A 56851-nucleotide genomic window follows, 5' to 3' on the forward strand; every position below is an offset into this window, starting at 1 on the left:
TTGGCTCCCAGGCTGTTGGCCAGTGACTCGGCCATCGCGATATCAATGCCTTCGTAGCTGCCATCCTCTTTCAGGAAGGTGTAGGGCTTGTAATCGCCGGTGGTACAGACCGTCAGCGTTTTTTGCTGCAATACCTTGTCCAGATTGGATTGTGCGCTGGCGCTCCCGGTGGCGACCAGCAAGGCGAGAGGCAATAGTTTTTTCATCAAATTTCCTTTTCATGTCGACAAATACATTTGTGGTTTTATGCGCGGTTTTGCCGTTAATTGTTGTTGGTTTGCGTAATTTAGCCGTTTTTTATGCCATTTTTGAGCAGGGAAGCTGGCTTTGCTGCTATGTCTCTCACAACCCGCCAGCACCGATGGTTGCAAGGCTAAAAAAGCTGCTAGTCTGTAGCGTCAACATTTATTAACACATTTTACAGGTGGCTATGTACAACATTGACGATTTTGATATGAAAATCCTGACGCTGTTACAGGCCAATGGTCGTCTGACCAATCAGGAACTGAGCGAACTGGTCGGGCTTTCGGCCTCGCAATGCTCGCGCCGCCGTATCAGCCTGGAGCAGGCCCAATTGATCAAAGGGTATCATGCCCGGTTGGCACCGGAGGCGGTGGGATTGGGGCTGGTAGGGCTGATAGAGGTAAGCCTGCTGACGCATACCCAAGAGCAGATCGACAGTTTCCATCAGATGCTGGCAGAAGTGGACGCAATTGTTGACGTTTATAAAACCACCGGCGATGCCGACTACCTGCTGAAAGTAGCGGTAGCAGACCTGCCCGCGTTAAGTGAGTTTATCAGCCAGACGCTTTCCCGCCATAAAAGTGTCGGACATATCAAAACGGCGGTGGTGCTGGAACGGATCAAAGAAAACGGTTTGCTTCCGGTAGCGAGATAAAGCTAAAACCCAACGCCAATTTGTGGCTATAGTAGGCTGTGTCCCCCAATTGACCGTGGTGCCGTCGCAGACCCAAAAGCCCTAATCAAGGCGGAGGGTGCAGGGCCTAGACAGTGTCCGAATAACCAAAATCAGGAGAACCAACCCGTGTTCCAGAATGTTGAAGCCTATGCAGGTGACCCGATCCTGTCGCTGATGGAAAAATTCAAAAAAGATCCCCGTGCGCACAAGGTGAACCTGAGTATTGGCCTTTACTACAACGAGCAAGGCATCATCCCACAGATGAAGGCCGTTGCCGCTGCTGAAGCCCAACTTAACAGCGTTGAACAGGGGGCCTCGGTCTACCTGCCGATGGAAGGCCTACAGCCTTACCGTAGCGCAATCCAACAGCTGTTGTTTGGTGCCGAACACCCCATGCTGCAACAGGGGCGTATCGCCACCATTCAAACCGTGGGCGGCTCTGGTGCGTTGAAAGTGGGGGCCGACTTCCTGAAAAGCTATTTCCCGGATTCTCAGGTTTGGGTCAGCGATCCGACTTGGGAAAACCACGTAGCCATCTTTGGTGGTGCTGGTTTCAAAGTGAATACTTACCCCTATTTCGACGGTGAAAAGCTGGGGGTGAAATTTGATGCCATGTTGAGCACGCTGCAACAGTTGCCGGCCAAGAGCATTGCGCTGCTGCATCCTTGCTGCCATAACCCGACCGGCTCCGATCTTACCAATGCCCAGTGGGATCAGGTGGTTAAAGTGATCGCCGAACGTGAACTGATCCCGTTCCTCGACATCGCCTATCAGGGCTTTGGCGGCGGAATGGATCAGGATGCCTACGCCATTCGCGCCATCGCAGCTGCCGGTTTGCCGTGCCTGGTGAGCAACTCATTCTCGAAAATCTTCTCGCTGTACGGTGAGCGCGTGGGTGGGCTTTCTGTGGTGTGTGAAAGCAGCGAAGCTGCTGAACGCGTGCTGGGGCAGTTGAAAGCGACCGTGCGGCGTAACTACTCCAGCCCACCGAACTTCGGTGCGCAGGTGGTGGCAAAAGTGCTGAACGATGCGCAGCTGAAAGCGCAATGGCTGGCCGAAGTGGAGTCCATGCGCAGCCGTATTCTGGAGATGCGTAAAGCGCTGGTCGAAACGCTCAAGGGCGCATTGCCACAGCGTAACTTCGATTACCTGCTCGAGCAGCGCGGCATGTTCAGCTACACCGGCTTTAGTGCGGCTCAGGTTGATCGGCTGCGTGAAGAGTTCGGTGTCTATCTGATCCACAGCGGCCGTATGTGTGTGGCGGGTCTTAACCACAATAACGTTCGTCAAGTGGCAGAGGCCTTTGCTGCGGTGCAGTAACGGCCTGAATGCAGTGATTTTAGGGGCGATAGCGATATCGCCCCTTGTTGTTTCTGCGTACTGGCGATTGCCGCCAACGGGATAAAGAATATACTGATTGAGGGCGCTAAGACTTTTCGTATGCGCCATAAAGCCCTGCTTTCAGCGACCAGGCGCGGTTCTCTACCTGACTGGCAGGGTATCTGGCTGGCAACAGCATACTCACAGTGGTTCGCGCCGCATTGTGTCTTGGCGGGAAATAACCCAATGAATAACTCAGCACTGCTGGAATACTGCATGGCGAAACCTGGCGCACACCAAAGCGATCAAAACCAATGGCAGGCCAGCCAGATCAAGGTGGGAGATGTCATGTTCGCTATGGTGTGTGAAGTACAGGGGCGCCCGGCGCTAGCAATCAAAAGCAGCCCGGAACTGGCGGAAAGCCTGCGTGAGCAGCATCCAGAAATCGTCCCCTGCGAACATCTGAATAAAGCCCATTGGAACGCAGTATTTCTGGATGGCAACCTGCCCAACTCGCAGTTTTATCACTTGATAGACAGCTCATATCGGTTGGTGCTGGAAGGGTTGCCCGAGCAGGTGCGCCAAGAGCTGCGCATTTGAATTTATAGGTGGTCAGGCCTGTTGGCTCAAGAGTGGCGACAGGCCAAGAGGACTACGTCCCCCGATATCTATGGGGAAATTTTATTTTGTAGGTCAATATTGTTTACTGCGTTATTTAGTTCTAAGAAACAGGATTGGCAAGGTTTTTTTGTGTTTAATTCCGCTGATTGGATTATTTTATATTAATTGGTGATGATTTAAAGACTGATAAAAATAGGTTGATAATTTATTTGCAATAGCACGGCGCAGTTAATTAAGAGAGTTCTCATTGGAATCTAAATTATGACTGTGTTATTAATGCGTCTATATTAATCTGCTTAAAGGCAAATAAGGATAAGGGATCCCTACGGGGAACCTACTAAAAGGAAATTTAACTATGAAACTGCATCATTCAATATTTTTGGTACTGCCGCTGCTCGTTTATTCCTCGTTATCATTAGCTTCGCCAAATTGTGCAATAAAAGAACAAAAACTGCGAGAGCAGCTCGATTACGCGACGCGTTATGGCAATGTCCATCGTGTTGAGGGGCTTAATCGGGCCTTGGCCAATGTGCAGACCTACTGCCACGGTAGTTATCAAGGTCGTTATAATAGATACGATTATGCGCCAGCCGCTCAGCCGTTTGAATTTGATCGCCAGTATCAAATTGCCAAGAAGCAACGAAAAGTAGAAAAAAGGAAACAAGAGCTGTATGAAGCCCAGCTCAAAGGCAAGCCGAGCAAAATTGCTAAACGACAGAGAAAATTAGCCGAAGCCGAATTTGAATTGAAACAGGTGCAGGCATGGGGGGGATAACCTGGCCGATATGAGCAGATGTTAGCCTCAGATAAATAATGCCGAGTTTTGGCGGTGAGAGTGATTTGGCCACTGAGTCGGCACGTTAAGCGTTTTACCTATCCGTCCGTGTGACAGTTAAAACCCCAAATCCGCTCCCGCCTTTCTAAGGTGGAAACTTATTGCTGTCCCCAGGTTGCGCCGTAATAATAGCCAACATGCCGAGCTTAGGTGTTCGGCATGTTGGCCACGGTTTTATCTCTGCAACATCGGTTTCAGGAATCGCGCGGTATGCGACTCTTTACAGTTGGCCACGGTTTCCGGCGTGCCGGACACCAGGATCTCACCGCCGCCGCTGCCGCCTTCCGGCCCCAGATCGACGATCCAGTCCGCCGTTTTGATGACGTCCAGGTTGTGTTCAATCACCACGATGGTGTTGCCCTGATCGCGCAATTGATGCAGCACCGCCAGCAACTGCTGGATATCGGCGAAGTGCAGGCCGGTGGTGGGTTCATCAAGAATATACAGCGTCTGGCCAGTGCCCCGTTTCGACAGCTCACGCGCCAGTTTCACACGCTGCGCTTCACCACCGGAAAGGGTGGTGGCCGACTGCCCGAGACGGATATAGGAAAGCCCAACCTCCATCAACGTTTGCAGCTTACGCGCCAAGGCGGGTACGGCATCGAAGAATTCACGGGCTTCCTCAATGGTCATTTCCAGCACTTCGTGGATGTTTTTGCCCTTGTACTTCACTTCCAACGTTTCGCGGTTATAGCGTTTGCCTTTGCACTGATCGCAAGGCACGTAGATATCCGGCAGGAAGTGCATCTCTACCTTGATCACGCCGTCGCCCTGGCAGGCTTCGCAGCGGCCGCCCTTGACGTTAAAGCTGAAACGGCCCGGCGTATAGCCACGGGTACGGGATTCAGGTACCCCGGCAAACAGTTCACGCACCGGGGTGAAGATCCCGGTATAGGTGGCCGGATTAGAGCGTGGCGTACGGCCAATTGGGCTCTGATCGATATCGATCACCTTGTCGAAATGTTCCAGACCGGTCACTTCGCGGTAAGGAGCCGCTTCGGCAATGGTTGCACCGTTGAGCTGGCGTTGGGCGATCGGGAACAGCGTATCGTTGATCAGCGTTGACTTGCCGGAACCGGAAACGCCGGTAATGCAGGTAAACAGCCCGACAGGCAGCGTGAGCGTCACGTCTTTCAGGTTGTTGCCGCGTGCGCCGCTGAGTTTCAGCACCTTGGTCGGATCGGCGGGCACGCGTTCGGCCGGAATGGCGATTGAGCGCTTGCCGCTAAGGAACTGGCCGGTCAGTGAATCCGGTTGGGCCATGATGTCATCGACGGTGCCTTCCGCTACCACCTGGCCGCCGTGAACACCGGCACCAGGGCCGATATCGATCACGTGGTCGGCCGCGCGGATCGCGTCTTCGTCGTGCTCTACCACGATCACCGTGTTGCCCAGATTACGCAGGTGGATCAGGGTTTCCAGCAGGCGTTCGTTATCGCGCTGGTGCAGGCCAATGGAAGGCTCATCCAGCACGTACATCACGCCTACCAGGCCAGCACCGATCTGGCTTGCCAGGCGAATACGCTGGGCTTCACCACCGGACAGCGTTTCCGCAGAGCGTGACAGTGAAAGGTAGTTCAGCCCGACGTTAACCAGGAACTTCAGACGATCGCCGATCTCTTTCAACACCTTCTCGGCGATCTGGGCACGTTGACCGCTCAGTTTCATATTCTGGAAGAAGGTCATGGCATGGCCGATGCTGAGCTCAGAGATCTCCGGCAGCGTAGTATCTTCCACGAACACGTTACGGGCTTCTTCACGCAGGCGGGTGCCACGGCACGAGGCGCAAGGACGGTTGCTGATAAATTTGGCCAGCTCTTCGCGCACCGCGCTGGATTCGGTCTCTTTGTAGCGGCGCTCCATATTATGCAGCACGCCTTCAAACGGATGGCGGCGCACGGTGGTGTCACCGCGATCGTTGATGTATTTGAATTCGATCGACTCTTTGCCCGAACCGCTCAGTACCGCTTTCTGCACGTTGGCATCCAGGCTGCTGAACGGGGCTTCCACATCAAAGCTATAGTGCTCCGCCAGCGAGCGCAGCATCTGGAAATAATAGAAGTTACGGCGGTCCCAACCGCGGATAGCGCCACCGGCCAGAGAAAGCTCGGGGTTCTGTACCACACGTTCAGGATCGAAGAACTGCTGCACGCCCAGTCCGTCACAGGTTGGGCAGGCGCCGGCTGGGTTGTTGAACGAGAACAGCCGGGGTTCCAGCTCGCGCATGCTGTAGCCGCAGATAGGGCAGGCAAAGTTGGCGGAGAACAGCAGTTCATCGGCCTTTTCGTCATCCATATCGGCGACGACGGCGGTACCGCCGGACAGTTCCAATGCGGTTTCAAACGACTCGGCCAAACGCTGTGCCAGATCGTCACGCACTTTAAAACGGTCCACCACCACTTCAATGGTGTGTTTCTTTTGCAGCTCCAGCTTTGGCGGATCGGAGAGATCGCACACTTCACCGTCGATGCGCGCGCGGATATAGCCCTGGGTTGCCAGGTTTTCCAGCGTTTTGGTGTGTTCGCCCTTACGATCTTTCACCACCGGTGCCAACAGCATCAGGCGTTTGCCTTCCGGCTGGTTGAGCACGTTATCCACCATCTGGCTGACGGTTTGTGCCGCCAACGGAACGTGGTGATCCGGGCAACGCGGTTCGCCGACGCGGGCAAACAGCAGGCGCAGGTAATCGTGGATCTCGGTGATAGTCCCGACCGTGGAGCGCGGGTTATGCGAGGTCGATTTTTGCTCGATGGAGATCGCCGGGGACAGACCTTCAATATGGTCGACGTCCGGTTTTTCCATCAGCGAAAGAAACTGGCGAGCGTAGGCAGAGAGCGATTCAACGTAGCGCCGCTGCCCCTCGGCATACAGTGTATCAAAAGCCAGTGAGGACTTGCCGGAACCTGATAGACCGGTAACGACGATCAGCTTGTCGCGCGGGATAATCAGGTTGATGTTTTTGAGATTGTGGGTTCGAGCACCACGAACTTCGATATTGTCCATTTACACTTCCCGTCTTGATGATACACCGCGCCTGTCTGCGTTCTTTTGTGGGCGATTATGTGATCTATTGCGCAAAAAAACGGCTCGGCCAGTACGAAACGCATAATTATGGCACAAAAAAACCTGAATGAATATCCAGTATACGAATGCAACAAGGTCGTTCGCAGAGACATTTTTGGAAGGCACTTCGCAGGTATAATCTAAGCAGGTGGCATGCTACAATTTGTGGTTTAGACTATCCAAAATGTGGTCTGAATCCACTTAAATGACTCATCGGGAGATCGAACATGGCCAGCAGAGGCGTAAACAAAGTAATTTTGGTCGGGAATCTGGGTCAAGACCCTGAGGTCCGTTACATGCCTAATGGCGGCGCAGTTGCCAACATTACCCTGGCGACCTCCGAAAGCTGGCGTGACAAGGCTACTGGCGAGCAGAAAGAAAAAACGGAATGGCACCGCGTGGTGTTGTTCGGCAAGCTGGCAGAAGTGGCGGGTGAATACCTGCGTAAAGGTTCCCAGGTTTACATCGAGGGTGCATTGCAGACCCGTAAATGGACCGATCAGGCGGGCGTAGAAAAATACACCACCGAAATCGTGGTCAACGTGGGTGGCACCATGCAGATGTTGGGTGGCCGCCAAGGTGGCGGTGCTCCAGCAGGCGGCGGCGCTCCAGCGGGTGGCCAGCAGGGCGGTTGGGGTCAACCTCAGCAGCCACAGGGCGGCAACCAGTTCAGCGGTGGTCAACAGCAGCAGGCTCGCCCAGCGCAAAACAGCGCACCAGCAGCTAGCAACGAACCGCCAATGGACTTTGACGACGATATTCCGTTCTAGGTGCGCCGTTTTGCTTTGTAAATCAAGTGGTTATCTCATTTTTTCGAGGTGGCCATAGGCTGTTGGAGTGCCTATTGCAAGCCTGACTTATCCTTACCCAGTAATGGGTTTGAACCTCGAAAGAGGAAGGGGAGTGCAGCATGTCAGGAAAAGGCTGGTTGCGGGGAAATAGCCTACTTTGCGCCAGCCATTGCAAGTCCCATATGGTTAAGCCTGATTGGTTGAATCATAGTTCATAGTGGGTTTCGGGATACCTTTGACTCACGGTTATTCAGGAGTCATATCAGTATTTATAGGGGTTATTGTTAGAAGGCCGCTATATCCAACAATATTGGCACCTACTCGGTGAGAGTGGCAATTGAACGTAAGTGGAACCTAAGTGGGACGTACCTTGACTACAAAGAAATACGGGATTACCTAAGTTGGTTAAGTCATCAACCAATAAGGTAACGGAGACTTCGTAGTACCCAACGTAGCTCTGTAATGGAGTAGCAATTGGATAACCAATCTGAAAAGTATATATAAATCGATAAGTAACTATCGGTGAAATTATACTTGTAAGGGGGAAGGGAGTCAGTTGGATCAATACTAATAGAAGCGAGGTTCGATAGTCAGTGCTATCACAACGAACACTCAATGCTCTAAATGGTATAAGCAAAGCCAGCATACAAGGTCATAAGGTCAAGAAACTACATAAAATTATGTGTAGCAATAAGGATCTTTGGGCGCAGGCATATGCGAATATTTATTCCAATCGGGGAGCTATGACGAAAGGGATAGATAATAATACGATGGATGAAATGAGCGTCGATAGGATTATTAGTCTTATTGAAACCATTAACTCAAACACGTATAGCCCCAAACCTTGTAGGCGCATATACATACCTAAAGATGCCCAAAAGCCGAATGGAAAGAGACGTCCACTGGGTATTCCTACTGGAGATGATAAATTAGTACAGGAGGTAATGAGGATGCTGTTGGAGGAGATCTATGAGCCAATCTTTAGCGATTGGAGTTATGGGTTCAGACCAAAGCGGTCCTGTCATTCTGCATTAAAAGAAATCAGAAACAGTTGGAAGGGGACTAAATGGGTATGTAATGTTGATATCCAAGGTTACTTTGACAACATTGACCATGATCTTCTTCAGAAGTTTTTAAGTAAGCGGATCACTGATAGCAAATTTCTGGCACTTCTCAAGAAGTTCCTGAAAGCTGGGTATCTGGACAATTGGCGTTACTTTGGCACTCACAGTGGCACGCCGCAAGGTGGTATTATTTCCCCTGTCCTTGCCAATGTATTTCTCCATGAGCTTGATGAATTTATGAAAGATAGAATCAGCAAGTTCGGCAAAGGAGGAAGAAGGAAGCCTAATCCCATATATAAAAGAGCACTACAAAACCGAGCAAACCGTATTAAATGGATCAGGCAAGGTTTCGGCGCCTCTGGAATGACTGCTGATGAGCAGAAAATCCAAAGATGGAGACACGAAGCGGATGAACTGGAAAAACAATTGCGTAGTTTACCCAGTGTTATCACGGACGATACTGAGTTCAAAAGAATGCGATATGTTCGATATGCTGATGATTTTCTGATAGGTGTTATAGGAAGTAAAAATGAAGCAGAAACGATAATGAAAGAGGTTGTCGATTTTGTTGAAACTGAACTTCACCTCGAAATATCTAAAGAAAAATCCAGCATTATTGACCCAAAGAAAGGATTCACTTTCCTCGGCTATGAGGTTAAAGCACGTCGTGAAAGCAAACAGGTCAAATGTATTGTGGGGCTTAAAACAGATGGAAGCAAAATTCATGCGGTAAAACGCACGATAACGGAACATATCCATCTGGGAGTACCGAGAGAGAGAATCCAGAAGTTTTGCTCTCTGCATGGCTATGGGTATTACGATGGCGGATATGGTAACAGCACTAGTCGGCCAGCAATGATGCATATGTCTGACTATGAAATCATTGGTCAATACAATGCTGAAATGCGTGGCTACGCAAATTACTACAATCTTGCACCGGCTCTCTATCTCAATAAGTTGCATTGGATATGGGAAAACAGTCTTTATAAGACGCTGGCAGGTAAACATCAAACATCTCGCACCAAAATCGCAAAACGATTAAGACATGCAGATGGCAGGTCTGTTTATCGGGAAAATCGTAATGGTAGGATATATGAGTTAGAGGTGTTCAGACTCAAAAACAGAAGTGCGCCGAAACATAGTTCACTGGATATATTGCCGAATACGCATATATATTCTGGAAGAACTGAACTGCTGGAAAGGATGGCTGCACGCCAATGTGAATATTGCGGTACCCGAACCGGTCCTTTTGAAGTCCACCATGTGAGGAAACTTAAGGATATCAAAGCGGGTACGGATAATTGGAAGAAACTAATGATTGCCCGTAACAGGAAAACATTAGTGCTCTGTCAAGTATGCCACGTCAATCTTCACCGAGGAACATTGCCAGACCGAAGAACCTTTGTTTGATCTAATGGAGAGCCGTATGCATAGAAATGTGCATGTACGGTTCGGTGGGGGGACAACGGCTAACCCGTTAGGGTGTACGTGTTCTACCCAACTTGTCCTCAGGTTCAAAACGAAAAGCCCCTTTTTGGGGCTTTTTTGCTTTAGAGGGCATTACGCCGAGAAGCCACCGTCAATCGTCAGGCTGGCACCGGTGATATATCCCGCCTCTGGCCCCGCCAGATAAGCCACAAAGCTGGCAATCTCTTCATCCTTACCATAACGGCCAACGGCCATCATCGGTTTCAACTGTTCGGCAAAATCGCCATCAGCCGGGTTCATATCGGTATCTACCGGGCCGGGTTGGACATTATTGACGGTAATGCCGCGTGAACCCAGATCGCGAGCCATACCCTTGGTTAAACCGACCAGCGCCGACTTGCTCATGGCGTAGATCGCCCCACCGGTAAACGGCATGCGCTCGGCGTTGGTGCTGCCAATATTGATAATGCGACCGTTGTCGTTCATATGGCGAGCTGCCTCCTGGCTTGCAACAAATACGCTGCGGACGTTAACGGCCAGCGTGCGATCCAGATCTGCTAACGACAATTCCGCCAGACTACCCATTGCCAGCACGCCCGCGTTGTTCACCAGAATATCCAGCTTGCCGAAGCTGTTTACCGTCTGGCGTATCGCCAGTTGCAGAGCCTCAGCGTCGGCACTGTCTGCACGGATGGCAATGGCTTGACCGCCAGCGGTCGTAATAGCTTCAACCACCTCATCGGCTTTATCGGGGGAGGAAACGTAGGTGAAAGCGACGGTTGCGCCTTCACGTGCCAAGCGCTTAACGATGGCTGCACCGATACCGCGTGAACCACCCTGGACAAAAGCCACTCGGCCTGACAGAAGTTGGGTTACCGACATGATATCTCTCCAAAAGTTGTGATGGTGATAAATAGCAACTGCAGTATCTGGGAAAACACAGGCAGGGGATTGCCAAAATGGGCCATGTGCCGGTTGGCTGGCGGGGATGGGTTACATTATAGAGTAGTCTGGTTGTTCCGGTTTTTACTACCGGTTAAAACGTGAAAAGCCCCTTGCGGGGCTCATAATCTGACGATTAGTTAAAGATTTCTGCGGTGCCGTACAGCTTGTTCTGGCCACCGGCGGACACGATGCGGTAAGAGTTGGCACCGGATGCGGCGGCTTTGCTTGCCAGTTCGGCTTCCAGAGCGCTCAGGTTGCTGGCACCGCTTACGGAAACCACACCGATTTTTTGTGCGTCGGCAGCGGGTTGGCTGGTGACCTGGTCAGCGGCAATGCTGGCGAAAGAAGCGGAAGTTAACAGTACAGCAGTAGCAAAAATTTTGATGCTTTTCATGATTCAATCCTCAGGGGTTTTGTTAGGTGAGAGGCTGTTGTCTCTCGATGTGTTGAATGATAGGCCACTTGGTGGGAATGGAAAATCGGATAGTTTTGAGTATCTTTGTCAAATAAAATGAATAAATAGTGTGATTGGCGATAGTTGAAATCACAACTACCTTTTAACCAGGGCGTTTAAGGAGTGTATGTGATGATGGCAGACCGGTTTATTGGCAGTTGGGCGCTGGTTTCTTCCGTATTCAAAGGGGAGGATGGGGCAATACATCACCCTTTGGGCGAGCAGGTGTTGGGGCGGCTCAACTATGAGGCCAACGGCACCATGGCAGCGCAGCTCTATAGCGCAACGCGGCCAAGGTTTGCCTCGGAGGATTTGGCGCAGGGCAGCGATCGAGAGATCCGCCCCGCCTTTGTGAATATGCTTTGTTACTTTGGCCGCTATCGGATTGATGAAGATAAACAGTGCATCATTCATCGGGTCGAGGGCTGTTCGTTCCCCAACTGGCTGGGTAGCCAGCAGATCCGCTTCTACAGTTTCACTGACGATAAACTCACATTACGCACCGTACCGTTGCAGCTGGGTAACAGCGTGCAAATTGGCGAGTTGGTGTGGCAACGGCTCCAGGCCGCTGAGGGAGAAAAATCATGATTATCGTGCATCATCTGAATAACTCACGTTCGCAGCGCATCTTATGGTTTCTGGAGGAGCTCGGTGTTCCCTATCAGGTTCTGCGTTATCAACGCGATAAAACCACCATGTTGGCACCGCCCGAGTTGAAAAAGATCCATCCGCTGGGCAAATCGCCGGTAGTGGTAGACGGCGATCTGACGCTGGCGGAATCGGGCGCCATTATAGAATATCTGCAGGAGGCCTATGATGCACAAGGGTTATTCACTCCCACGGATTTCCACGCCCGCCAGGAGTATCGCTATTGGCTGCACTATGCAGAAGGGTCGTTGATGCCGCTACTGGTAATGAAACTGGTGTTTAGCCGTTTAGGACATCCGCCAATCCCATGGGTGATACGCCCGGTTGCCGGGGCGATCGGTAAAGGGGTACAGAAAGAGTATCTGGATAAGCAGATTGCGACGCATCGCGATTATCTGGAGCAACACCTGAATAAAAACATCTGGTTTGTGGGCAATGAATTCAGCGCAGCAGATATCCAGATGAGTTTCCCGGTGGAGGCACTAGCTGGGCGAGGCGGGCTGGAGGGGTGCCCGAAACTACAAGACTATCTGCAACGCATTCACGCACGTCCTGCGTATCAGCGGGCTCTGGAACAGGGTGGGCCGTTTAGCGTGCTGGGTTGAAGGCTTGAACTATACTCGATAGGGTCACTTTCATAGGAGATAGCCCATGGCTACGCAAATTTTTGTTAACCTGCCCGTCAGCAATTTGCCCGCTTCTATCGAGTTTTTCCGCCAATTGGGGTTTACCTTCAACCCGCAATTTACCGATGACACTGCCGCCTGCATGGTCGTGAGTGAGAGTATTTACGTGATGTTGCTGTCTCACGAGAAATTCCAACTGTTTACCCCCAATCCTATCAGCGATGCCAACAAAGCGACGGAAGTGCTGATTTGCCTGTCTCAACCCAGCCGTGCTGCGGTAGATGCGTTGGTACGCAAAGCCATTGCCGCCGGTGGCAATACTTATAATCAGCCACAGGATTACGGCACTATGTATGGCCATGGCTTCCAGGATTTGGATGGCCATATCTGGGAGTTGATGTACATGGATGAGCAGGCGATGCAATCGCAATAATCTTTTCCGCCCCAAGCTGTCGGGGCGAACTTCCCCCTTTAAGTCGTAATGTGATAAACCTCACATCTTCAACAATGATGGCTGCCAATACGTTTTCGCATAAATTGTCGCGATCTTTAGTTGATCAGACGGTATAGAAGGCTAGATAATCGTTTGCCTTGAAAATCCCTCCCGGTAGCGTTTGGGATTTTTTGGGGCAAGACCACCATAAATCACCCGCTGCATGCGATGAGAGTTAAACGTTTGCCTTTTACACGGCGTCTGTTGCCGCGTTCCTGAAGGGTAAGGACGCGAACGTGACGGAAACGGTTTCGTAATGACCATGCATCAGTGGGATAACAAGCCATTTCATCCAGGCTGGCAGCAATGAAAAACAGGGGACAGCAACATGTCGAATTCTCAAGCAAATAACGCCGTGACACCCAAAGGCGGGCTTGATGCGTATTTTAAACTTACAGCACGGGGTACCAACGTGCGTCAGGAAGTGGTGGCAGGGTTAACCACCTTCCTGGCGATGGTTTACTCGGTGATCGTGGTTCCCAGCATGCTGGGTAAAGCCGGTTTCCCACCGACTGCGGTATTCGTTGCCACCTGCCTGGTTGCCGGTTTGGGATCGCTGCTGATGGGCTTGTGGGCCAACCTGCCGATGGCGATTGGTTGTGCCATTTCACTGACGGCGTTCACCGCCTTTAGCCTGGTGCTGGGTCAGCACATCAGCATTCCCGTGGCGCTGGGCGCGGTATTCCTGATGGGGATCCTGTTTACCATCATCTCGATTACCGGTATCCGTTCCTGGATCCTGCGTAACCTGCCAATGGGAGTGGCGCACGGCACCGGTATTGGTATCGGCCTGTTCCTGCTGCTGATCGCGGCTAACGGTGTCGGCCTGGTGGTGAAGAATCCGCTGGATGGCTTGCCGGTCGCGCTGGGGGCATTTACCTCGTTTCCAGTGGTGATGACGTTAATCGGGCTGGCGGTGATCTTCGGCCTGGAAAAACTGCGTGTGCCAGGCGGCATCTTGCTGGTTATTATTGCCATTTCGGTTATCGGCCTGATTTTTGACCCGGCGGTGAAATATCAAGGGTTATTCGCCATGCCTAGCCTGGCGGGGCCAGATGGCAAATCGCTGATCTTCAGCCTGGATATCATGGGGGCGTTACAACCGGTGGTGTTGCCAAGCGTGTTGGCATTGGTAATGACTGCGGTGTTCGACGCCACGGGCACCATCCGTGCGGTTGCCGGGCAGGCCAATCTGCTGGATAAAGATGGCCAGATTATTAACGGTGGCAAAGCGCTGACTTCCGATTCCCTGAGCAGCATCTTCTCCGGGCTGGTTGGGGCTGCACCTGCCGCGGTTTATATCGAATCTGCCGCGGGTACGGCGGCGGGCGGTAAAACCGGCCTGACGGCCACCGTGGTCGGGCTGTTGTTCCTGCTGATCCTGTTCCTGTCGCCGCTGTCCTATCTGGTGCCAGTGTATGCCACCGCTCCTGCGCTGATGTACGTTGGCCTGCTGATGTTGAGCAACGTCACCAAGCTGGATTTCGACGACTTTGTCGACGCCATGGCCGGTTTGCTGTGCGCGGTGTTTATCGTGCTGACCTGTAACATCGTGACCGGCATCATGCTGGGCTTCAGTTCACTGGTGATTGGCCGCGTGTTCTCTGGTGAATGGCGTAGGCTGAACATCGGTACCGTGTTAATCGCGGTGGCGCTGGTGGCGTTCTATGCTGGCGGCTGGGCAATTTAAGCCTTCCTTCAATGGGGCTGACCTCCGGCCCCGTTGTTTATCCTCTTCAGACTATTCTCCTTATCTTCTGCGACGTGTTTTGAAAGGCACAACAAGCTTTATCCGTACCTAAAAAAGTGATCTACTATCCAGATACTTTTACCCGCGCTTTGGTGATACGAGCTCAAGAGTCTAAGGAAAGCATGGAAATCTTTTTTACAATCCTCATTTTGATCCTGGTGGTCTCCCTGTCTGGGGTGGTAACACGTATGTTGCCGTTCCAGATCCCGTTACCTTTAATGCAGATCGCCATTGGGGCCTTGCTGGCCTGGCCGCATTTCGGGCTGCACGTTGATTTTGACCCCGAACTGTTTTTAGTGCTGTTTATTCCACCGTTGCTGTTTGCCGATGGTTGGAAAACACCGACACGCGAATTCCTGCACCACGGGCGTGAAATCCTGGGGTTGGCCTTGGTGCTGGTGTTGATCACCGTTGTCGGCGTGGGTTATCTCATTTACCTGATGGTGCCAGGGATCCCATTGGTCGCCGCGTTTGCGCTGGCTGCAGTGTTGTCACCTACCGATGCCGTGGCTCTGGGGGGGATCGTCGGCAAAGGGCGCATCCCAAGAAGTATCATGGGGGTGTTGGAAGGCGAGGCGTTGATGAATGACGCTTCCGGCCTGGTATCGCTGAAGTTTGCCATCGCGGTGGCGATGGGGACCATGGTGTTTACCGTCGGTGGTGCCACTATGGAATTCCTGAAGGTGGCGATCGGTGGTCTGCTGGCCGGTGTGGCGGTGACCTGGACCTACAGTAAATCGCTGCGCGTGATGAGCCGTTGGAGCGGAGACGATCCGGCCACGCAGATTGTGCTGTTGTTGTTGTTACCTTTTGCTTCCTATCTGATCGCCGAACATATCGGCGTGTCCGGCATTCTGGCTGCCGTCGCCGCGGGGATGACCATCAGCCAGTCTGGCGTGATCCGTAACGCACCACTGGCCATGCGTTTGCGTGCGAACAGCGTCTGGGCGATGCTGGAGTTCGTGTTCAACGGCATGGTGTTCATCATGCTGGGGCTGCAACTGCCGGGGATCCTGGAAACCTCGATCGTGCAGGCTGAGCTGGATCCGACCATCGAGACCTGGTATCTGTTCACCGACGTGGCGATTATCTATGCCGCGCTGCTGGTGCTGCGTTTCAGCTGGTTGTGGGTGATGAAAAAGGCCAGCAATCGCTTTATGAAAAAGCGCCCTCTACAGTTTGGCGATTACAGCATACGTGAGCTGTGGGTTGCTTCTTTCGCTGGCGTACGTGGGGCGATTACGCTGGCTGGTGTGCTCTCTATCCCGCTGTTACTTAGCGATGGCACCGCCTTCCCGGCGCGCTATCAACTGGTGTTTATCGCCGCCGGAGTGATCTTGCTGTCACTGATCGTTGGCGTACTGGCGTTACCGTTATTGCTGCGCGGGGTGCATGTCGCAGACAAGAGCGCCAGCAAGACCGAAGAACGTATGGCGATTGCCATGGCTGCCGAGGTAGCGATTGAGAGCATCAACAAGATGGAAGAACGGCTGGCGGCAGACACCGAGGAAAACCTCGATCCGCAGTTGCTGAAAGAGGTCAGTTCCAGGGTGACCGGGATGTTGCGGCGGCGTATTGCCAGTAAAGACGATATCGAAAATGCGCTGGCGTTGGAAAACCTCGAACGGCGTTTCCGTTTGACCGCCTTGCGGGCGGAGCGTGGTGAGCTTTATCACCTGCGCGCCACGCAAAAAATCAGCAATGAGACGCTGCAAAAACTGCTGCACGATCTCGATTTGCTGGAAGCCTTGCTGGTTGAGCGAGAAGGCTAACCACATCTTTATGGGGCCGCTATGCGGCCCCTATCTTACTCAGCCAAGGCTTCGGCATCTCGATCCCCTTGCGCTTTACTCTCCTTGCTTTGGATCAGCTTTAACGCCAGATACAGGTCGGGAACCAGGATCAGTTTATTCTCCTTGCTGCCGGAGCGATCCAGGCGAAACCAGCGTGTCAGTTCGGTACGGCGGCCTGCGAGCACCAGTCCAATCCCTCGCAGTTGCAGATCCCGCTTCAATTCTTCGACAGCCGCGAGCACGCTGATATCCGCATGGGTGAAGCTGGCCACTGCGTCAATCACCACCCAACGTGGCTGGCTCGGCGCTCCATCTACCAGAGTGGCGATCCGCCGCTTGAAATAGGCGACGTTAAAATAGGTCAACGGCGAATTAAAGCGGTACATAATGACGCCATCGACAGGCTGGATCCCGTTGCTCTTGTCCAGCGAATGGATCATACCGTCTGCATTGACCCCCAGCAGTTGCTCGGTAGGCCGGAAAACCGTCTGTAGAAACTGCAACAGACCCAGCAGCACCGCCAGCCCAATGCCGGGAATGATCCCTACCAGCAGTACGCTCAGGAAAGTAAACAGCGCCAGGTAGAACGCGGGGCGATTGCGTTTACGCAGCCGGAAAATGCTGCGCATATCCAGTAGCGACCAAGAGGCATAAATCAGCACCACGCCAAGTACCGGGATGGGGATAAACTGCAGCGGCTCGCTAAAAAATGCCACTACCAAAGCGATCGCCAGCGCGGCAATCACCGAAACCAGCTGGCTTTTGCCACCGTTGGCATCATTAACGGCGGTACGGGAGTTGGCACCGCTGATGGCGAATCCCTGCGAAAGTCCGGAGACGATATTTACCAGCCCCAGCGCTCGAAACTCGCTGTCGGCGTCAACTTCGTAGCCATTTTTTGCCGCAAAGCTCCGGGTGGTCAGCATCATGCTGACAAAGCTGACTACGGCCAGGTTGAGCGCCGGGATCACCAGATCGCGCAGCAGCCCGGGTTTAAAATCAGGCCATGACACCATGGGCAAACCGCCACCGGTATAGCCTCCAACCGTTTCAATGCCAAAATGCGGCAAATTCGCCGCCCAGGTCAACGCCGTCGTCAGCACCACGGCGAACAGCGGTGCGGGCCAGTTAGGCCGGGCATAGTGGATGCCAAGCAGGATCAGCAGCGTCAGCAGTGACATAAGCACCGTGGGCCAATGGCTGTTGAGCAAGTTAACCGGTAGCGCGTAAATGCGTTCAATCAGCTCGCTGGAGGGCGAGGAAAAACCGAATATCTTGCTGATCTGGTTGACGATAATCGTAAGCGCCACACCGTTGAGCAACCCATTGAGGATCGGGCGTGACAGTAGGTCTGCAATGGCTCCCAGCTTGAAGCGGCTGGCAATCAGGCACCAGGTTCCCATCATCAGGGTCATCACGATGGTCAATTGCCAGTGCAGTTCGGTATGGCCAGCCGCTAGCGGAGTGACTACTGCGGCGATGACCGCGCAGGTGGCTGCATCAGGCCCGACGATAAGCTGACGCGATGAGCCAAAAATGGCGTAGGCGATCATCGGTAGAATACAGGAGTAAAGCCCGACGATGGCGCTCACGCCAGCCAACTCGGCGTAGGCAATCGCCACCGGTAATGCCACTGCCGCCACCGAGAGGCCAGCTCGGATATCAGGTTTCAACCAGCTACGCTCGTAAGCGAGCAGGTTCATCAGGCCAGGCGCGATACTCTGGAGGGATTTCCGCTGCATATCTTTTCCATCCGGCTGAATAAAGGGGCATGCTGTCTCTTTCGTTGGCCGGAAGAGTAAATCAGCGGTTTTTTAGTGATTTTTGGTGAGCATTAGCCGAAGTATAGCAGGGGATTGTGACCTGAATTTTGCGGCACGGGGCCTGATATTAGACTTTATTTTCGCTGGTGCAGGAATGGAGAGACTGAAGGTGCAACAGATTTATGTTGCACCTGACTTTGGCCCCGTACAGCTCCCTCGCCCTTTGGGAGAGGGCCGGGGTGAGGGGAAACAGACGACGATTAAGACTGAGGCCAGTACTCCCGGCAGCAGGCAATCCAGGCCTGGGCGCTGTGGGAAAGGTAGCTGCCCTGGCGCCAGATCAGCCCCACTTGCCATTCCATTCGTGGCTCCAGTGGCAGCCAGATCAGGTTTTCTTTATCCAGCCATTGGCAGACTGGCTCTGGTAAGGTGGCAATTCCCACGCCGGCCTGCACCATCGCTGCCAGAAAATCCCACTGGCCGCTGCGTACGGCAATCTTGGGTTCAAAGCCCGCCTGCTGAAAAGCTGCCATCAGCATTTTATACAGCGTGAAGTCTTCGTTATAAATCAGGATTGGCCACTCGGCCAGCTCATTGATCGCGATGCTGGTGCGGTTGAGCCAGTGTGCCGTCTTTGGCACAACTACGCACATCGGGTGGCTTAGCAGGGGCAAAAAGGTCAACGGCTGGTCAGATACTGCGGGCAGTATCGTCATCGCCAGATCCAATTCTCCGGTTAACACCGCCTGTTCGACCGAAAGACCGCCCAGTTCGGAGATCTTCAATTCGATACCCGGATAGGTCTGGCGGAACTGGCGGATCAAACCGGCGATCTGCCTGCCGACCATCGGTGGAATACCCAGCCGCAGCACCCCCTTTTTCACCGAGCTGATGTCCTCCAGTTCGGCCTCCAGCTGGCGGAATTCATCCAGGATCGCCAGGCCGCGCTGATAAACCGCCTGCCCGCTGTCGGTGAGGTGCAGCTTGCGCCCTTCGCGCACCAGCAGTGTGCACTCCAACTCGTCTTCCAGATGGCGCAACATCTTGCTGATGGTGGGTTGGGTAACAAACAGCTTCTCGGCCGCGCGGGTGAAACTCTGCTGGCGAACCACTTCCACAAAATAACGCAGGGTGCGGACATCCACTTTGGGCTCTCCTGAAGGCGGTGCTGCCGGGAAACTATTCCCTTACGGCATGATGTTGATGATTTTAATTCATTTCAGGCAGGGTTTCCCGGCTGCGTATACTGTAAGCCGTGATTTTTTCTGAGGTTACTTTCATGTCTCTGGCGTTACGCCGTGCTGCGCCTGCTTTTCTGCTCCGCCTACAGGTGCCCATCCAGGTAGTGCTGTATGCTTTGTTATTCCTGCTTGCCGATCGGCTGGTGCAACAGTTTCATCTGCCTTTGCCCGCCAACATCGTGGGTATGTTGATGATGCTGGCGCTGATCCTGTTGCGCATTTTGCCGTTGAACTGGGTAAAAGCGGGGTCGCGTTGGCTACTGGCCGAAATGCTGCTGTTTTTTGTGCCAGCAGTGGTGGCGGTAGTGAACTATGCCCAACTGTTGATGGTGGAGGGCTGGAAGATTTTTCTGGTGATCGCTATCAGCACCATGCTGACGCTGGGAGCGACCGGGCTGGTGGTGGATCGCGTTTATCGTTTCGAGATCTGGCTGCAACGGCGGAAAATGCGTAATGAATGACGTGATCCTCAGCATCACCTGCCTGGTGGTGACATTGGTACTCTACTTTGCCAATAAAAGGCTCTACCGCCGCCGCCGTAGCCTGCTGTTGATGCCGTTGGTGCTGACGCCGATGGTATTGGTGCTGTTGCTGGTGGTGACGCATATCTCCTATCAGAGCTATATCGGTGAAACGCACTGGCTGCTGTGGCTGCTTGGCCCGGCAACTATTGCCTTTGCCGTGCCGGTATATGAAAACCTGCATATTATTCGTCGCCATTGGCTTTCTCTAACTGCCGGGGTGCTTACCGCTGTGGTGGTAGCCGTTTACAGCTCGGTGTGGCTGGCCCGTTGGTTGACGTTGCCTGATGAGGTGCAGCGTAGCCTGGCAGTGCGTTCCATTACGACGCCGTTTGCGCTGGAAGCGGCGAAGCAGATGGGCGGCCAACCTGACTTGGTGGCGCTGTTTGTGGTGATCACTGGCGTGTTTGGGATGGCGGTAGGTGATATTCTGTTCCTGCGCCTCTCGGTGCGCAGCGGTCTGGCAAAAGGAGCGGGGCTTGGTGCCTCTTCCCACGGAGCTGGTACCGCCAGAGCCTATGAGATAGGTCAGCAAGAAGGCGTAGTGTCCAGCCTGGTGATGATGTTAGCGGGGATTATCACGGTGATCGGGGCGCCATTGATTGGCCGCTTGATGTGGTAATGGGGGCAGGATTAGCCCCCGACAAGGTTTAGCGAGCGGCCTGGACCAGGGCCACAATCAGTGGGGAAAGCTCCCCACGTAACGCTGCACGTTCTGACTGGAACAGGGTAGCGGCATAAAAACGGTGCCCTGGCAGCTCCACCGAGCGAACATCGCCTTCAATATCATGCCCACTGATAATCAGTGGGTGTTGCTCCAAATCTGCCACAAATTCAGGGTTAACCCCAAAGTTACAGTGGTAGCCTTCGTGAGTCTCCAGCTTGCCATAGGCGCGGGCAATCAGCGAATTTGGCTGAAACAGGATGGTGCCGGTTTTCTCAACCAGTGAACAGCTCAGCGGTGCGATCACCAAGCGGCCCCCGCTATCGGTCTCCGCGTGGCCAGCATCGTGCCAACCCATCGCATTGCGAGCATATTCCACCACCGCATATTGAAACCCACCGCAAGACCCCAGAAAGGGGATGTTGTGCTCGCGAGCATGGCGGATCGTCATAAAGACGCCGTCATCGTTGCGATACGGGCTGCCAGGGACCACCCAGATAGCATCGTAGCCCTGTAGGGCAGAGACATCGGTCAACGTTTCTGTGGGGAGCCATTGGGATTGGATATCAAGATTCAGGTGTGAAGCGGTAAGTTGGAGAGCGACGGGGATGGCTTGGTGGGCAACAATTTCGCTGCAGTAATCACCAATCAGAGCGAGACGAACCTGTGTTTTCATCGTTTCTTTTTCCTGAGCGGGTAAAAAAGGATGTTACAGCAGAGTTAAAAACGGGTCTGTGGATTTTTCAGGGGGGAGCACAAAATGTTCGAGGGATTGAGAGCGTGCTACACATTGTTTGCCGTATCTGATTTCGGCTCCGTACGGCACCCTCTCCCTGTGGGAGAGGGTTGGGGTGAGGGGGATTGCCGCTCTCGGCTGAGCAACAGCACCTGCCAGAAAGCGGGTTTAATACAGTGAGGGCGAACCCGCCGGGCGCGTTTTGAAGCGGCGGTGCAGCCACAGATATTGCTCTGGAGCACGCATGATCTCTTTCTCTACCACTTTATTCATGTAGGCGGCAGCGGCCACTTCATTGTCAATTGGGTAGTCTTCTAACGCCGGCTGGATCAGCAGATCGTAGCCACAGCCTTTCGGGCGGCGGATCAGCACGACCGGCACCAGCGCCGGTTTGGCCATGCGGGCCAGCATAAAGGTACCGCTGGTGGTCGCTGCCTGATCGACGGCAAACAGCGGGGCAAACACGCTGCCACGCGGGCCGTAATCCTGATCGGGAGCAAACCATACGGCTTCGCCACGCTTCAGGGCTTGCACCATGCCGCGCAGATCTTTGCGATCCAGCATGGCTTTGTTGGAGCGCATACGGCCTTTGGTTTGTGCCCATTCCATCGCTTTATTGTTATGTGGACGATACATAGCCATCATTGGCTGACACAACCCCATCGCCCGGCCACCCAGCTCCAGCGACATGAAATGCACCCCAATTACCAGCACGCCACGGCCATTTTGTTGGGCCTGTTTCAGGTGGTTGATGCCGGTTACGTTGAACCAGCGCTTTACGCGTTTATCTGACCAGAACCAGGCTATGCCGGTTTCCAGCAGGCCCATACCGAGGGATTCGAAGTTACCGATAATTTTACGTTCGCGCTGCGCTTCATCCATCTCCGGGAAGCACAGTTCAAGATTGCGGCGGGTGATCGACACGCGGCGTTTCAAGAAGCGCATAGAGGTGCGGCCCATCCACCCGCCGAGCTTGTGCAGCACGGGATAGGGCAGTTGAACCAGCAGGAACAGTATCGCCAGGCCAAACCAGGTCAGCCAGTAGCGTGGGTGCAGTAACGCAAGTTTAAAAGTTTGTGGACGCTTCATATCAACTCTGTATGCGAAATGGGGTAGAAACCTGTAGCGCATAAAGAAGCGACTCAATAGCGATACCATACTCTGACACCCAGTCATGACGATCGTTTAGCCGTTGACTAAACCTTTACATTCGAAGGGCGGTTCGCACTGCTATCAGACTTCGGAAGGACGGCTGCTTGCCAGCGAAGGGGCTCTCGTATTTGCGATTATACCACACAAAACGTGGGTGTGAGAGTGGGTGGGGGATTCGTCTACAAAGGGTTATCCGAGGGCTATTTGGGTATTTCCTGTTAGTTATGTTGATTCTTTGTTTATATGAGGTATGTCCTTCTATACTGGAAGGAAATGGTTCCTTTCTTTGCATACAAGGATGGTTGATTTGAAAAAGCTTTTCATCTCGGCGGCGTTAACCGGTTTTTTCGCCAGTCACCCTAGCTACGCCGCAGACAGTTACCTGGTTTATAACACGAATAATGTTGCCGTCTTCCAGGTACGCTTCTTTGATGTGGGTGATGGCCCTTTTATGCCGAACTATCCGCAGCCAATTGAGTCGACCTGGGATCTGAATCACCAACAGAAAGAAAAAATACTGGATGCCATGCGGTACTGGGCTGAAGTTATTACCCCCAGACCCGATCAATTGCCAGCCATCATCAACGTAGGCACTTTTAATGAGGTGAATGCTGCAGGCTCCAGCGAATCGGTAACCGATGGTGTAATCAGCATTACACAACTGCAGGGGGCTTTGAACGGTATTGATACCGGCGAGCTAACCTTCGGTTCTCATGGCCAATTTATCATGGGAAAAATGGATTTTGATAATATTCCCTATGTTCCAGCGCAATTACCCCGCTCCGGAAAAACGGATCTGGTCAGTGTTGCCGTTCATGAATTGGCTCATGGGTTGGGTATCTCTAATATGGCCACCGATTGGGCTGGGGAGGGGACATTTACCCCAGCTTTTGACGCCGATCAGCCTTTTGGTTCCTGGACTGAGCATCTGCGTGATGACAATGGAAATCCGGCACGTCCCGGCCAGGTCATACTGTGCAAAGGGTGCAATAACGCATGGGATCCGCAAGGTTTTGATGTGCGCCTTGATAAGGGGTATTTCGCGGGTAAGCACGTGGATGAAGTGCTGGCGGGCGCCATGCCCGGCGTTCCGGTGAAAATGTTGGCTGATGATGGCTCGGTTGACGATAACTATATGAGCCATATCGAGCTGAAAAACAGCATGATGAGCCACCAGAATTACCGCAACTACACCACGTTTATGGAAGCCGAGTTGGCGTTATTGCAGGACATGGATTATCAGATCGACCGGCGTAATTTCTTCGGTTTTTCGCTCTACGGTGATGGGCAGACGCTGGTTAATCGACAGGGCTACTTTTTACGTAACAAGCAGGGCGATGGCTACATCACGGGGCAGTATAATACCGCGACATTGGGCGTTGGTTTGCATGTTTACGGCAGCAATAACCACATCTTCCAGCAAGCGGATCTGTTAACACTGGGCGCCGGTGGAGCAGGTATTCGTATCGATGGGCAAAACAACACGCTGAACGTTGAGCCTGGCACTCGCGTCTACGCTGACGGGGTCAATGGCCGCGGCGTGATGTTTGCTTATGGCAAGAACCACAATCTCATTCAGCGTGGCGATGTTCAAGCGCTAGGCGCTAATGGCGTTGCTCTCAGTTTTGATTTTGGCAATAACCTGCTGGGCAACGATGTGGATTACCGGGGATCCTGGATACATTATGTTGGTGGACAGGTTGCAACATTATTGCCGGAGCTACAGGGAGCGCTGGTCAATAATGCGGATATTAGCGGCCGGGTTGCCGCTAAAGGTGCGGCGATTTATATCTCGCCAAACGCGCTGGTCAACAATATCAATCTATTAAATGGTGCTCAGCTGGAAGGGAATATCTACTCGGATTATAACCAGTTGGATGAGCATGGCCAGCAGCGCCTGACCCAGTTTACCTTTGGGCGCCTGGCCAATTTGCAAGGGCAGGCAACCGATCAGGCAGACCCCAAATTCCGGTTCAACTATCGGGGAAATATTGAAGGTATCGACAATCTGGCGCTGAGCACTCGCGGGGGGATCACTTCGCTTAATGGTCACCACCAGATTTACAGCATGTCTATCGCACCAGGTTCCACGCTGGCTGGCAACAGCGATTATACCTTGAACCCGGCGGGCCGCTTTGTGAATGACGGTATCCTCGCGCCGGGGAATTCGCTAGGGCAAATCGAGGTCACCGGCCTCTATCAACAGGGCGAGAAGGGGCAGTTGCTGTTAGAGGTCGATGGCCGTGGTGGACACGATACCCTGGTGGTTAATGGCCATGCTGCATTCAACGGTCAGCTAACGTTTGCGCCTCAGCCAGACTGGTATGCCACAGACTGGCGGCTGGATTCGGGCGAGATGCTGAAAGCCACCTCGCATAGCGGAGAATTCAGCACGGTGGACGGGTTACTCAGTTCGCCTACGCTGGCCTTGCAGGCAACGCCGCAGGGTGAGGATCGTTGGCAACTCGCGATGTTGCGTGCAGACAACGCCTACAGCCAGTATGCCCAGGACAGCAATGCGCGGCAGGTTGGCCAGGCGCTGGACCACATTGTGTCTGGCGCGGGTGCAGACATCCAGCCGTTGTACCGCACATTGGACTTCTCTGCTGTCGACGGACGGAGCATCAGCAGCGCTTTGCAGCAACTTTCGCCCGCAGCCTACAGTGCGATGTTCGCCAGTTCTCTTAATCGCGAACAACAGATTACGCGGATCGTCAGCGGATCTCATTCCACCACGCCAGAGCAGCAGGTTGCAGGCGAATGGCATAGTTTTGCCATACCCTTTGGTGGCGGTTTTTGGCAGCAGCGCCAAGGCGATCGGGTTGGCTATGATGCCAGCAGCTACGGCATAGTCTTTGGTGCTGAAAAGCACAGTGAGCAGAATAGCGACTGGGTTTATGGCTTCCATGGTGCGGTCAGTGGGCAATCGGTAACGGTCAAATCACCGGAAAACGCCACCGGTAAAACCACGGCTTTCGATCTGGGCATCCAGGCTCGTTATGCCGCCGATCGGCAAGCGGGGATGTATTTATTCGGCAATGGTCGGTTTGGCATTGAAGATAGCCGTTTGGATCGCAGCATCAGCGTCGAGACTTATCAGGCGAGCCAACATGCCAGTTGGACCGGCCTGGCGGGTTCTGTAGCTGCTGGTGGCGGCTACCGCTGGGCGCTGAATGACCAATGGAGCGCTGGCCCGGTGGCCGCACTGAATTACACGACCCTGCATCGCCCAAGCGTGACGGAAACGGGCAACGACAGTAGCCGCCTGGCGCTAGGTTCTAGCACTTTTGATTCTCTGCGCTCCAGCATTGGGGTCAACAGCAGTTGGGATCTTCCGCTCTCTTCGGGCGCTGCTATTGCTGCCGATCTGCAACTTACCTGGGATCATGAGTTGCTGGATAGCGACGTATCGCAAGAAGCCTCTTTCGCCAACTACCGCACGGCGAGCTTCAGCAACAAGAATCAGGTGACTGGGCGTGACTCCATGGGGGTGAAAGCCGGAGTTCGTTACCAAATCAATAGGGATGTGGAGCTGGGCTTGGGGGTAGAGAGCGATCTGTTCCGTTCTGGTTATGACTCGGTAGCGGGTAACCTATCGGCCACCTGGCGTTTCTGACAGGCCGGTATGATAAAAGAAAAAGGCGCTTGACCCATGAGGTAAAAGCGCCTTTTTTCAACAGCTTGACTGACTAGTATCAGTTCATGCCGTATTCTATGAACCACTGTTTTTTATGGTTTGTTAATAAGTGTTGTTGTTTAATTATGTATTTGTAATTAAATGATAATTTGATTTTCATTGTTCGTGCTTGTTTATTGTGGTTTAGCCTATTACATTAGTTCGTGTATCACGTGGTATATCACGTAAGGATGATGAACTGAGATTTCAGGCGGTTTTATGGCTGGCGGCACGAACAAGCTAAGTGACAAAAAACTAAGAGCACTACTCAATACTCCCCGGGAAAAAGAAGCCGTGATAGCTGATGGTAGTGGGCTAACTATCAGGATTTCGAAGTCTGGCGTAATTAGCTGGGTGTATACCTACCGGTTGGGTGGCCGAAGCGCAAAGTTGGAACGTCTTAAACTCGGGAATTACCCGGATATGAGTCTTAAGCTAGCAAGAGAAAAGCGCGATCAGTGCCGTTCTTGGCTGGCAGACAGCAAAGATCCAAAGCATCAGTTAAACCTCACGACAGCGGAAACCCTTAAGCCTGTCACTGTTGAAGATGCTCTGAGGTACTGGATCAAAGAGTACGCAGTCGATCACCGCGCCAACGTCGAACGGCATAAGGCCCAGCTCGGCAAGCATGTTTACCCATATATTGGTGCTTTGCCATTGTCACAGTGTGAAACACGCCATTGGCTGGAATGTTTTGATCGGATGAAGAAAGAAACTCCGGTGGCGGCGGGATACGTTTTCCAGATGTGTAAGCAAGCCCTCAAGTTCTGCCGTGTGCGCCGCTATGCTATCAGCAACGCCCTGGACGATCTGACGATACCCGATGTGGGTAGCAAGCAGGATAAGGGTGATAGGAGTCACACTGACGATGAAATCGGGCAAATATGGAAAGCCAGTCAACAATTAAAATTCAAACCTTATTACGCCGCTATGCTTCGTTTGCTGGTGGTGTTCGGCTGCCGTTCCCAAGAAGTCAGGTTGTCCACCTGGCCAGAATGGGATCTGAAAAGGTGGGTGTGGACGGTACCCAAGGAACACAGTAAGGGAGGAGCTAAAATAGTTCGTCCAGTGCCAGAAGCCATGAGGCCGCTTATCGAGGATTTACACCGCCAGCATAAAGACAGCGGCTTACTGTTGGGTGAGATAAAGGAATCAAGCGCAGTAAGCGCTTGGGGCCGCCTGGTCTGGAAGCGTTTGGGTCACGTTGAACCCTGGTCGCTTCACGATATCCGGCGCACGTTCGCCACCAAACTTAATGATCTGGGGGTTGCTCCGCACATTGTTGAACAGTTGCTCGGCCATATTATGCCGGGAGTGATGGCGGTATATAACCTAAGTCAATATATGCCAGAAAAGTTGGAAGCGTTGAATATGTGGTATGAGCGCTTAGGGCTACTGGCTGGTGATCATGAAAACGTTGTTTTGTTGAAGGTGAAACATGAAAAATAATAATGTATCTATTCCATTTTTATATTGTAAGTTGGATCGTGCGGCAAAATTGTTAAATTGCGAGCCTATTGACTTGATTCACCTTGGAGTTGTTGGTGGTATAGAGCTTTGTGTAATGCTTAAAGGGTTTTATTCTGAGGTTTTTCTCACTAAAGAACAACTATTGCCAGGTGATGAACAGGCGTTAATAAAACGATTTTGTCAATATTCTTCTTTCCATTTTAAAAAAAAAGATAAAAATAAATCATGGATGGAAGAAATAGAATGGGTGAGTGATGAGATATTCTGTGCAAAAGGGCATGCTTATGGGCTTTGGGTTCTTACTGATGGCATTGAACATCTTGAACATTTTGGTGAAATGACGCACCAAGGCTCACTTTTCTTGCCAGGATCGAATCATCACATTGTCATTAGCCATACTGTGGGGCTTGATGAAAAAAATCCTTACCCACCGGTAAATATTACTCTTAATGATGTTTACATAACAAAGTCAGACATAGATAAAATCATGAGTGGCAAAGTTGGTGAGCTAAGCATCAACACCAGGGTTCGTGATGATATATATGAAGTAAAAAATGTGTCGAGAATTACAGAAAATAAAAAGAATAAACTAATTAAAGCCCTCATCGAGGTAGCATACGGAAAGGGTTCATCAGAACGGCCTCGTTCGCTTCTTAATGAGGAAAGATCGACCGGTGAACTGTTGATAGACCTTCATAAAATGGGTATAGAACCACCGGTAACAGGTTCAACCCTTGCTGCTTATCTGAAGGATGTAGAGCTTGATTATGTGGAAGTCTACACACCGCCTGTGGAAAATTCCAAAAAGTAATATTCCTGCACCATAAGCTCCTTGCGAACTAAAGCAAACCGTAAGGAGCCGTAATGAACAATCAAATATATACCACTGACCGTACTATTCGCGAACCCGAGTGTCATAAGATCACTGGGTTATGCCGTACTACTCGCTATTTAATGGAAAAAGAAGGCAAATTTCCTGCTCGCCGGAAACTTGGCGGCCGAGCTGTCGGTTGGATTCTGTCAGAGATTCTGACCTGGCAGCAAAGTCAGCCAAAAGTCACCAGTGATAAAGTGGTGTGAGGCAGTTATGGCATATAAAATAAAAGCGGCCTTGCAAGGCCGCCAGAATCGTTTCACGGGATCGAAGCAAAGAGCGAATATCGCACCGATCGAGCTGGTCAACTTAACCGGAGGCGGAATTTTACCAACGGACTTGGATGATTTTAATTGTAGGTCGGGTATACATTTCAATTCTGTTTCTGGCACACAATTTGCGCTCCATCAGCCTTTTGGCTCTATACCTTGCCTGCGGAGTTCTTCCCGGGCTAATTCTTTGAACCAGTTGCCAAGGCTAACACCAGATTTGGCTGCGGCTTCGTCCAGTTGTTCCCGCAGTTCTGGGGAAATTCGGATTTGGAACGTCGGTGATTTACCAGAGACGGATTGTTTAGTATCACGTTTAATAGTTGACATGTACGTACCCACAAGATTAGGATTAAAACATTCAGGTACGTACCCTAGCATATGGGAGCCTGAAAATAAAACGCCCTCGAAAGGTATTCGCAGTACCAAACGAGGGCTCACCAAACCGTTAAGTGAGGTAACGATTATGGCTGACATCCAGTCTACCCAAACTCGCCCTAAATATCACTTCCGCTTCCTGGCCCTCGATCGTGCGAATCGGAAAGCTGCGCCTTGCTGCATATCCGTTGACGCCAGTTCTGAGCGTGAAGCTCGCAGCATTTTGGCACCGTACTTCATCTTGTCTTTGGCGGCGCAGTTGCCAGTGTGTGGTGAAAATCCCCAAACAGATTTATCTATTTCGAAAATCGAAATGGTTGAAGGTATGGCGCAAATCACCTCCCCTTTAACCGCTGGGAAAAAACCTACGGTTCGGGAGGTGCGCCATGCATAGCTTATCTCAAACCCTCACCTCATCGATCCTGTTGGTACGCCAGTGCAAAGCGTTGAATAGGGTTCTTATCTCCGATATGGAAATGGATACCGAGGATTTTGAATCGCTGGGCATGATTCTGGCCGAAAAATTGGCGATTCTCGATACTCTGCTTTGCCAGGCAGAAATAGCTCAAGTGCGGGGGCAATGATGGATCAGATGAAATACATCGAACTGGAGAAACGCGTTCAGGCGCTCGAACTGGCTTTGGCTGCTATCCAGCATAAAGACATTGTGCCGGAAGGCATGGCTCCATTAACCACGCTGGCAGCTGAAATGGGTTTTTCCACCAGCAAAGCGGAAGAATTGGCACGCAACTGCGGCGTAATGATCGTTCGCCAAGGCACTGGCCACATCGTGCATGAAGCGAAGTTCCGTGAAGCGGCGCTGCTGGTAATCAGGGGAGCCAAACGGAAATACGGCAGCAAATACTGGTTTCACCCGACGATCGGTAAATTCATCATGACTAAGGGAGCCCTAGCATGAGAAATGCACCGAATGTTAAGCAGTTGCCAAGAGATAAGCTTACGGAGGCGATTATTTTCGCTGGTGCAGATGCTTATGCCCACGCTCAGCATTGGATAGAGAGCGAGGGAAAAAGGCACGGTGATAATATTCCGCCTGTTTATCTAGGTAGTAAGCAGTTGGCTGATCTGGGTAACCTGCGCATTATCGACAAAGGACGACAGTCTGCCCGCGTTTATCTGGCCGGTAATATAGAACCCATTCAGATTAATGCTATTGGCGAAAAATTGGCTCTGGCGGGCGTGCTGGAGGCGAAACTCTACAAGGGTATTCCCGATCGAGATCCGGAGAATTGGCGGGAGTATTTAGCCAGGGTGCGCGAACAGGCCGAACACGGAGAAAGTCTGGTAGAGGAAATTAAACGGGCAAAGGGGAAGCATGGGCCATCAGACGAACTGGCCCCACGCGTAGAATCCCGCCCTGGTGGCTTGTATTGGGTGACCCCAAAAATCGATAAACAGTCTGGAGAGGTGATCCGCCCCGGTCAGTGGTTATGCGGCGTGGTGGATGTACTGGGCGCGGGTGAAGGTGACGGTAGCGATTTTGTGATCTTGCGCTGGCAACCGATAGGAAACCGTCCGGAACGAACAGAAGCTATCCAGGCTGGTGATATTGGTAATCGTGAGGGCTGGACTCGATTGAGTAACCGGGGATTACGCGTCACAGCAAATCCCCGTCTACGAGCCATTCTTGCCGATCATCTGACTGACAGTGATACCGGCGAACTGTGGAATGTAGCTACGCTTTCAGGTTGGCAGCACGGCGCTTATATCATGCCAGATGGCGAAATCATCGGCGACGCGGAAAAGCGCGTCGTATTCCACGGGAGAAGCGCAACGGCATCGGGCTATACCGTTGCGGGAACACCTGAGAGTTGGCGCGACAATGTGGCTAAGCTGGTGGCAGGCAATCCCTCGATGATGTTGGGTGTTGCTGCTGCGTTGGTTGCACCATTGGTGGGACTGGTAGGCGCTGACGGTTTTGGCGTGCATTTCTTCCAGCAGTCCAGCGCTGGCAAGACCACTACAGCGAATATCGCCAGCAGCCTTTACGGTAACCCGGACATGTTGCGCCTGACATGGTATGGCACGGCGCTGGGTATTGCCAACGAAGCGCAGGCACATCATGACGGGCTGCTTGCACTGGATGAGGTTGGTCAGGGGGCAGATCCAAAATCGGTTGCTACTTCGGCATACACGCTGTTTAACGGTTCGGGGAAATTACAGGGCGCTAAAGAGGGTGGTAACCGGGAGTTAAAGCGCTGGCGAACGGTGGCGATCAGCACCGGGGAAATGGATATCGAAACCTATCTGCTTAGTCATGGCATTAAACCCAAGGCTGGGCAACTGGTGCGCCTGCTCAATGTACCGATGGAGAAAGCGACGGTATTTCATGGCCTACCATCAGGTAAAGCTCATGCCGATGCCCTGCGTGACGCATGGACGGCGCATCACGGTGCGGCTGGTCGTGAGTGGGTACGATGGCTTGCCGGCCACCAGCAAGAAGCACAGGAGACAACTGGTGCAGCACGCGAACGTTGGCGCGGGCTTATTCCCGAAAGTTACGGTGAGCAGGTTCACCGCGTTGGAGAGAAATTCGCACTGATGGAGGCAGCGCTGATTCTCGCTGCCAATATTACCGGCTGGGATACTCAGGCATGCAGGGATGCTATTCAGCACAGTTTTAACTCCTGGGTAAAAGAATTTGGAACCGGCAACAAAGAGCACCAGCAGATTATTGAACAGACAGAGGCATTTCTCAATGCGTATGGCCAGAGCCGATTTGCTCCTCTTGATTATGACCCGCGTGATTTACCGATTCCCGAGGTTTTGGGGTATCGCGACAGCGGCGAGCATTTCAACGATCCCGTATTGTTTTATGTCCTGCCGACGCCGTTTAAAAATCAGGTCGCAAAGGGGTTTAACAAGGATACGGCTGCGAGAATTCTTCACGAGGCCGGGATGTTGAAAAAGCCAGCGAGCGGCAAGGGCTGGCAAATCAGAACGCCGCGGTTAAAGCATCAGAACAACGCTCGTCAGTGGACCTACGTTCTGCTCTTTGCCCCGGAACCGGTAGAGGTGGATAGCGAATAGCTTACACGTATGTGTAAAAACAGTTATCCCAGTTATCCCAGCTATATATGAGTGAACTTAATATATTGTTACTTATAAAGATTAGTAAGGGAAGCTGGGATAACCTTGGGATAAAACAGGCTGTTTTGGGATAAGTCGTGGTGAATTTGGGACAACTTTCTTTTTGCTGATGGATGGGATAACTAAATAATGGGGAGAGTTGTCCCAAAGTTAGGTAAAGCTATCCCAAAATTAAAGTATAAAATAAACAAAATCATATTGTTACACTGATTGGGATAGATGGGACAGGTGGGATAACTAATTTTGTAGGCTTATAGGCATTTTTAGTGAGCACGACCGCAAGAATCACAGCATGTGATCAACTGATGGCCGATGTATTAGCAATGACCTGCAATGGCTATTTTTGTTTTAGTGATCTGATAATTGAACTCATGTCTATCTTGTTGGTTTCATTATGCTTATCTATTTCTTTAAGATTTTTTGCGATAGATCTTAGCTCTTTCTTTTCTTGCCTCCGGGATGCTCTATTTTCCACCCAATTTCCTATATAACCCAGAAGCCAAAGGGAGCCCACGGCCAAAAGCGATACAGCCAGCAGAGGGAATACAATCCAAGAAGCATAGCCAAGTGTTTCCCCCACAGCGGGATAGAGCTTTAAGACGATAAGTCCAAGAAAAATGATGATTACTGCCTGACCACGCATAAAACCTCCTTCATTCCCCTCCAAAGATATGACAAGCGCCACACCCTACGCAACGGCAGTATACCCACCCTCGATCTTTTAATCATCGAGTACAGCCACCAATGCAAATAATCTCACAATTCCTTAGGTTGTAACCGTGCAAAACATAGCAGAATGGTAAAAAGCAGTAATCCTGCCATGCCTAAACCCTCGCTGGTGGCCTAACCAGCTTTCCCACAGCATTGGATACAAGAGCGATGGTTATTGGGCGGTGTTTGGCTGCTCAAGTTGTCATGACATTATCGATGGGCGGTTACCTTATGACTGTTGGCCTGGAGAACTGGAGGAAACCAATTTGCAGGGGTTACCTGGTACCTATCGGCAAAGGCTGGAAAATGGTGGATGCGTTAGTAAAACGGATATTGATGACATCCGAAGAGGCTGTTGCCTGATTCATATCCCCACTGAGGGAAAGCATGAGTCGAAGCCAGTAAGAAATGTGGGTTAAGGGGGGAGGCTGGATCTTTTCCAGTTCTGCCTTGAGGTTGTTACGCAAGGCTTTAGGCCGGAATGCAGTTCAAAATGGTAACCTTACTGTTGAGCAGGAGGCTTGGGTGAGGGGCTTTCTCATCAAAGATTTCACTGTGTGCGTGGTTTTTGAGTTTTTGGCTTTGCCAAAGTAGTACTAGTGATAGTAAATTATACGAATCAAGGAAAGCATACTATAAAGGCTGAGAATGAAAAAAATTGAAAATCCGGCAGAGAGACTTCATGACCTTTTAGTTAAAGGAAAATCCATGTCTGGGAACGTAAAGTGTAAAGATAATTGGATTGCACTTTTAGCATTATCTGAGCCAACGGAGGCTAATGTCCTTCGTGGTATTGCAGCCGTAAGTGAGTTACCTCAAAAGATACTTTACATTAGAGATGAGTTAATTAAGAGCAAAAGAGGCCGGTCACAACATTGGTTGAGACAGGTTAACTCTGCTTTTTCTGAGCAAACACTTACTTCTGACTGGAGTACATTCACTCGGCATATTGATGATGTGACAATCTCAGAGCTTGATTTCCTGGCAATGGTTTTTGAAGGTGCGAATCAAGAGGAAGGGCTTAATGAGGAAGAGTTACTTTCTTTTAAACAGCGTATTCTGGAACTAAGGGAAGAAGTATTAAATAGCGATATAGATCAGGATGTCAGGTTCGCAATCGTAGAGCTATTGAAGAAAACCTTAGAGGCGATTGAGCTGTATCAATTGACGGGGGCAGGCCCAATAATGGAAGCGGTTGAGTTATCCGTTGGAAAGATTATGTTTAACGAAAAACTTCAGGAGGAAGTTAAGACAGGAACGGTTGGTAAGAAATTAGCTGGAATAATGGGAGGGCTTGCAAGTATTGTAGTCGTTGCTCAAGGTATAAAAGAAATAGCCCCACCAGTTATAAGCTTTTTAGGTAAAATTAATTATTGATGTATCTGTCTAAATAATTTTAGACTGAGGTTTAATTATTTTAAATGATTAATACGTGAGCGCCAGAGAGAATTTTTATGGGGTAAATATGCAATATATTAGCGTCTTTAAAGATGGTGTCGAGTATGAGGCGGAGTATTTTAATATAGATGGTGAGATTACAGTAGTAGGTGAAGGAGATACTGAAATGGTTGTAATGAATGGAATGAATGAGCTTCACGCTGCTAAAACTGCGCTGAGAAAGTTAATTCGTAATGGCAAAATATCGCCAAAAGAAAATGAATAAAATTGGTATGTTGTTGAGCATGAAATGCATGTTTCGCGCTGAATAAGCCCAGAGTCCACGAATATAGATCGTAGTAACCCCCCCCTGACCAGGGACCCAATACTCGGTGTGAACGCCGCAGCTCAGCATTCACTGGGACTCCATATCTCCATGGCCAAGTAGCGTACGAATTCGAGGCGGGGCAATGCTTAAGGACTGTGATCAATGAGCGAGCTCCGGGCATATACAACGCTACTCCCCCCCTCTTTTTTGCTTTAATCGCTAGCAATCGCATCTAAGGTGCGCTAAATTCCAGAAAGATGCCGGGGTATGCTTAAAAGCCGCCCCGGTTTTTTTATGCCCGCAATCCAACCCTGCCAGGTTCGCCTGTCGGGGTTTTTTTTATGGAGATTTTCTATGTCTGTGTCAGGAAATGAAGACCTTGTTGAATTTAATGAGAGATCGTTGGAAGCCTTGGGTAAAGAGGAGGAGCACGCTGAAGAGTATGGGCATGTTTTTGGTGGTTCTGAGGAAGATGTGGTTTATATCGGTGATAAACCAAAAAAGACAATAAATTATAAGGGTGGGCGTTTTACCTTCCTCAAGCTTACCCCTACTCCTGTTCCTGCCTCTGTTGCTGACTATCTGCTCGGATTTAAAGAGGTGTTCTCCACTGTTGGCGAAATGAATTCGGAAATTGTGCGTATTCAGCAACGCAGGCAGCACCAGAACTTGGTCGATGAATCCCGGCGTTTGGAGGAGCAGAGCCGCCAACAGCAACAGGAGGAACTATGGAAGACAACAGTTCGTATCGGAAACGACGAAATCGATCTGGCAAAGCTTACCAGTGTACAGATGCGCGATTTTGCAGAAGGTCACGGCATTGAGCTTCACCTTCTTCCACCAGCGCCCGCCGATATACGTATTTATCTCATCAATCACTTTAATCGTAAGGGGAAAACCGCATGAGTGAACGTGTCCTTCGTGAAAAAGCTACGGGTGAAAAAATTGGTGTAGGCCGTGATGTTCTTCGCCTCCTATGGAAAAGCGGCCAATTTCCTGCGCCATTTGAAATTACCGGACGTCGTGCGCTTGGGTGGCGTGAAGCGGATGTTGATGAGTGGATCGTCAAGCAGTCAAAGGCAAAGAAGCGCGCAACTGTCACCGTAATTAGGCATGGCCAGAATGAGCAAACTCTTTCCATGACCGATGCCGTGTCATTGCTAAGCGAACCCCTGATAGGGAGTGAAAATTAATATGGGATACGGATTGATTGATATTGCGAGCCAGACGCGACAACAGGCGTTGCAGGGGCTGAGTGACGTATCCGAACGTGAAAACCAGCGAGAAATAGCAAATCAACAGCTCAAAGACCAGCGCAAGCAGGGGCAGATGAGCATGGCGGGGATGGGCGCTGGGATGGGGGCTGCCGTTGGTGCCACCTATGGTGCTTGGGGTGGCCCGATCGGTATGGGCGTTGGTGCAGCTGTCGGTCTGTTGGCCGGTTCACTATTTTAAGGGGGCAAAATGGGCGTTCAAGGTTTGGCTGATGGCTTCCTGGCGGGTTTTAACACAGCAGATGCTGCTATCTCGCGCAACAAAGAAATGGGGCTGCGCGATGCGGCCCTACAACAGCAGGTTAAAGATTCAGATCGAAACTTCGGCCTGCGCCAGGCTGATTTCGATTATGGCAAAGAAAAGGATCAGCGGGAGTTCGGCTATAAGCAGGAACGCGACAAGGTTGGCGATCAGCAGTTTGGGCAAAAGCTCGCCATTGACCAGCAGCAGGTCAATATCAGTGCCGCTGGTGAGGCCAGGCAATCCCGGCAGCAGCAATTGGATACCATGGAAAAGCGTTTTGGCGGTGCAGTAATGGGGATCATGAATGCGGCCAGAGCGGGGGATTCAGAGACTGCAAATGCCATGTGGACACGTCTGCCGCAAGAGGCGCAACAGTTTTATAAAATCGCCAACCCAGGTTACATGATGAACCCGAAAGCGGCGCAAGGTTCTGCCTATTTGGCCAGTATGGGACCTGCGTTAATGAGTGGCCAGGTGAATCCTGACGATCCTAAGGTGATTTCGGCTGCCAATGAGGTATTAGCCCCTGAGCTCTCAGTGAAACCTGGTGAGCTCGCTGATGATGGCCAGCCAATGAAAGCTAGGCGGTTAACTCAAATCATGCCTGCAGACTCGAACGGCAATTATCACTTTGGTGTTGAGGTAACTCGAGCTGATGGCTCAACGTATTCCGCGCCCATCACCAAAAACCGTTCCACGGATCCTAAAGATGAAGTGCTCTCGCTCTCCAGTGAAAATATCATGAAAACGTTGGCGCAACGATCCGCGCTGTTTCGTACCCTGAACCCTAACGGTATTCAGGGAGGGGAAACCTACAAGCCACGTGATGAAAATCAGCCTTTTATGCCGGTACAGGATTTTATGCAGGTGCCTCAGCACATTCGCTACCAACAAATTAACGCGGGGAAAACAGCAGACGAGATTGTTTCTGCCTATAACAAAAGTGGTATGGAACGGCAGAACTACATCAACAAGCTGAGGAAAGATGGCCAATTTGGGATCACCGATCCCAATGCAGAACTGAGTGAAGCCAAACAAAATCAGTTGAAAACAGCCGGTTTTGCTTATCGCTTGCAAAACTCCCTCAATCAGATGGATCAACTATCGAGCGAAGGGGCTAGTCCGCGCACGGTAGGCACTGCATTCAGCACAGTTGGTGGCGGTGCAATGTCATCCATGCTGCTCAGTAGTAAAAACCAACAGTGGCAATCTGCTGCACGTGACGCCCTGGCGGCAGTATTGCGACAAGAGTCGGGAGCCGCTATCCCAGATTCAGAGATAAAAGCGTATATGCAGATCTATTTCCCACAAGCAGGGGATTCGGATGAAACGGTCAAAGCAAAACGCGGATTGCTACAAGCGCAGTTGAACCAACTTATTGCGCAATCGGGTGGAACGTATGATGTCATGAACCAGGCAATTCAGCAGCGGCAGAATGCGGCTGGTGGGCATGAAGTGCAAATGCCAATACCGAGCAATGCACAACCACAAGTTTCAGAAACAGAGCAATCCCCCGCTCCACCACAATTATCACCATCCCGGCAAATAATGGGATCGGCGGGTGTTCCCATCGTGCCGGAAGCGGTGCAAATGCTGAGAAATGATCCCTCTTCAGCCCCGATGTTTGATCAAACCTTCGGTGAGGGGATGAGTGAATATTTCCTTGGAGGGCAGCCAGGCCCAAAAACTGAGGGGCTGATCGGCAGTAGTCAGCCCGGCCAGAACAACATCACACCGCAGTATGCGCAACGTACTAGGCGTCCAGATCCTAACTCTGACGCTCGTGATGATGTCATAGCGCAAGCCCGGCAATCTGGACTGACGCCGGAAATCGGCGCTTCCCGTGAGTTTTCCCCCATGGGCCAGGATAAATGGAATGAGCTAAGGAGCAGCATCCACCGCTTGCCACCTGCGGAACAAATGCGTGTTGCAGAAATGATTACAGCCAAATTTGGCGGGAGTGCGCGGCAAGATGAGCAGGGTCGAATTTACGTTACTGTGCCTAGTGGTAAATACCTTCTCAATGCCCCAGGGATGACGCGCCAGGCTGTCGATAGTCTCTCTCAAGCGCGCCTTGCTCCCGGATTTCAATCAGGCGGTCCAACTGCCGTGGCAGTGGATCAAAATCCGTATGCTAGATTTGCCCCTCAGCAAACTCCTTCGCAACCAGGCACACAAGCCACCAGCACCCCGAGCAATCCTTACGCGCAGTTTGTGCAGCAACCTGCAGATCCGCAGCAAGGCGGTATACTCGATGATATCGCGCTGGGCGTGGGTGAAGCGGGAAAATCCATCGCTCAAGCTGGGGTAAATACGGTGAATATCATTCCTGAAATAGGGGATGCGGTGCAGAGTGCGGCAGCGTGGGTCGGTAAGCAGGTGGGGATCAGCGATGGCACTTATACCCCGGCAGCCCGATTGAGCTTGCCGGAGAGCCTACGGCCACAAACAACGGGTGGACAAGTGGCGGCGGAAGCACTTCCTTACCTGGTTAACCCTGCATCCTCGCTGGCCAGAAACGCATCAGGGGCCGGAGCGAAGATCGCAGGCCTGGCGGCAGAGAATATGACTGGTGTACTCGCAGCCAATAGCAATCAACAGGACGAAGGAAAGCTGGTTCAGGATATTGGTACATCCATGGCGCTGAGCGGAGCAACCCGCACAGTGGCCAATGCCATCGGAGCTGGGTACCGGGCGGTCAAAGGGCAAATAGCACCGGAAGCCAGAGCAGCGATCGACTTTGCGGAGCAGAACAACGTACCGTTGATGACCAGCGATATAAAGCAACCGCAAACTTTCGTAGGTCGTTCCGCGCAGCAGGTGGGTGAAAAAATACCATTTGCGGGCACCGGGCAGATGAGAGCCAATCAGCAGCAGGCTCGTTCGCGTCTTGTTGATGACTTCTCACAGCGATATGGCACCTATTCCCCCGATGATGTGGTTAGTAGCCTGAGGAATAAAACGGATACAGTCAGAAAGGCAGCCGGCGCCCGTTTCAATGAGATCCGCACCAGAATGGATACGGTGGGCAATATTGCGCCACAAAAGGCTATTTCTGCCATTGATAATGAAATTACACATCTTTCCAGGCTAGGCAGGGTCAGTGATACCAACACTATCGCCCGCTTGAGAGATTACCGTGAGGAATTGTCGAACGGTAAGATCACCTTCAGCCTGCTGGACGATCTGCGCACACAGTTCAGGACAGATGTGAGGGGGGAACGCACGGGGTTACCTGACCGCTCAACCGTATCCCTCAACCGTGTCTATGACGGAATGACCGAAGATCTCAACGCTGCAATACGGAAAGAGCTTGGTAGTCGAGACGTAGGGCGTTGGTCCCACGCAAAAGCAGTTTATGCGCAGGAGGCGCAGAAGATCAAAAACACCCGGATAAAGAACATCCTGATGAAGGGGCAGCTAACGCCGGAAAGCGTCAACGCCATGTTGTTCAGCAATAAACCAAGTGAAGTAAGGATACTCTATGAATCACTAGATGCCCGAGGACGACAGGCTGCTCGTGCTGGTTTGATTGCCAAGGCCATGGATGGTGAAGCCTCTCCCGATCGGTTCTTGCTGCGGCTGAACAAGCTTTCAGAACAGACCTCCATCCTCTTTAAAGGTGAAGAACGGCAATACCTCACTGGGTTGAAAAAGTACCTGGAGAGCACTAAACGCGCTTCTCAATCGTCCGTCACGTTACCTAATGGCCAGGTTGTTGCCCAAGGTGCTGCGGTTATCGGTCCGGGATTGGTGGGAATCTTTGCGGGGCCGGTTGCCGCGGCTAAAACGGTCGTTGCAGGTGTGGCTTATGGCAACGTTGCCCGAGCATACGAGAGCAATGTGGTGCGTAACGCCATGCTACGTCTGGCCAATACTCCAAGAGGCGGCAGCGCATTTGAACGGGAGGTGGATGCGGTCCATAGGGCTATCACCGCCACAATGCAGGGCATGAAGGAATGAGATCGTGCCAGGGATGGCTAAGGCACAAGTTTGCCAAAGGTATAAGCAAAATGGTGATACCTTCATTTCGGAAATCGAAATGCAGCTTCCAAGGGGGATTGGTTCTAAACCATCAGCCCTACGGGCCAGCGCAATTTTGCGTCGGCTGATTTCATTGATAAAAATGAATTAGCACAGGTTGAGATTTGGCATGTGAGAAGAAGTGTTCATAGGGAGCGCAAGACTGCGCAGATCTGCGAATTGCGCACTGCGCAAAATGGAACTGCCCGATCTGCACAAATCACCGCTTAACCCGCACCGGAATTGGCTCACAGCCATTCGCAAAACTGCGCAGCAAATTGCAAATAGCATATTTTTTCGCATTCATCCAAGGGGGAGGAATTGCGCAAGCAGACACGTCGCTATACCACATCATTACCCTGTATTGGCCCGGAGATCATCGCGTTCCTGAGGGATCACATACTGGCCGGAAATGCGCTTAAATATGAAATTCTGCGCGGTGCTGTGGTTATTACCCGGCACGGTGGCAATCTCATGGTGAACATGGGCGGTTACAGCTTCCCGCTGTTACTGACCACGACACAAGTGGGCTTCGGCGTGCGCTATTGGTACCAATGCCCCCAGTGCCACAGGCGCGCCGCAAAGCTGTATATCAATCCTGATATTCTTGCCTGTCGAAAGTGTTCTGGCCTTCACTACGCCAGCCAGAGCAAAAGCCCATTGCAACGCTGTCGGCAACTGGGGCGAAGAGTAAACGCAAAGACACAGGCACTGTGGCCGGATTACTGGAACCAGATAGCGCAGGTGAATTTTAAGTTATCACGTCTGCCTAAACCTGCCGGTATGAGGTGGGATACGTTCCATCGGCAGCGCTTGGAAATTATCCGACTTAAAGTTAAATATTGCTTTACCAGACAAAAACTTAGTCACCAACGCCCACCCCGCTAGGTACGTTTTTTCTTGGTGCCATTGCCATTAAGGAGCCTCTCCATTAAAGGCGGTAGTTTCATCCCGCTATCAGCCACAATTTGCTTTGATAATCGGTAGTTTTTCGGATTGATGTAAATGGCATCTTCCCGCACCCGATAAACACGCCCATGCTTCTCAGGCGCTGGGTAGATATAGCCGCCTCTTGCCCAGCGTTGCAGGGTCTGTTTTGTTGGGAAATCGCTGGAGTAAACTTTGTGGCTCCACTCCTCCAAGGTTAGAAATTTCACGTTATTGCCCATCCATCAAGATCCGCCTGAGTAGCGGAGAATCCCTCTCATTTATCACTGGTTTAGCCAAAAGCCCTACATATCGGGCCCCTGCTTCAACCATCCAACGCCGACCAACCTTTTTAGCTGGTGGAAAAATCATGTTTGATTTGGCGTAGTGCTGCAAAGTCTGTGGTGATGGTTTAGCATCCCCAAACTCTTCAACTGCCCACTCATGTAGTGTTTGCCACCTGGCCATTTAACTCCCTCATGTATTCCGGATCAGTCGGTTAATTTCTGGGTGGTTGTACCAAATAATGCCCCGCTGAGTTTTCTCCCCACTCGGTGATACCCGTTTGAAATGGATACCCTCTACCCAGCACCCCTGGCGGTATTTCTCTATCTGCCTAGCGTTGAGTCCTGTTCTTGCCGCCAGTGCATCTTCGACAATCCATTCATGGGTAAAAATTAGCTGCTCTCTTAACACGCCAATAGCTCGCTTTTCATTCTGTTCGGTTTGTTCGTTCGGTGTTCAATGTTTTAGCCGGGGTGTCCGGCTAACTGGAACAAACCTCAAGAGGTATCAAGGATGTCTACTATGAGCTGTGATAAATGTGTAATGGCAGGGGCTAAGATCGCTTCGAAGCATCGCTCTACACTGCTTGAGAGAAAGCGGACTGGTAAAAATGGATTGCATTTCTATTTGGTACGTGAAGACCAGATCAAAACCCGTTGGACGGAAAGCGAGGCGGTAATTATCAAAAGTGCAGCCGATGTCATGGCGTCCAATCCCGCAGTAGAAACGAACGTAGCGGCGATCCGAGGCTTCCTGGCGATGTTTGCCGAGGCTCCTGAGGTGCTGGCACATGTTCACAATGAGCTGAAAGCTGCAGGGCTTCCCGTTCCTGAGTGGCTACCATCATTGCAACAGGCTTCCTGAGCGATCTTTTCGATCAGGATTATTTAGAGGGTTACACTCGCCTGTGTATCACGTGGTGTATCACGAATAAAGAAAAAGGCGCTTACCAGATGAGGTAAAAGCGCCTTTTTTCAATACGTTAACTGACTAGTATCAGTTCATGCCGTATTTTTTCAATTTCTTACGCAGTGTACCGCGGTTGATCCCCATCATCAGGGCAGCGCGGGTTTGGTTGCCACGGGTGTACTGCATCACCATGTCCAACAGTGGCTGTTCAACTTCAGCCAGTACCAGCTCATACAGATCGTTAACGTCTTGACCGTTCAGTTGAGCAAAATAGTTCTTCAGTGCTTGCTTAACCGAGTCACGCAGAGGCTTTTGAGTCACTTGGTCCTGTGAGTTCACGGTTGAAACGGTCAGTACGTCAGAATTTACGCGTTGTTCGAACATAGTTCTGTCAGCTCTTTTTTGTTACGCAAGATTTTCGAAATATGCCTCCAACGCCTCCAGCTGTTCGCTGGCATCCTCTATGGCGTTGAATGTGCGCCGAAACTGGTCATTAGGGGCATGCTCCTGTAAGTACCAAGAGACGTGCTTTCGAGCAATCCGGAATCCCTTGCCTTGGCCGTAAAAGCCGTGCAATTCCCGAATATGCCCTATTAACAAGCGCTTCACTTCGCCAAGTGGCATCGGTGGCAGCAGCTCCCCAGTGTCCAGATAATGCTGGATTTCCCGGAAGATCCAGGGTCTCCCCTGAGCAGCACGGCCTATCATCAGGGCATCAGCCCCAGTGTAGTCGAGCACTGCTCTGGCTTTATGCGGGTCAGTAATGTCGCCATTCGCGATAATCGGAATGGAGACATTCTGCTTAACTGCCCGAATGCTGTCGTACTCCGCGTTGCCGTTGAACAGGCAGGCACGGGTTCGGCCATGAATCGTCAGGGCCTGTATACCACAATCTTCGGCCAGTTGGGCAATTTCTACACAGTTACGGTTCTCTGGTTCCCAGCCGGTTCGGATCTTAAGTGTTACCGGCACATCCACCGCGTTAACCACCGCGAGGAGGATCTGTCTAACCAGATCCGGGTACTGCAGTAACGCAGACCCTGCAAGCTTCCGGTTCACTTTCTTGGCTGGGCACCCCATATTGATGTCGATGATCTGTGCACCGCTGGCCACATTAATGCGCGCCGCGGCGGCCATATCATCAGGATCACATCCGGCTATTTGCACGGAACGGATCCCTGGTTCATCGCTATGTACCATACGCAGACGTGACTTATCCGTGCGCCACACCTCCGGGTTGGAGGAGAGCATTTCGGATACAGCCATCCCAGCACCCATTGCATGACATAAGGTTCTGAATGGGCGATCTGTGATGCCGGCCATCGGGGCCGCAATCAGGCAATTTGTTAACTGGTGGTGTCCAATGCGCATAGACAAAGACTGACCATACTGTGTCCGCAAGGGCGCGTATATTACGCATTTTTTCATTCAGATGAAAGGCCAAACTTTGACCAATCGACAGTTATTGGGCAATAAAAGTGCGCTTATGCACCCTTGATGAAAATATTATGTTTATTTAACAATGTGTTGTGTGATTGCGCTTAATTTTCGTGCGCTAAAATATTCCACTAACGACAGGATTTTATCTTTACGTGCCGGTAATAACAGATCGTAACATCAGGTTATTTGTAACATTCTCAGCTTAATACTTTGACAAATCGGCAAGAATGGTGCTGGGAATTACCGCCACCCCAGTGAGGGCAGCGGCAGTTGGCGCTGGCAAAAATCAATCGACGATGACGCGGCCGTTCAGCGGCTGTACCGGGCGATTGTTGTTATGGTGGACTACCGAGTGGAATTGACTGATTTGTTCGGCAGAAGCGCTTACAGGCTGATCTAGCACCAACCAGCTGACCCCTTCGGAGCAGGGTGGCGTCGTCAGTGAACCGCTGAAGCGGTAGAAGTTAAACTGTTTCGGCAGCAGCGCTTTGATATCCAGCGGTTTGTTCAGCACGGCGGTCTGATCGACAGCGGTAGGCATTTGTTGCCAGGCCTGCGCCAGTTGCGGATTGGCTTTACCTTGCTGGAACATCAGGGCCAGCACCGCCAGGGCACCGTCTTTGTCTTTGTAGACAAAATGTGCTTCCAGGGGGAACTGCTTGCCGTCGATCTCGTTTTCGCTCGGGGCGTGGAAATGGAACTGCTGTAGCGTGAAGGTGTCGTTGTCCAAGCGCAGGGTGTTGCCTTCGCTGACGTTGACTTGAATGGTGTGCCCGTTGTTGACGATTTGCTGTTTGCCCGGCTGGAAAGCCAGCTCAAGCTTGCCGTGCTGGGTTTTCAGCGCGCCCTGGATGTTGACCGGGGACTGGTTTTTACCGGTTTCACACAGTGAAAAATCGGGTGAAAGCTTACCCCAATGCGCCGGGTCTTCCTGGCCTTCATAGCCCCAATGAGCATGTTCTGCGGCACCGATCGAGAAGCTGGCGGCCAACAGGGTAGCCAGCAACATTTTTCCTTTCATTTCCTAATCCTTGTCCAATGAAAATACCAATTATCCTGGGTGGGCGGCTCGTATGCTGCGGGCCACCTTCACTCCGAGCAGGAGAATACGCCCAGCAAGTGTCGGGATAAACTGGCGGATTCTTAGGAAAAGAAAAAACCATCGGAACTGTTTAAATTTCCGATGGTTTTTGGCATGCGGGGAAAATGTAACTAGTTGCGTTGGCCGGTGATGCGGCACCATTCTTCACGCTCGGCCACCGGGTCGAGATTGAATTTATCCTGATAGGCTTCGGCTACGCTGGCGGCTTGAGTTGCCAGTACGCCTGACAGGCCCAGATAGCCGCCGGATTTTGGCAGGTCGCTGATTAATGGTGCCAGTTCACGCAGCGGGCCAGCGAGAATGTTCGCCACCACCACATCGGCCAGCAGATCGGCTGGCTGGTCTTTTGGCAGATACAGCTCAAGACGCTCTGAAACGCCGTTACGCTGCGCGTTGTCACGGCTGGCCTGAATGGCCTGGGGATCGATGTCGATGCCAATGGCGCGGGCGGCACCGAGTTTTAACGCGGCAATCGCCAGGATGCCGGAGCCACAGCCGAAGTCGATGACGGTTTTGCCAGCCAGATCCAATCCATCCAGCCATTGCAGGCAAAGCGCGGTGGTCGGGTGTGTGCCGGTACCAAACGCCAGGCCTGGGTCTAGCATGACGTTCACCGCGTCCGGATCGGGCACGTCACGCCAGCTTGGGCAAATCCACAGGCGCTCGCCAAAACGCATCGGGTGGAAGTTATCCATCCACTCACGTTCCCAGTCTTTATCTTCCAACTGCTCGATTTTGTGGCGGAAACCGCTGCCCAACAGCGGATGCTGTTCAAGTATGGCGACCACTTCGGCCATATCGGTTTCGGCATCATACAGGCCGATCACATCGGTATCGCCCCACAGCAGGGTTTCGCCCGGCAGCGGTTCAAATACCGGGTTGTCGTGGGTGTCCTGGAAGGTGACCGACACCGCGCCGCTTTCAACCAACGCATCGCTCAGGTCTTCTGCCTGGCTGCCGGTGGTGTTCAGTTTTAGTTGGATCCAAGGCATAACAATTCTCTCAAGAGGGTAAGGACGACGCCAACTGGCGCTTTTCGCCGTAGACGTTACCGAGATAAAACGCCAACAGGCTGAGTAACAGCGAAGGCACAATAGGGTGCAATCCGGCCAGTTGCAGGCCGAAGCTGGCTAATAGCGTATAGCATAACGCACCGGTGACCATTGAGCTAAGGGCTCCCTGCGCGTTGGCGCGTTCCCAGTACAGGCCCAGCACCAGCGGCCAGAGGAATACCGCTTCCAACCCGCCGAACGCCAGCAGGTTCAGCCAGATGATCATTTCAGGCGGGCGCCAGGCGGCCAGCAGCACCAGTAATCCGAGGATCAGCGTGGTCAGGCTGGAGAAGCGCTTGATCATCTTCTCATTGTTCATCTGCAGCGGACGCACGCCCAGATAGAGGTCTTTGATGATGGTGGCAGAGGATTGCAGCAACTGCGCATTGATGGTCGACATGATCGCCGCCATCGGTGCGGCCAGGAAGATCCCTGCGGCGTAAGGGGGCAGCACGGTGATCATCAACGTCGGGATCACCTGATCGGGGATCTTCAGATCCGGCAGCACCGCACGGCCCAGGGCGCCAGCCAGATGCATACCAAACATCAGAATAGCCACCACGATAGTGCCGAGGATAATGCCACGGTGCACGGCTTTGCTGTCTTTATATGAGATACAGCGCACGGCGGTGTGCGGCAGGCCAATCACGCCAAAGCACACCAGGATCCAGAACGAAGCCATAAACGGCAGGCTGAGGATCTGATCGCCGCCTTGCGGTGAAACCAACGCCGGATCGATCTGTTGCAGCTTATCGACCGCGCTATGCAAGCCGCCCGCCGCGTGGATCACCGCAACCAGCAGTAATATCGTGCCTATCAGCATCACCAGCCCCTGCATGGCATCGTTCAGCACGCTGGCACGGAAGCCGCCAAACGCGGTGTACAACGCAATACTGATACCAAATATCAGCAGGCCGGTGTCGTAAGGAATGCCCGCAGCGGTCTCCAGCAGGCGTGCGCCACCGATAAACTGAACCGTCATTGCCCCAAGGAAGGCCACCAACAGGCTCAGGCTGGCCAGCCATACCAGCAAGCGGCTCTTATAGCGGGCGAACAGCATGTCGTTAAGGGTAATGGCATTGTAGCGCCGCGCCAGAATGGCAAACTTTTTCCCTAGCACGCCAAGTGAAAGCCACACGGCGGGCAGTTGGATCATCGCCAGCAGCACCCAGCCGAGGCCGTATTTATAGGCGGCACCCGGCCCACCGATAAACGAGCTGGCGCTGATATAGGTGGCGGTCAGCGTCATGGCCAACACAAAGCCGCCCATCGAACGGTTACCGAGGAAATATTCACTCAGGAAGTTACCGCTTTGGCGACGGGTATAGGCATACACCGAGAGGCCAAATACCAGCAACAGATAGGCGATCAGCGGCAGAATGACCTCAGTTTGCATCGCTATCCTCCAGGGGGATATCGCGGAAGATGCCGCGTACCATCAGCCAGCACAGGCCAATAAACAGCAGTGGTACCAGCAGGCAGGCCATTTCGAACCAGTGTGGCAGCCCGGTGATCCCGGCGTTGCTGTCTGGTAGATAGGCCGCCAGCGACCAGGCCAGCAGGTAAAGCAGCGTCAGGCCCAGTGCCCAGCGTGCTTCGCGGTTAGCTTGAACAAAGCGTTGTTCCATCCGTGCCTCCAAGGGGTTTACGGTTATGGATTGGCAAAGGAGGGGATTTTACGACAAGGGACGGTTTTGCCAAGCCGTTATGTTGGCAATCGGGATAAAAAACCGGCCAAAGGCTGGCCGGTTGATGGGCTTTACGCCTGTTGTGCAATAAAATGCTCAATCTGCGCCAGGCTGGATAGCCCTTCCATCGGCCCCTTATGGGAAACCGCCAGGGCACCGCTGGCATTGGCATACTGCAACGCTTTTTCTGCGCTGAAGCCGGACAGGAACAGGCTGACAAAGGTCGCGCCAAAGCAGTCGCCTGCTCCGGTCGGATCGACCATTTTGCTGTTATAGCCTGGAGTGTGTAGCTCCTGCGTCTGGCCGTTTTGTTGCTGGTAATGGCTGGCCCCTTTCTGGCCGCGCTTGATCACGATGTGGCTCACGCCGCTGGCCAACAGTTCCTGTACGATATCCGCTTCCTGTTGGTTTTTGCTGCTGGCAAAGTGATGCACTTCTCCCTCGCTCGGCAGGAAGATATCGGTATATTCGAGGATGTAATCGAAGGCCTGGCTCATCTCCGGGATATTGAGCATCTCTTTGCGAATGTTGGGATCGAACGACACCGTCCCCTTATTGGCCTTGACGATCTGGATCGCCCGGCGCATGGCATCGATGATGCGGAATGAGAACAGCGAAGAACCCATAATGTGGAAATGCTGGCACTGGTTCAGCAAGCCCAGATCGATATGGTCGGCGGTAAAGAAGCCGCAGGCGCTGTTGGGGATATTGAAGATAAAATCGCGTTCCAGCGGGTTGCGATAGCTGACAAATGCCGTGCCGGTCGGGGCCTTGTCGATCACGCTGATGCCGTCGGTGATCACCCCTTCCAGACGCAGGCGCTCGATATTCAGGCGGCCAAAATCGTCGTTGCCCACGCAGCCAAACAGCGTGGAGCCAAAGCCAAGCCGCGCCACCTGAGCGGCATAGATAGCCGGTGCCCCGCTGGGGAACGGCCCAAGAAACTCGCCTGGCTGAGTGAATCCCTGATTATAATTTTTTGAAAGGAATTCAACCAGTAACTCACCCATCGTGCAGATGCTAACTGACATAAGTGCCCCTTTATTCCCCGATCGTTTCCCGGTTGGCCCAGGTAAAACATTCGTTATTGGTGTAGCGGATGCTGAAGTCGGATTCGAATAATTGCTGCTGATAATGTTCATTCACGCCACGGTTGGTCACCAGATTGTCCACCTGGCTGAGGTGGCCGATAGTCCCGATCGCACTGGCCTGAATGGGCAAATGGGTAATGATGGCGGTTTTATTCTGCGCCTTGTCCAGGCAGCGTTGGTAATGGGACGCCAACAGCGGCTGATCGATATTCAGGATGCCGGAGCTGTCCGTAATGCTGGCCTCGAGAATGCAGTGGTTGATGGTGAACTGTTGGATCACGCTATCCAACGCTTTACCGCTCAGCGCGGTATGCGAGCGGATCAACTCCCCACCCGCGACGATAATCTCACCGTCCAAAAACTGATCGGCCAGGATCGCATGCTGTAAGTCATTGACGATCAGCCGCAGCTTTTTCAGGCCGCTCAGGAACGGGATGATCTTGCGGCAGATATCGCCATGGCCGAGAAATAGCGTATCGCGATCGGCAATCATCCTGGCGCAGTGGCGGGCGATTTCCAACTGGTTAGCCAGCGTGAGTGGGGGCAGGGCGATCCCTGGTTCGGTCGGCTCCGCCAGCGGCTGCGTTGGGGTTGCAATGGCACCGCCAAAGGATCGCTTGAGGTAGCCTTGCTGTTCCAGGTAGCTGAGATCGCCACGGATCGTCACGCCGGAAACCCCTAACTGGGCAGAAAGATCGTCGACCTTGATCTCCCCTTGCTGGCCGACGATTTCAGCAATTTTCAATCTGCGTTTCAGCAGGTTAGATGACTTTCTGGGCACATTCGCCCCCATCGTTAAACGGTAATAAGGGCTACTATATCCTTCATACTTTCTAATTGAAAGTAATACCCTCGCAGGCTTTCGTTATTTTGAAAGTCAGGATTGGGCGAGTGCTTAGGTTTATATTTTTATTATTATTCATGTTATTAGGTGATGTTCGTGGGAGGGTATACGCCCGAGATAGGGTAATCTTCAGCGCACAAACACCGGAACATACCTTATGTTTCGTAATCAACATCTAGTTATATTACGTTTTGAAAGTTATTTGATAATCTTCGATCCCTGTCACGCTTTTTTGCGCGTTTTCTCTCTATATTCGGTTTCACTTGGAAAGTTTATCTAACTAAATTTTCATTTTGTAATTACCGACTGCGGTATCAGGTGCGGGATCGAGGAGAATCGATGTACATCATTTCAAGCAAGAATATGCTGCAGAAAGCGCAGCAGCAAGGGTACGCGGTGCCAGCATTCAACATCCACAACCTGGAAACCTTGCAGGTGGTGGTCGAAACCGCTGCACAGTATCGTTCGCCAGTGATCCTGGCGGGAACGACCGGCACTTACCGCTACGGTGGGCTGGAAAACATCATCATGATCGTCAAGGCACTGGCGCATGAGTATCAGATCCCGCTGGCGTTGCATTTGGATCATCACGAAGAGCCCGCCGATATCTACCATAAGATCAACGCCGGGATCCGTTCCGTGATGATCGACGGCTCTCACTTTCCTTTTGAAGAAAACGTGGCGCTGGTCAAACAAATCGTTGAATACAGCCACCGCTACGATGCCAGCGTTGAGGCTGAGCTAGGCCGCCTGGGAGGCCAGGAAGACGACCTGATCGTGGAAGGGAAAGACGCTATCTACACCTCGCCGGAGGCGGCGGTGGAGTTTGTTGCCCGTACCGGGATCGATTCGCTGGCGGTGGCCATTGGTACCGCGCATGGTCTGTACCAGTCCGAGCCCAAGCTGGATTTTGCCCGCCTGGAACAGATCCGCGATCGTGTGGAAGTGCCGCTGGTGCTGCACGGGGCTTCCGGCCTGAGCGATAGCGATATCCGCCGCTGTATCCGTTTAGGCATCTGCAAGGTCAACGTGGCTACCGAGCTGAAAATCGCTTTTTCGGATGCCCTGAAAGAATATTTCCACCAGCATCCGGATGCCAATGACCCGCGCCACTATATGCAGCCAGCGAAAAGCGCTATGCAACGGGTAGTGGAAAAAGTGATTGGCGTGTGCGGCTGCGAGGGCCAATTATAACTATTAACGCGTAACACCCCTACAAAACAGCAAGCTAAATTAGCATAAATAATAAAAACTGAGGATAGATCATGCATAAATTAAAGGTATTAGGCTCAGTGCTGGCCATCGGCCTGGCAATATTCTCACAGGCAACGTTAGCCAAGGAATATAAAATTGGCGCATCGCTGCTGACGCAGCAGCATCCATTCTATATTGATCTGGCCGACGCAATGAAAGCGGAAGCCAAGAAAGACGACGTGGTGCTGAATATTTCGATTGCCAATCAGGATCTGAATAAACAACTCTCTGACGTAGAAGACTTTATTACCAAGAAGGTTGACGCCATTATTATTTCGCCGGTGGATTCCAAAGGCGTGCAGGCGGCGATTATCAAAGCGGAGAAAGCCGGTATTCCGGTTATTACCGTTGATGTGGCCGCCGAAGGCGTGCCGGTGGTCACTCACGTGGCGACCGACAACTACGCCGGTGGCGTCGAAGCGGGCAAGCTGATGGGCAAACTGCTCAACGGCAAAGGCAAGGTAGCGATTATCGATTATCCGGCGCTGCAATCGGTGGTGGCACGCGTGGACGGCTTCAAGAAAGGGCTGGCCGATACGCCTGACGTGAAGATTGTGGCGATCCAAACCGGCATCACCCGGGCGGAAGCGTTAACCGTGGCGCAGAACATGATGCAGGCGCACCCGGATCTGAATGGCCTGTTTGGTTTTGGCGATGATGCTGCGCTGGCTGCGGTGATCGCCGCCAAATCCGCTCGTAACGACAATATCAAGATCATCGGTTTCGACGGGATGAAAGAGGCTCGCGACGCCGTCGACAGCGACAAGACCTTTGTGGCCGTTATCCGCCAATATCCAGACCAAATGGGGGCCAAGGCTATTGATGCTGCCGTTGACCATCTGAACGGCAAGCCAGTCGCCAAGTTGATTCCAGTTGCACCAGGTGTTTATACCGGTAAATAACACTGCTCGTTATCCCAAGCTTCAGTGGCTAACCCTTACCCCAACCCTCTCCCAAAGGGAGAGGGAGTTGGTCGGAGTGCTTGATTGGTCCGTGCTGCTTCGGGAAGTGAGTAGTAAGAAGCAAGAGGACTGGGTATTACACAGAGAAACCAACGAACTCGATCGGTCCACTCTCCCTTTGGGAAAGGGCTGGGGTGAGAGGCCACGTGGGTGGAGGAAATAATGACGGATACGGTGCTGGCGGTAACGGAAATAGCCAAAAGTTTCGGCCATGTTAACGCATTAAAAAATGTCAGCCTGAAAATACGCAAAGGTAAAGTCCATACGCTACTGGGTGAAAATGGTGCCGGCAAATCTACGCTAATGAAAATCCTGGCAGGAATTTATCCGCCGACCAAAGGGGAAATACTCCTCAAAGGGCAAAACGTCACTATTAACAACCCGCAGCATTCCAGAAAGTTGGGTATCGCGATTATTTTTCAGGAACTGAGCCTGAGCAATAACATGAGCGTAGCAGAAAATATCTACGCTAATAATGAGCCAACCCGCTTTGGTTTTATTAACGATAGCCAGATGGTGAATGATTGCCAACGCCTGCTGGCGGACTTGGCCATTCCGCTCGATCCACAGCAAATTGTCGGCACCATGTCGATGGCCCAGCGCCAACTGGTAGAGATTGCCAAGGCGCTGAGCTACCCAGCAGATGTCGTGATCATGGATGAACCAACGTCGTCGCTGAGCGATAACGAGGCCGACATCCTGTTTGGCATCATCGACAAGCTGAAACAGCGCGGCTGCGCGGTGATTTATATCTCGCACCGCATGGATGAGATCATGCGGGTATCTGATGATATCTCGGTGCTGCGCGACGGCGAGTTCATTGCTACCCATGATAAACACCAGACCGATATTCACCGGCTGATTGCCCAGATGGTTGGCCGCGAAATGACCAATATCTACCCGCCACGCATCGGCGAACCTCCTTCAGCAGAGCAAGTGCCGGTGCTGGAAGTCAGGCAATTTTCGCAGGACAAACTGTTTCACGATATCCATTTCTCACTGCGTGCAGGTGAAGTGCTGGGCTTTTTTGGGCTGGTGGGATCGGGGCGTTCAGACGTAATGAAGGCCATTTTTGGCCTGACCGGCTATCAGGGTGAAATTCGCATTGATGAGGCGGTAGTCACTATTCGCAATCCAAAGCAGGCGATAGAGCATGGTATCGCCTTCGTGACGGAAAACCGCAAGGAGGAGGGGTTGGTGCTGATGCATGACGTAAGCATGAACACCCATCACGTCGCCTTTCAGTATGCGGGCTCCAGCCTGATCAACCATAAGCACGAAGAGGCGAAAACCCAGCAGGCGATCCGGCGGATGAACATCAAGGTTAGTTCGCCCCACCAACTGGTCAGTACCCTGAGCGGCGGCAATCAGCAAAAGATTGTGCTGTCGAAATGGTTGGAAAAAGTGCCACGGATCTTAATCCTCGACGAGCCAACGCGCGGCGTGGATGTCGGTGCCAAGTTCGAGATCTACAACGTCATACGCCAGCTTGCTGCGCAGGGCACTGCCATTATCTTGATCTCTTCCGAACTGCCGGAAGTCATGGCGCTCAGCGATCGGCTGGTGGTGATGCGCGCCAAGCAGATCGCCGACGTTTTTGCCACCGCTGGACTCACGCAAACCCAGGTCATGACCGCAGCAACAGGAGTGAAATAATGAGCGATAAAGTGCTGGCCGCCGAGGGCCATTCGGCGTTCAACGGGCCAGGGAAACTGGCAAAAGCCGCCAAGCAGTACGGCGGCATACTGGCGGGCCTGGTGGCCTTGGTGATCCTGTTCAGCGTGATCAACGACAGCTTCCTGAGCGTGAATAATATTACCAATATTATTTTGCAGGTCTCGATCATTGCCATTACCGCCTATGGCATGACTTACGTGCTGTTGCTGGGGGATATCGATCTTTCGGTGGGGTCAACCATTGCGCTGGTGGGGACCTTTGCTGCGCTTGGTCTGTCGTTTGGCATCCCGTTTATTCTGGTGATCCCGCTGTCGATTATGGCCGCGCTGGTGCTGGGCCTGGTTAACGGTAGCCTGACTGCGCTGGCCGGTATCCCGTCGTTTATCGTTACCGTCGCGACGATGGGCATCTTCCGGGGCATTGCCTATATCGTCACCGACGGCACGCCGATCATGATCAAAAACGAGGCGTTTCTGGCGCTGGGTAACGGCGAGTTCCTTTATATCCCGATCCCAATCTGGATCCTGTTGGTGTTGCTGATCGTCAACCATTTCATCCTGTCGAAAACCACCTTTGGCCGCAAAATTTATATCACCGGCGGTAACAAAGAAGCTGCGATCTATTCGGGGATTAACGTTTCCGCGCTGAAAATAAAGGTCTTTATGATCACCGCCGTGATGGCGGGCATCAGCGGCATGATCCTGGCTTCACGGCTGTATTCCGGCCAGCCTAATGCCGCGTTGAGCTATGAGCTGGACGCGATCGCCGCCGCGGTGTTGGGGGGCACCAGCCTGAATGGCGGCTACGGCACGGTGATCGGTACCATGATTGGTGCCCTGACCATTGGGGTCATCAACAACGGTATGAATTTAATGAACGTGCCTTATTTCTATCAAATGGTGGTGAAGGGACTGGTGATCCTTATCGCGGTGTATGTCGACGTCAGAAACAAGAAGAAACGTGGCTAACGATCACAGGCAGATTTGTATAAGGAACGGGACAATGAGAAAAATTTATACCATCGGCGAGATCCTGGTTGAGATCATGGCCGATAAAGTTGGCCAATCTTTTACCCATCCAGGCTCATGGAATGGCCCTTTTCCCAGCGGCGCCCCGGCGATTTTTATCGACCAGGTGACCAAGCTGGGCGGGCAGTGCGGCATCATCAGCTGCGTGGGTAACGACGGTTTCGGCACGTTGAATATCGAGCGCCTAAAGGCTGACGGAGTGGATACGCGCGGTATCCGTGTGTTGCCGCATGAGACGACCGGCAGCGCCTTCGTCACTTACCACTCCAACGGCGATCGCGATTTTATTTTCAATATCAAGAACGCAGCTTGTGGGAAATTATCGGCCGAGCATGTGAATGCCGAACTGCTGCAGGACTGCCAGCACTTCCACATTATGGGGTCATCGCTGTTTTCCTTCCATATGGTGGACGCGGTGAAGAAGGCTGCGGGGATCGTCAAAGCGAACGGTGGCACCTTGTCTTTCGATCCGAATATCCGTAAGGAAATGCTCAATATCCCCGAGATGCGTGATGCGCTGCATTACGTGCTGGAGCTGACCGATATCTATATGCCGAGCGAAGGGGAAGTGATGCTGCTGTCCTCCCAAACCACGTTGGATGAGGCGATTGCTCGCTACCTGAAGGACGGCATTAAAGAAGTGGTGGTGAAACGCGGCAGTAAAGGGGCGAGCTATTATTCCGCGGATGAAACCCTGCATATCGACAGCTATGCCGTAGACGAGGTCGATCCGACCGGGGCGGGCGACTGCTTTGGCGGCGCTTACATTGCTTGCCGGTTACAGGGGCACAGCGTTTCCCAGGCGCTGCGCTATGCCAATGCCTGCGGTGCACTGGCGGTAACCCGGCGTGGGCCAATGGAAGGGACCTCTACCTTCGCTGAAATTGACACTTTCTTGCAGCAGCAACGGACCGTGCCGGTCGGCGCGCTGTAAATAACATTCCAACGTCTTGAATATTCAGTTCAGGACATTGCTTACCCTGTGACTGAAAGGCGACGGGTAAATGAGGCCATAAGCATGAAATCTATTATCCAGCAGCATAAAAGCGGCAAGCATATTGGTATCTGTTCGGTTTGCTCGGCACATCCGTTGGTGATTGAGGCCACGTTGCGTTTTGACCTGGCTAGCCAGCGTAAGGTATTGATTGAGGCCACTTCCAACCAGGTGAACCAATTTGGCGGCTACACCGGGATGAAACCGGCGGATTTCCGCGAGTTTGTGTATGCCATTGCCGCCAAGATTGGCTTCCCGCAGTCACGGTTGATATTGGGGGGTGACCATCTTGGGCCGAACTGTTGGCAGGATGAACCGGCTGGGCTGGCGATGGAGAAAGCCGAACGCCTGATTGCCGATTACGTTCAGGCTGGGTTCAGTAAAATTCATCTGGATGCTTCCATGTCCTGCGCGGACGATCCGGTTCCTTTACCGCCAACGGTGGTGGCGGAGCGTGCGGCGCGGCTATGTGCGGTGGCGGAAGCGGCTGCCACCTCAGAGCAGCGGCAGGCGCTGAGCTACGTGATAGGTACGGAAGTGCCGGTTCCGGGTGGGGAAAGCCACGCTATCGCTCAGGTACACGTCACGCGGCCACAGGATGCCGCCAAGACCATCGAGACGCATCGGCAGGCGTTTGCTCGCTTAGGTTTGGAGCAGGCCATGGAGCGGGTTGTGGGGCTGGTTGTGCAGCCGGGAGTCGAGTTCGACCATTCCACGGTGATCCACTATCAGCCGGAACAGGCACGCGAGCTTTCCGCCATGATTGAGTCAACGCCGTTGGTGTTTGAAGCCCACTCTACGGATTATCAAACCCCGAAAGCGTTCCGCCAGTTGGTGCGCGATCACTTTGCGATCCTGAAAGTCGGCCCGGCGCTGACCTTTGCCCTGCGTGAAGCGATCTTCAGCCTGGCGCTGATAGAGAAGGAGCTGATTGCCGCAGAACAGCAGAGCCACGTGCTGGCAGTGATCGACAGCGTGATGCAGGATGAGCCCAAGTATTGGAAGAAGTATTACGATCCGCGTCATTCGAAGGCGA

At 52.2% G+C, this 56851-nt stretch carries 56 protein-coding genes (2 of these 56 only partly in view); 35 read left to right on the plus strand and 21 right to left on the minus strand.

Annotation, left to right across the window (positions count from 1 at the left end):
* Positions 1–206 carry the 5' portion of a transporter substrate-binding domain-containing protein gene (locus N6G83_RS37585; RefSeq protein ID WP_065684851.1) on the minus strand. The gene continues 562 nt to the left of window position 1, outside the view, so only the first 206 of its 768 coding nucleotides appear in the window; the start codon lies at positions 204–206; its stop codon lies beyond the left edge, outside the window.
* Between the two features lie 224 nt (positions 207–430).
* Here N6G83_RS37585 and N6G83_RS37590 point away from each other — a divergent pair, with 224 nt between their 5' ends.
* The 4 genes from N6G83_RS37590 to N6G83_RS37605 all read left to right on the plus strand — a co-directional run bounded on the left by N6G83_RS37590 (position 431) and on the right by N6G83_RS37605 (position 3635).
* A complete protein-coding gene (locus N6G83_RS37590) occupies positions 431–898 on the plus strand; it encodes an Lrp/AsnC family transcriptional regulator (protein ID WP_024528003.1) in 468 nt (155 codons plus the stop codon).
* Between the two features lie 147 nt (positions 899–1045).
* Positions 1046–2239 (plus strand): amino acid aminotransferase, encoded by a 1194-nt coding sequence (locus N6G83_RS37595; protein WP_024483973.1) that lies wholly within the window; start codon positions 1046–1048, stop codon positions 2237–2239.
* 246 nt (positions 2240–2485) lie between these two features.
* Entirely contained in the window at positions 2486–2839 is a 354-nt protein-coding gene (locus tag N6G83_RS37600) for an MmcQ/YjbR family DNA-binding protein (RefSeq protein ID WP_211135012.1), read from the plus strand.
* A gap of 376 nt (positions 2840–3215) precedes the next feature.
* Positions 3216–3635, plus strand: a complete 420-nt coding sequence (locus tag N6G83_RS37605) for a DUF1090 domain-containing protein (protein WP_024528001.1) — start codon at positions 3216–3218, stop codon at positions 3633–3635.
* A 234-nt stretch (positions 3636–3869) separates the two neighbouring features.
* Here N6G83_RS37605 and uvrA read toward each other — a convergent pair whose 3' ends face one another.
* Complete coding sequence (gene uvrA, locus N6G83_RS37610) at positions 3870–6698, minus strand: excinuclease ABC subunit UvrA (protein ID WP_074031505.1); 2829 nt, start codon at positions 6696–6698, stop codon at positions 3870–3872.
* A gap of 287 nt (positions 6699–6985) precedes the next feature.
* On the opposite strand from uvrA, the gene ssb1 reads away from it, so the two are divergent.
* Together ssb1 and N6G83_RS37620 are read left to right on the plus strand one after the other, a co-directional pair.
* The gene (ssb1, locus tag N6G83_RS37615; RefSeq protein WP_024483970.1) at positions 6986–7528 is read left to right on the plus strand and encodes a single-stranded DNA-binding protein SSB1; all 543 of its coding nucleotides are present in this window, start codon (positions 6986–6988) and stop codon (positions 7526–7528) included.
* 614 nt (positions 7529–8142) lie between these two features.
* Positions 8143–10023, plus strand: a complete 1881-nt coding sequence (locus N6G83_RS37620) for a group II intron reverse transcriptase (RefSeq protein ID WP_211135661.1) — start codon at positions 8143–8145, stop codon at positions 10021–10023.
* Positions 10024–10173: 150 nt separating this feature from the next.
* Here N6G83_RS37620 and N6G83_RS37625 read toward each other — a convergent pair whose 3' ends face one another.
* Positions 10174–10923 carry a 3-oxoacyl-ACP reductase family protein gene (locus N6G83_RS37625; RefSeq protein WP_211135662.1) on the minus strand — a complete coding sequence of 250 codons (750 nt, stop codon included), beginning with the start codon at positions 10921–10923 and terminating at the stop codon, positions 10174–10176.
* Between the two features lie 196 nt (positions 10924–11119).
* Positions 11120–11380: a multiple stress resistance protein BhsA gene (gene bhsA / locus N6G83_RS37630; protein ID WP_024527998.1), complete on the minus strand. Its 261-nt coding sequence runs from the start codon at positions 11378–11380 to the stop codon at positions 11120–11122.
* A 192-nt stretch (positions 11381–11572) separates the two neighbouring features.
* Here bhsA and N6G83_RS37635 point away from each other — a divergent pair, with 192 nt between their 5' ends.
* The 5 genes from N6G83_RS37635 (at position 11573) to N6G83_RS37655 (ending at position 16729) form a co-directional block, all read left to right on the plus strand.
* Positions 11573–12028, plus strand: coding sequence for a lipocalin-like domain-containing protein (locus tag N6G83_RS37635; protein WP_024527994.1), 456 nt, complete (start codon positions 11573–11575; stop codon positions 12026–12028).
* Positions 12025–12693, plus strand: a complete 669-nt coding sequence (locus tag N6G83_RS37640; protein ID WP_074031507.1) for a glutathione S-transferase family protein — start codon at positions 12025–12027, stop codon at positions 12691–12693. The genes N6G83_RS37635 and N6G83_RS37640 overlap by 4 nt, the downstream gene beginning before the upstream one ends.
* A 46-nt stretch (positions 12694–12739) precedes the next feature.
* On the plus strand, positions 12740–13147 hold the full coding sequence (locus tag N6G83_RS37645) for a VOC family protein (RefSeq protein ID WP_074031508.1): 408 nt from the start codon (positions 12740–12742) through the stop codon (positions 13145–13147).
* 388 nt (positions 13148–13535) lie between these two features.
* Positions 13536–14897: an NCS2 family permease gene (locus tag N6G83_RS37650; protein ID WP_024527991.1), complete on the plus strand. Its 1362-nt coding sequence runs from the start codon at positions 13536–13538 to the stop codon at positions 14895–14897.
* Between the two features lie 182 nt (positions 14898–15079).
* Positions 15080–16729: a Na+/H+ antiporter gene (locus tag N6G83_RS37655; protein WP_024527990.1), complete on the plus strand. Its 1650-nt coding sequence runs from the start codon at positions 15080–15082 to the stop codon at positions 16727–16729.
* Positions 16730–16764: 35 nt separating this feature from the next.
* Here N6G83_RS37655 and N6G83_RS37660 read toward each other — a convergent pair whose 3' ends face one another.
* Positions 16765–18492: a SulP family inorganic anion transporter gene (locus N6G83_RS37660; protein ID WP_074031509.1), complete on the minus strand. Its 1728-nt coding sequence runs from the start codon at positions 18490–18492 to the stop codon at positions 16765–16767.
* A 281-nt stretch (positions 18493–18773) separates the two neighbouring features.
* On the minus strand, positions 18774–19658 hold the full coding sequence (locus tag N6G83_RS37665; protein WP_024527988.1) for a LysR family transcriptional regulator: 885 nt from the start codon (positions 19656–19658) through the stop codon (positions 18774–18776).
* Positions 19659–19792: 134 nt separating this feature from the next.
* Between N6G83_RS37665 and N6G83_RS37670 the strand changes: the two genes are divergently transcribed.
* Positions 19793–20215 carry a CidA/LrgA family protein gene (locus N6G83_RS37670; protein WP_024527987.1) on the plus strand — a complete coding sequence of 141 codons (423 nt, stop codon included), beginning with the start codon at positions 19793–19795 and terminating at the stop codon, positions 20213–20215.
* Positions 20208–20897: an LrgB family protein gene (locus tag N6G83_RS37675; protein WP_074031510.1), complete on the plus strand. Its 690-nt coding sequence runs from the start codon at positions 20208–20210 to the stop codon at positions 20895–20897. Before N6G83_RS37670 ends, N6G83_RS37675 begins: the two co-directional genes overlap by 8 nt.
* Before the next feature lie 28 nt (positions 20898–20925).
* Here N6G83_RS37675 and N6G83_RS37680 read toward each other — a convergent pair whose 3' ends face one another.
* Together N6G83_RS37680 and lpxP are read right to left on the minus strand one after the other, a co-directional pair.
* Positions 20926–21615 (minus strand): CTP synthase, encoded by a 690-nt coding sequence (locus N6G83_RS37680; protein ID WP_024527985.1) that lies wholly within the window; start codon positions 21613–21615, stop codon positions 20926–20928.
* 228 nt (positions 21616–21843) lie between these two features.
* On the minus strand, positions 21844–22764 hold the full coding sequence (gene lpxP, locus N6G83_RS37685) for a kdo(2)-lipid IV(A) palmitoleoyltransferase (RefSeq protein ID WP_024527984.1): 921 nt from the start codon (positions 22762–22764) through the stop codon (positions 21844–21846).
* A gap of 361 nt (positions 22765–23125) precedes the next feature.
* On the opposite strand from lpxP, the gene N6G83_RS37690 reads away from it, so the two are divergent.
* The 4 genes from N6G83_RS37690 (at position 23126) to N6G83_RS37705 (ending at position 29053) form a co-directional block, all read left to right on the plus strand.
* On the plus strand, positions 23126–26443 hold the full coding sequence (locus tag N6G83_RS37690) for an autotransporter domain-containing protein (RefSeq protein WP_211135663.1): 3318 nt from the start codon (positions 23126–23128) through the stop codon (positions 26441–26443).
* A gap of 279 nt (positions 26444–26722) precedes the next feature.
* Entirely contained in the window at positions 26723–27952 is a 1230-nt protein-coding gene (locus tag N6G83_RS37695) for a site-specific integrase (protein WP_211135664.1), read from the plus strand.
* Complete coding sequence (locus tag N6G83_RS37700) at positions 27942–28784, plus strand: hypothetical protein (protein ID WP_211135665.1); 843 nt, start codon at positions 27942–27944, stop codon at positions 28782–28784. The genes N6G83_RS37695 and N6G83_RS37700 overlap by 11 nt, the downstream gene beginning before the upstream one ends.
* A gap of 53 nt (positions 28785–28837) precedes the next feature.
* Entirely contained in the window at positions 28838–29053 is a 216-nt protein-coding gene (locus N6G83_RS37705; RefSeq protein WP_211135666.1) for a helix-turn-helix transcriptional regulator, read from the plus strand.
* A gap of 201 nt (positions 29054–29254) precedes the next feature.
* Here the strand turns inward: N6G83_RS37705 and N6G83_RS37710 are convergent, their stop codons facing one another.
* Positions 29255–29446 carry a toxin-antitoxin system HicB family antitoxin gene (locus tag N6G83_RS37710; RefSeq protein WP_211135667.1) on the minus strand — a complete coding sequence of 64 codons (192 nt, stop codon included), beginning with the start codon at positions 29444–29446 and terminating at the stop codon, positions 29255–29257.
* Positions 29447–29582: 136 nt separating this feature from the next.
* Here N6G83_RS37710 and N6G83_RS37715 point away from each other — a divergent pair, with 136 nt between their 5' ends.
* Genes N6G83_RS37715 through N6G83_RS37730 form a run of 4 tightly spaced genes read left to right on the plus strand, consistent with a single transcriptional unit; the run spans position 29583 to position 32545 of the window.
* On the plus strand, positions 29583–29888 hold the full coding sequence (locus N6G83_RS37715) for a host cell division inhibitor Icd-like protein (RefSeq protein ID WP_211135668.1): 306 nt from the start codon (positions 29583–29585) through the stop codon (positions 29886–29888).
* The gene (locus N6G83_RS37720; protein WP_211135669.1) at positions 29881–30078 is read left to right on the plus strand and encodes a hypothetical protein; all 198 of its coding nucleotides are present in this window, start codon (positions 29881–29883) and stop codon (positions 30076–30078) included. Before N6G83_RS37715 ends, N6G83_RS37720 begins: the two co-directional genes overlap by 8 nt.
* Positions 30075–30413 carry a hypothetical protein gene (locus N6G83_RS37725; RefSeq protein ID WP_211135670.1) on the plus strand — a complete coding sequence of 113 codons (339 nt, stop codon included), beginning with the start codon at positions 30075–30077 and terminating at the stop codon, positions 30411–30413. Before N6G83_RS37720 ends, N6G83_RS37725 begins: the two co-directional genes overlap by 4 nt.
* Entirely contained in the window at positions 30410–32545 is a 2136-nt protein-coding gene (locus tag N6G83_RS37730; protein WP_211135671.1) for a DUF927 domain-containing protein, read from the plus strand. The genes N6G83_RS37725 and N6G83_RS37730 overlap by 4 nt, the downstream gene beginning before the upstream one ends.
* 397 nt (positions 32546–32942) lie before the next feature.
* Here N6G83_RS37730 and N6G83_RS37735 read toward each other — a convergent pair whose 3' ends face one another.
* Positions 32943–33248 (minus strand): hypothetical protein, encoded by a 306-nt coding sequence (locus tag N6G83_RS37735; RefSeq protein WP_211135672.1) that lies wholly within the window; start codon positions 33246–33248, stop codon positions 32943–32945.
* Between the two features lie 716 nt (positions 33249–33964).
* On the opposite strand from N6G83_RS37735, the gene N6G83_RS37745 reads away from it, so the two are divergent.
* From N6G83_RS37745 to N6G83_RS37775, 7 genes are all read left to right on the plus strand, one after another.
* A complete protein-coding gene (locus N6G83_RS37745; protein WP_211135673.1) occupies positions 33965–34693 on the plus strand; it encodes a hypothetical protein in 729 nt (242 codons plus the stop codon).
* A gap of 55 nt (positions 34694–34748) precedes the next feature.
* A complete protein-coding gene (locus N6G83_RS37750) occupies positions 34749–34979 on the plus strand; it encodes a hypothetical protein (RefSeq protein ID WP_248006626.1) in 231 nt (76 codons plus the stop codon).
* A 396-nt stretch (positions 34980–35375) separates the two neighbouring features.
* Positions 35376–35927 carry a hypothetical protein gene (locus N6G83_RS37755; protein ID WP_211135674.1) on the plus strand — a complete coding sequence of 184 codons (552 nt, stop codon included), beginning with the start codon at positions 35376–35378 and terminating at the stop codon, positions 35925–35927.
* Complete coding sequence (locus N6G83_RS37760; protein ID WP_211135675.1) at positions 35924–36214, plus strand: helix-turn-helix transcriptional regulator; 291 nt, start codon at positions 35924–35926, stop codon at positions 36212–36214. Before N6G83_RS37755 ends, N6G83_RS37760 begins: the two co-directional genes overlap by 4 nt.
* A gap of 13 nt (positions 36215–36227) precedes the next feature.
* Complete coding sequence (locus tag N6G83_RS37765) at positions 36228–36476, plus strand: bacteriocin (RefSeq protein WP_409529733.1); 249 nt, start codon at positions 36228–36230, stop codon at positions 36474–36476.
* Positions 36477–36485: 9 nt separating this feature from the next.
* Entirely contained in the window at positions 36486–40502 is a 4017-nt protein-coding gene (locus N6G83_RS37770; protein ID WP_260524116.1) for a hypothetical protein, read from the plus strand.
* A 381-nt stretch (positions 40503–40883) separates the two neighbouring features.
* Positions 40884–41450, plus strand: coding sequence for a hypothetical protein (locus N6G83_RS37775; RefSeq protein ID WP_211135678.1), 567 nt, complete (start codon positions 40884–40886; stop codon positions 41448–41450).
* On the opposite strand, the gene N6G83_RS37780 is transcribed toward N6G83_RS37775, so the two are convergent.
* The 3 genes from N6G83_RS37780 to xisR are packed head-to-tail and all read right to left on the minus strand — an operon-like array spanning position 41447 to position 42185.
* Positions 41447–41731: an excisionase gene (locus tag N6G83_RS37780; protein WP_211135679.1), complete on the minus strand. Its 285-nt coding sequence runs from the start codon at positions 41729–41731 to the stop codon at positions 41447–41449. The two genes, N6G83_RS37775 and N6G83_RS37780, sit on opposite strands and share 4 nt — an antisense overlap.
* Positions 41721–41957 carry an excisionase gene (locus N6G83_RS37785; RefSeq protein ID WP_211135680.1) on the minus strand — a complete coding sequence of 79 codons (237 nt, stop codon included), beginning with the start codon at positions 41955–41957 and terminating at the stop codon, positions 41721–41723. Before N6G83_RS37785 ends, N6G83_RS37780 begins: the two co-directional genes overlap by 11 nt.
* A gap of 9 nt (positions 41958–41966) precedes the next feature.
* Positions 41967–42185, minus strand: a complete 219-nt coding sequence (gene xisR / locus N6G83_RS37790) for an excisionase family protein (RefSeq protein ID WP_211135681.1) — start codon at positions 42183–42185, stop codon at positions 41967–41969.
* 102 nt (positions 42186–42287) lie between these two features.
* Here xisR and N6G83_RS37795 point away from each other — a divergent pair, with 102 nt between their 5' ends.
* Positions 42288–42638, plus strand: coding sequence for a hypothetical protein (locus N6G83_RS37795; protein WP_211135682.1), 351 nt, complete (start codon positions 42288–42290; stop codon positions 42636–42638).
* 132 nt (positions 42639–42770) lie between these two features.
* On the opposite strand, the gene fis is transcribed toward N6G83_RS37795, so the two are convergent.
* The 8 genes from fis to N6G83_RS37835 form a co-directional block, all read right to left on the minus strand.
* Positions 42771–43067: a DNA-binding transcriptional regulator Fis gene (fis, locus tag N6G83_RS37800; protein WP_000462905.1), complete on the minus strand. Its 297-nt coding sequence runs from the start codon at positions 43065–43067 to the stop codon at positions 42771–42773.
* Positions 43068–43088: 21 nt separating this feature from the next.
* Positions 43089–44054, minus strand: coding sequence for a tRNA dihydrouridine synthase DusB (gene dusB / locus N6G83_RS37805; protein WP_037411678.1), 966 nt, complete (start codon positions 44052–44054; stop codon positions 43089–43091).
* A gap of 355 nt (positions 44055–44409) precedes the next feature.
* Entirely contained in the window at positions 44410–45144 is a 735-nt protein-coding gene (locus N6G83_RS37810) for a carbonic anhydrase (RefSeq protein ID WP_260524117.1), read from the minus strand.
* Positions 45145–45335: 191 nt separating this feature from the next.
* Positions 45336–46217 carry a 50S ribosomal protein L11 methyltransferase gene (gene prmA, locus N6G83_RS37815; RefSeq protein WP_024527981.1) on the minus strand — a complete coding sequence of 294 codons (882 nt, stop codon included), beginning with the start codon at positions 46215–46217 and terminating at the stop codon, positions 45336–45338.
* A gap of 10 nt (positions 46218–46227) precedes the next feature.
* Positions 46228–47673, minus strand: coding sequence for a sodium/pantothenate symporter (panF, locus tag N6G83_RS37820; protein ID WP_024486309.1), 1446 nt, complete (start codon positions 47671–47673; stop codon positions 46228–46230).
* Positions 47663–47905 carry a YhdT family protein gene (locus N6G83_RS37825; RefSeq protein ID WP_024486310.1) on the minus strand — a complete coding sequence of 81 codons (243 nt, stop codon included), beginning with the start codon at positions 47903–47905 and terminating at the stop codon, positions 47663–47665. The genes panF and N6G83_RS37825 overlap by 11 nt, the downstream gene beginning before the upstream one ends.
* A 131-nt stretch (positions 47906–48036) precedes the next feature.
* Positions 48037–48996, minus strand: a complete 960-nt coding sequence (locus N6G83_RS37830) for a sugar kinase (protein ID WP_024527978.1) — start codon at positions 48994–48996, stop codon at positions 48037–48039.
* 10 nt (positions 48997–49006) lie between these two features.
* The gene (locus N6G83_RS37835) at positions 49007–49849 is read right to left on the minus strand and encodes a DeoR/GlpR family DNA-binding transcription regulator (RefSeq protein WP_081375838.1); all 843 of its coding nucleotides are present in this window, start codon (positions 49847–49849) and stop codon (positions 49007–49009) included.
* Between the two features lie 390 nt (positions 49850–50239).
* On the opposite strand from N6G83_RS37835, the gene N6G83_RS37840 reads away from it, so the two are divergent.
* The 6 genes from N6G83_RS37840 to gatZ form a co-directional block, all read left to right on the plus strand.
* Positions 50240–51094, plus strand: a complete 855-nt coding sequence (locus tag N6G83_RS37840) for a tagatose bisphosphate family class II aldolase (RefSeq protein WP_074031512.1) — start codon at positions 50240–50242, stop codon at positions 51092–51094.
* Between the two features lie 71 nt (positions 51095–51165).
* A complete protein-coding gene (locus tag N6G83_RS37845) occupies positions 51166–52056 on the plus strand; it encodes a substrate-binding domain-containing protein (protein WP_074031513.1) in 891 nt (296 codons plus the stop codon).
* Between the two features lie 222 nt (positions 52057–52278).
* Entirely contained in the window at positions 52279–53772 is a 1494-nt protein-coding gene (locus N6G83_RS37850) for a sugar ABC transporter ATP-binding protein (RefSeq protein ID WP_024527974.1), read from the plus strand.
* Complete coding sequence (locus N6G83_RS37855) at positions 53772–54761, plus strand: ABC transporter permease (protein ID WP_024527973.1); 990 nt, start codon at positions 53772–53774, stop codon at positions 54759–54761. Before N6G83_RS37850 ends, N6G83_RS37855 begins: the two co-directional genes overlap by 1 nt.
* A 34-nt stretch (positions 54762–54795) precedes the next feature.
* On the plus strand, positions 54796–55755 hold the full coding sequence (locus N6G83_RS37860; protein ID WP_199063305.1) for a sugar kinase: 960 nt from the start codon (positions 54796–54798) through the stop codon (positions 55753–55755).
* 84 nt (positions 55756–55839) lie between these two features.
* Positions 55840–56851, plus strand: the 5' portion of a protein-coding gene (gene gatZ, locus N6G83_RS37865; RefSeq protein ID WP_260524118.1) for a tagatose-bisphosphate aldolase subunit GatZ. It continues 299 nt past the right edge of the window; only the first 1012 of its 1311 coding nucleotides appear in the window; the start codon lies at positions 55840–55842; its stop codon lies off the right edge, out of view.

This window comes from Serratia sp. PL7, assembly GCF_945957435.1.

What these genes read in the sequence shown, in the direction of transcription:
- N6G83_RS37590 (WP_024528003.1), top strand. Translation starts at nt 431, where the DNA reads ATGTACAACATTGACGATTTTGATATGAAAATCCTGACGCTGTTACAG.
- N6G83_RS37600 (WP_211135012.1), top strand. Translation starts at nt 2,486, where the DNA reads ATGAATAACTCAGCACTGCTGGAATACTGCATGGCGAAACCTGGCGCA.
- N6G83_RS37605 (WP_024528001.1), top strand. Translation starts at nt 3,216, where the DNA reads ATGAAACTGCATCATTCAATATTTTTGGTACTGCCGCTGCTCGTTTAT.
- uvrA (WP_074031505.1), bottom strand. Translation starts at nt 6,698, where the DNA reads ATGGACAATATCGAAGTTCGTGGTGCTCGAACCCACAATCTCAAAAAC.
- ssb1 (WP_024483970.1), top strand. Translation starts at nt 6,986, where the DNA reads ATGGCCAGCAGAGGCGTAAACAAAGTAATTTTGGTCGGGAATCTGGGT.
- N6G83_RS37625 (WP_211135662.1), bottom strand. Translation starts at nt 10,923, where the DNA reads ATGTCGGTAACCCAACTTCTGTCAGGCCGAGTGGCTTTTGTCCAGGGT.
- bhsA (WP_024527998.1), bottom strand. Translation starts at nt 11,380, where the DNA reads ATGAAAAGCATCAAAATTTTTGCTACTGCTGTACTGTTAACTTCCGCT.
- N6G83_RS37635 (WP_024527994.1), top strand. Translation starts at nt 11,573, where the DNA reads ATGATGGCAGACCGGTTTATTGGCAGTTGGGCGCTGGTTTCTTCCGTA.
- N6G83_RS37640 (WP_074031507.1), top strand. Translation starts at nt 12,025, where the DNA reads ATGATTATCGTGCATCATCTGAATAACTCACGTTCGCAGCGCATCTTA.
- N6G83_RS37645 (WP_074031508.1), top strand. Translation starts at nt 12,740, where the DNA reads ATGGCTACGCAAATTTTTGTTAACCTGCCCGTCAGCAATTTGCCCGCT.
- N6G83_RS37650 (WP_024527991.1), top strand. Translation starts at nt 13,536, where the DNA reads ATGTCGAATTCTCAAGCAAATAACGCCGTGACACCCAAAGGCGGGCTT.
- N6G83_RS37655 (WP_024527990.1), top strand. Translation starts at nt 15,080, where the DNA reads ATGGAAATCTTTTTTACAATCCTCATTTTGATCCTGGTGGTCTCCCTG.
- N6G83_RS37660 (WP_074031509.1), bottom strand. Translation starts at nt 18,492, where the DNA reads ATGCAGCGGAAATCCCTCCAGAGTATCGCGCCTGGCCTGATGAACCTG.
- N6G83_RS37670 (WP_024527987.1), top strand. Translation starts at nt 19,793, where the DNA reads ATGTCTCTGGCGTTACGCCGTGCTGCGCCTGCTTTTCTGCTCCGCCTA.
- N6G83_RS37675 (WP_074031510.1), top strand. Translation starts at nt 20,208, where the DNA reads ATGAATGACGTGATCCTCAGCATCACCTGCCTGGTGGTGACATTGGTA.
- N6G83_RS37680 (WP_024527985.1), bottom strand. Translation starts at nt 21,615, where the DNA reads ATGAAAACACAGGTTCGTCTCGCTCTGATTGGTGATTACTGCAGCGAA.
- lpxP (WP_024527984.1), bottom strand. Translation starts at nt 22,764, where the DNA reads ATGAAGCGTCCACAAACTTTTAAACTTGCGTTACTGCACCCACGCTAC.
- N6G83_RS37690 (WP_211135663.1), top strand. Translation starts at nt 23,126, where the DNA reads ATGGTTGATTTGAAAAAGCTTTTCATCTCGGCGGCGTTAACCGGTTTT.
- N6G83_RS37695 (WP_211135664.1), top strand. Translation starts at nt 26,723, where the DNA reads ATGGCTGGCGGCACGAACAAGCTAAGTGACAAAAAACTAAGAGCACTA.
- N6G83_RS37700 (WP_211135665.1), top strand. Translation starts at nt 27,942, where the DNA reads ATGAAAAATAATAATGTATCTATTCCATTTTTATATTGTAAGTTGGAT.
- N6G83_RS37705 (WP_211135666.1), top strand. Translation starts at nt 28,838, where the DNA reads ATGAACAATCAAATATATACCACTGACCGTACTATTCGCGAACCCGAG.
- N6G83_RS37710 (WP_211135667.1), bottom strand. Translation starts at nt 29,446, where the DNA reads ATGTCAACTATTAAACGTGATACTAAACAATCCGTCTCTGGTAAATCA.
- N6G83_RS37715 (WP_211135668.1), top strand. Translation starts at nt 29,583, where the DNA reads ATGGCTGACATCCAGTCTACCCAAACTCGCCCTAAATATCACTTCCGC.
- N6G83_RS37720 (WP_211135669.1), top strand. Translation starts at nt 29,881, where the DNA reads ATGCATAGCTTATCTCAAACCCTCACCTCATCGATCCTGTTGGTACGC.
- N6G83_RS37725 (WP_211135670.1), top strand. Translation starts at nt 30,075, where the DNA reads ATGATGGATCAGATGAAATACATCGAACTGGAGAAACGCGTTCAGGCG.
- N6G83_RS37730 (WP_211135671.1), top strand. Translation starts at nt 30,410, where the DNA reads ATGAGAAATGCACCGAATGTTAAGCAGTTGCCAAGAGATAAGCTTACG.
- N6G83_RS37735 (WP_211135672.1), bottom strand. Translation starts at nt 33,248, where the DNA reads ATGCGTGGTCAGGCAGTAATCATCATTTTTCTTGGACTTATCGTCTTA.
- N6G83_RS37745 (WP_211135673.1), top strand. Translation starts at nt 33,965, where the DNA reads ATGAAAAAAATTGAAAATCCGGCAGAGAGACTTCATGACCTTTTAGTT.
- N6G83_RS37755 (WP_211135674.1), top strand. Translation starts at nt 35,376, where the DNA reads ATGTCTGTGTCAGGAAATGAAGACCTTGTTGAATTTAATGAGAGATCG.
- N6G83_RS37760 (WP_211135675.1), top strand. Translation starts at nt 35,924, where the DNA reads ATGAGTGAACGTGTCCTTCGTGAAAAAGCTACGGGTGAAAAAATTGGT.
- N6G83_RS37770 (WP_260524116.1), top strand. Translation starts at nt 36,486, where the DNA reads ATGGGCGTTCAAGGTTTGGCTGATGGCTTCCTGGCGGGTTTTAACACA.
- N6G83_RS37780 (WP_211135679.1), bottom strand. Translation starts at nt 41,731, where the DNA reads ATGGGCAATAACGTGAAATTTCTAACCTTGGAGGAGTGGAGCCACAAA.
- N6G83_RS37785 (WP_211135680.1), bottom strand. Translation starts at nt 41,957, where the DNA reads ATGGCCAGGTGGCAAACACTACATGAGTGGGCAGTTGAAGAGTTTGGG.
- N6G83_RS37795 (WP_211135682.1), top strand. Translation starts at nt 42,288, where the DNA reads ATGTCTACTATGAGCTGTGATAAATGTGTAATGGCAGGGGCTAAGATC.
- fis (WP_000462905.1), bottom strand. Translation starts at nt 43,067, where the DNA reads ATGTTCGAACAACGCGTAAATTCTGACGTACTGACCGTTTCAACCGTG.
- dusB (WP_037411678.1), bottom strand. Translation starts at nt 44,054, where the DNA reads ATGCGCATTGGACACCACCAGTTAACAAATTGCCTGATTGCGGCCCCG.
- N6G83_RS37810 (WP_260524117.1), bottom strand. Translation starts at nt 45,144, where the DNA reads ATGAAAGGAAAAATGTTGCTGGCTACCCTGTTGGCCGCCAGCTTCTCG.
- prmA (WP_024527981.1), bottom strand. Translation starts at nt 46,217, where the DNA reads ATGCCTTGGATCCAACTAAAACTGAACACCACCGGCAGCCAGGCAGAA.
- panF (WP_024486309.1), bottom strand. Translation starts at nt 47,673, where the DNA reads ATGCAAACTGAGGTCATTCTGCCGCTGATCGCCTATCTGTTGCTGGTA.
- N6G83_RS37825 (WP_024486310.1), bottom strand. Translation starts at nt 47,905, where the DNA reads ATGGAACAACGCTTTGTTCAAGCTAACCGCGAAGCACGCTGGGCACTG.
- N6G83_RS37830 (WP_024527978.1), bottom strand. Translation starts at nt 48,996, where the DNA reads ATGTCAGTTAGCATCTGCACGATGGGTGAGTTACTGGTTGAATTCCTT.
- N6G83_RS37835 (WP_081375838.1), bottom strand. Translation starts at nt 49,849, where the DNA reads ATGGGGGCGAATGTGCCCAGAAAGTCATCTAACCTGCTGAAACGCAGA.
- N6G83_RS37840 (WP_074031512.1), top strand. Translation starts at nt 50,240, where the DNA reads ATGTACATCATTTCAAGCAAGAATATGCTGCAGAAAGCGCAGCAGCAA.
- N6G83_RS37845 (WP_074031513.1), top strand. Translation starts at nt 51,166, where the DNA reads ATGCATAAATTAAAGGTATTAGGCTCAGTGCTGGCCATCGGCCTGGCA.
- N6G83_RS37850 (WP_024527974.1), top strand. Translation starts at nt 52,279, where the DNA reads ATGACGGATACGGTGCTGGCGGTAACGGAAATAGCCAAAAGTTTCGGC.
- N6G83_RS37855 (WP_024527973.1), top strand. Translation starts at nt 53,772, where the DNA reads ATGAGCGATAAAGTGCTGGCCGCCGAGGGCCATTCGGCGTTCAACGGG.
- N6G83_RS37860 (WP_199063305.1), top strand. Translation starts at nt 54,796, where the DNA reads ATGAGAAAAATTTATACCATCGGCGAGATCCTGGTTGAGATCATGGCC.